The following is a 41,847-nucleotide window of genomic DNA, read 5'->3' as shown; positions in this document are numbered from 1 at the left end:
CGACTCAAGGTGGATATCCCTTGAAGGGCAGATCCCTGAACCGTGCGGGGCGGGGGAGCTTGTGAGGTCTGCTACCCCGTTACCGCCGGATTTCACCCAAGGCGCACGCCCCCGGGAAGGGCGTGCGCTTTCTTGTGGGCCGGAATGGCCCGCAACTCAGATGAAAAGAAAAAGGGATGGACCACCGCTTGGCTCCTGCCAAGGATCGCTGCGGGCGGACTCCGGTTCGCCAAGGGCAAGGAAGAATGCCACCGTGGCGGAATCGGTAGACGCCGCGGACTTAAAATCCGTTGCAGGGTAACCTGCGTGCCGGTTCGAGTCCGGCCGGTGGCACTTTCACTGTTAGGCGCTCGGGGTCAGCGGACGAATGCCTTCAGGGTCGCGCAACGCTGCCCCAGCGATGCCCCATGCGGGCGGATGGTGTAAGCTCCCACTGCTGCGGGCACGATGAAGGTCTCGGCATAGTGGACCACGAAGGGTTCAAAGGCATCGCTCGGGCTTTCGACGATGGCCTCGCGTCCCTCGATCAGATTGAGCACGTTGAGATTGCCTTTCGTGTCGTGGTCGACCCTGCCGCTGAACCAATGGCGCCGGGTCTCGATGAACTCGGACTCGTGCAGGCCGGTCCGCTCCTCGCTCCAGCCATCGCCGCTGGCGATGGCTTCGATGCGGTTGACCAGATGACGCTTGGTCCACTCGGTGTCGCGGTCGTATTGCAGCACTTCCTTGCCGTGGCCGAGGTGGATCGGGCGCGGCTTGCCATCGAGCCCCAGACGCGCCCAGTCCCAGAGCTTGAAGGTGAAGATGTAAGGGGTCGCGCTGATCTCCAGCACCATGCTGCCCGAGCCAGAGCAGTGGATGGTGCCAGCGGGGATCAGGAAGTGGTCGTGCTTCTTTGCTGGGAAGCAGTTCGTGTAGGCCTCGGCCGGGAAGGGCTGCGAGGGATCCACTTGGGCGGCTTCGAGATCGCGTATCACCGCGGCGGGGTCCACTCCGGTCTTGAAGCCCAAGTAAACGCACGCATCCGGAGCGGCATCGAGCATGTAGTAGCTCTCGCCCTGGGTGTAGGCCATGCCGAACTTGTCACGGATGTATTCGTTCAGGGGATGAACCTGCAGCGAGAGATTGCCGCCGCCGATGGTATCGAGGAAATCGAAACGGATCGGGAACTCAGGCCCGAAACGCGCGTGGACCTTCTCGCCTAATAGATCGATCGGGTGCTGGAAGACGAGGTTGATCGAGGGGATCTCAAAGTCGCGCACTTCACCGAAGCCGAGCAGCAGGCTGTTCTCCTCCGGCACGCAGTCGAAGCACCAGCCGTAGTTCTTCGCCGAGCGATCCAGATCGCAGACTTCCTTCATCCACTGGCCGCCCCATGGCGCTGGATCGAAGAAGGGGACCACCCGGAAGGGCCGGCTGGCCGCCCGGTGCAGGCCCTCCCGCACCGCCTCACCACTCGCGAGCTTCGGTGCGGCTGCCTTGTTCGTATCGAGGACATAGTCACAGGATGCCAGCAGCGGAGTCTTGAAGCGATCCGCCACGCGCCAATCGACGAAGAAAGCGCGCTTGTATTGGAGCTGGGTCGCGAGGTCGGGGTTATCGGCTCCGAGATTGGAGCTCTGATTGCGGCGAAAGCGGAGCTGGGCCTCCCAACGCGCGAGGTCGGCGTAGACGACAAGATCGGCATCCAGCTCGATCAGCGCGGCACCGCAACCGACGATCAAGACAAGACCTTGGGACATACCAGCCTGCGAGCGGAGTTCAGTGAGGCGGTCTTCATCGAAGAAGTCCCTGAGCTCAAGAGGACAAATGAAACCGAAAACGGGATCGTCCCCGCCGAGGTAGGGCTCCGCCAGTCGGTCGATCTCCGCTGGCGTTTTCAAGGCTTCAGCGGCGAGGAAAATTTGGGCTGCCTCAAGCCGGGCCGCGAGCGCAGCTGCGATCTCGCCTTCATCGACGCCGGGATAGCATTCGACCACCACTTTCGGGGCGGGGGAACCGCAGCGGCTAAGGGCATCCGCGAGTTCCCGGGCGATGGCGTCCCAGCCGACTCGGCATTCATGGCCAGGGACCTCGACGCAGGGGAACTTTTCATAGTTCGAGCGCGGGAGCGGCAGGGCGCTCAATCTTTGATCTCCCGCAGCGACGGCTTGATTCAAGGGCACGGGGTTTGAAATGTGCAGACAAATAACCGCCGGTCAATCCCAGTGAGATTCCCCGCGAGGCCAATCGGGGTTGGAAATCCCTTTGGCGACTGCCAGCTTGAAGCGCCGGGCGGGCGCGCGATGAAGCCGAAGAATCCCATTTCCAAGATCCAGCGCAGCGGAAACACCCCACTTCATCGCGAGGCGGAGCGCCGGATCCGCAGCCTGATTGCAGAGCCGCAGTATCGCGCCGGTGCCCTGCTGCCCAATGAGGTTAGTCTTGCGGAAAACCTGGGCATCAGCCGTCACACCCTGCGCCTGGCGATCGGGCGGCTGGTCAACGAAGGGCTCCTGGTGCGCACTGCCGGGCTTGGCACCCGGGTGTGCCAGCGACCGGTGCGCACCGAGGGGAATGCCTGGAGCAGCTTCACCCGTGAGATGGCGCGGCTTGGCATCGAGGTCGTGAACTTTACCGCCCGGGCGGACTGGGAGTTGCCGCCTGCCGAAGTGGCGGACAAACTGGGTGTCGACCCGGATACTCCAGTGCTGCGCCTGCTACGGGTCCGCGGCTGGGAGGGTCAGCCCACGGTGGTCGCCGAGTCCTGGCTCGCGCCCTCGCTTGGATTGACGGGAGACGAGGACTTCTCAGCGCCGCTGTATGAGACCATCCAGCGCCGGAGCGGAGTGCAACCCGTGCGCTCGGAGGAAGAGATCGCGGTGACCCTCGCCGCGGCTCAAATCGCAGCCATGCTTGCCCTCAAGCCCGGTGCCCCCCTGCTTTCGCGTAAGCGCCTGGTCCGCGATTCGGCGGATCAAGTGATCGAGTACAACCTCAATTCCTACCGGGCGGACGCTTATGTCCTGCACCTACACTTGGAGGCCGCCCCGGAGTAATTCTTCTCCCCAGCCTCAGGGCGTTGCCACCGGGCGGATCTTCTCCGTGGTGAAGCGGACGACGATCATGCAGGTGTCGCCTTCCGAGGAGGTGCCAAGCATGGCGGAACCACCGCCTTCGAGCTTCCAAAGGTGGGAGGGGACGAGGGTATCCGCCTTCAGGGTAGCTGCGGGCGGGAAAGGACCGGCTTGTACCGGCTTGCCGTGCAGGGCGGTGAGAAGTTCGGCCAACTCCTGCCAAGTCGCCTTCAGGCGGTTCACGTAAACTTCCTTGGGCACCGACTGGGTCTGGAGATTGACTTCCTTCAGGGTGCCGGCGCCGGTCCAGTCGAAGTAGAGGTCGCAGTGGAGACCGCCGATCTGCTTGCGGGTGTGGTAGCTGCCATTCAGCCCCACGCGGCCCATGAGCTCGGGATCCACGCTGCTCTCGACCAACTTGCTGGCCTTGAGCTTCTTCTCCACTTCCTCGCGCTTGTCGCCGAAGTTGAGCGTATCGAAAACGGGGGCCTTGCCTTCGGCTTCGGCCGGCCGCTCGGCGGCGGGCTTGCCCTCGTCCGTCATGGGCATGCCGGTGAGCCAAATCTTGTCGGCGTCGTTGAGGCGGGCCAGATCCAGAGTGACGACCTTGCCGTCCTGCTGGCGGCGGATGGTCACTTTCGTGGAGCTGTGGGAGACGTATTCGCCGTTGAAGGACTGGGTGCCTTCCGCATTTTTCCATTCCCGGACCTCGGCTAAAAGCGGGGCGGGGGAGACGCTCAACAGCGCAAGGAGTAGGGAAAGTCGACGCATCGGTGGGAACAAACGCCTGAAACCTGAAAAAGTTAACAAAAAATCCCGGCAGCGAAAATGATCGCTGCCGGGATGAAGAATCGATGAACGGGCGGTGAGATGCCCGCGAAGATTACCAGCGCTGGGTGCGCGTGTGGTAGAAGTAGGTCTCGAAGCCGAGTTCCGGCGGGAATTCGGACAGACCGTCGCTCGGGTTCATCTCGATCCGGTTGTCTTCGCCGCAGCGCTCGTAAGGCTGCTTGAAGGTGCCGCGATAGGTCGGGCAGGTGAAGGTGAAGACTTCGTAGAAGCCATAGCCGAGGCGCTTCAGGGCGCGGCTAGTGCCGTCGACCACACCGTAGGACCAGCCAGCCTTGCGGCCGTGGTCATCGGACTTGCGGACGATCTGCTCCGGGATTTCCATGAACCCGTAGAGGATGTTGCTCAGGCCGCGGCCGAGCTTGCGCTCAGCGGTGTAGGAGTGCCCCGGAGGAGCCTGAATGTCGGCGGATGCAACGCCGCCAAGGGCGAGCATAGCAGTGGCAAGAACGACGAGTTTTTTCATGTGCTGAGGGAAAGTTAGGGACTCGGATGCTGGCTTGGCAACGGGAAAGTGAGGCAGACGGGAAGTTCCACGGGAAAATTTCCGGCCGCTGGAAAGCCGGTAAAGACAATGGATGGACGGCGTGGGGCGGATGCGCACAACTCTCTCACGGTTCGTAGCTGCTGCGGATGCGGAAGAAGCGGTGGCGCCCGCTGCTGGCCGCTTCGTCGTCGCGGAAGATGACTTCCTCGGTCTGGCCGGCTTGGGGGACGGCGGAAACGGCGCTGGTGGCGACGGTGGGCCACTCGCCCGCGAGGTCGTCCGAGGCGATCAGCTCGTAGAAGAGGTCGAGGGCACCGGCCGGGCGGCGGAAGCGGATGGCCGGACGCTGCACGCTGCCATCCAAGGACCATGTGAATTCCAGTTGCGGGAGATCGGGCCGGCGCGGGTCGGTGGCCAGGGCGTATTCATCGGCATTGTTGCGGCCATCGCCATCGGGATCGGCCTCAGGGCCGGAGATCAGCGGATCGTCCCGCTCGGCCGAGCTGAAGTGGAAGTTGTCCCAGCCGAGGTAGGCCTGTGCCATGCTGGCATCCGGGGTGCCCGGCGAGCCCGTGCTGGAGCCGCTGATCCCCCAGACCAGCGGGCTGCCGAAATCGGAGTAAGAGGTGCCTGCCGCATCGCGGATCACCAGTGAGTGGCCGCTGCCATCGGTGGCGGGATACCAGCCGTCCTTGTATCCGAAATCGAGGATGCTTTCGCCCACCGCATCAGCCAGTGCGAGCTGCTCGCCACCATTGTCGAGCACGCCCTCGTAGGGACCCAGGACGATGGCTCCCGCTGCGGGATAGCGCAGGGCGAAGGCGGCGGGATTCTTGGCGAGGATGAGCCGCTGCCCTGCGGCGAGCGGGGTGGCCGGGAAACTGTAGCCGATGCCCGCGGTGAAGTTCGCGCCGCCCAGCTCCAGGGGGCTGCTGCCGGTGTTGATGAACTCGATGTATTCGAAGTCGTCTTCCGAGAGTCCGGCGATCTGGGCCTCTTCGCCCGGCAGGGGATCGGCGGGATGATATTGCAGCTCGGAGATACGCAGGAATTGCTGCAGGAGCGAAGGCGTGCCCGGATAAGTGAAGCTGGCGATCAGCAGCCCCGCGGTATTCCGCAGCTCGATGGTCTCACCTCGGGCGGAAAGCTGGCCGCTGTAGTTGCCTTGGATCAGCCGCTTCTGGCCGCCGGTCGGGCCACTGCTCCTCGCCCGGAAGGCGGCGGCATCCTTCACCACGTGCAGCAGACCGCGATATTCGAGCGCCACGGAGCCAGTGCCAGAAGGGATGACGGTGCCGCCCTTGAAGACGTGATGGATACCGCCGTCCAGCGTCCAGCCGGAGACATCCACCGACTGCGTGGTGGTGTTGTGGAGGATCACATATTCGCCAGCCTGGCTGCCGCCTGCCGGCAGGTAGTCGACTGAATCGATGCTCACCATGCCTGCCACATCCGTCTGCCCGGTGGCGGGAATCTCGGTGGAGGCTGCATTGCCCGGCGCATAGAGCAGCGGCCGGCCGGAGCCGGTATTGAAGAGGAAAGTGCGCCGCGGGCTGAAGTAGCCGCTGACTACCCGCTCCACTTCCTCCCGCGGGCGGTTCTGGACGTAGCTGCCGGGATAGCCCCACTTCGCCACATCCAGATCACCGTCGGTCGCGGGCGAAGGATTGGCCGGATCCGGATCAATCGTCGCCGCGATCTGGCGCATGCGGGTTTCCAGGAAGCCATTCACCGTGCCCGGCGGCTGGAGCATCTGGTCCATCAGCGTGCGCATGCGGCGCACCCACATCAGCCGCGTCTCGGGGGCCTCCAGGATCAGGTTGTAGAAGCGGTCGTTCGCGCTGTGGGCGTTGAGCGGGTTGGTCGCGATGAGGGTATCGTCGAAGTAGTTGCTGGTATAGTTGTGGCCTTGGGAGAGATCGACGTCCCAGATGATCGGCTGCCACTCCTTGGTGTGATTGCTATCGCGGTAGAGGTAGAAATTCTTGTGACCGTGGTCGCGGTCGCTGTTGAACTGGCGGACGACGAGGTAGTTTACCGCGGCCGGGATATCCATGTTGTCGTAGGCCCAGGCCCGGCGCGTGCCCAGGGCGAGGGCGGGATCGAGCGCGGTGGCCATCGCCTGGAGATCGGCGTTGTTCTCCTCCCTGCGCGTCTTCTTCTCCGCGCCGGAGACCAGCCCTTCGCTGTAGATCTTGTAGAGCGCGCCTTCGCCATCCAGCCCGTTGCGTTCGAGCATCCGGTCGTCGCCGTCCTCCACGAGATCCATCACGCCGTGGAAGTTGCCGTTCAATTGGACCCGCACCGGGACGTCGAAGTGGTAGACGGTGCCGGCGAGCTTGGCGGTCTCTTGGGAGAGGGCGTTGCGGGTCTTGGTCTTGTCGGCGTAGTTGGTGAGCAGGTTGAGGTCCTTCACCGCTCGCTCGCCTTCCTTCCAGATGAAGCGGTGATCGCTGTTCGAGTCGAAGTCGTAGCTCTTTTTCGGAAAGCCGGAGCTGGTCTGGCCGTGGATCTCGTGGCCGATGTTGTCGTAGAAACGATTGAGATAGAAACAGGAGCCGCGGAAGGCACTGGCAGTCGGGCCGTTCGCGGGAGCACCTTCGACGAACCACTCGAATACAGGCAACTGGCTGCTGCCGGTTGCGGTATTCAGCGCCACCGTGCCGAAGTATTGGGGGGAGTCGAGCGGATCGGCGTAGCCGGGATACTTGGTGATATTCCCTTGGTTGTCCTGCGCCTCGAAGCGCCAGCGGAACATCTGGCCGGCCGCGACCTGGCTGGTCGGCAGATTGGCGGAATAGATGCCATCCCCGGCCACGGAGTCCGCGCCGCTGCCACTGTCACTCATGAAGACCAGGGAGTCGGCACCCCACATGGTGCGGTGGTAGGCGCGTACCGCGGTGATGTTGTTCTTCGTCTTGATCACCCGGGCGGTGACCTTGAGCACCGGGCTGGCTGCATTTCCCAGCGGCCGCGGCACCAGTGGATCCACAGGCGTGGTATCGAAGATGACCGGGCCGGCGCTGCCGAGGCCATTCAAGGCGCCCGGGCTGGGTTTGCTGAAATAGACGGCATCGCCGGGGACCGCAGCCGTGCTGCCGGTGAGTTCGGGCAGCAGCAGGAAGTCCGAACTGCCGACGCTCGAGTTGAGCCCTTGGATCGCGAGGACGTTGGTGCCCGCCACCAGCGCGGAGGCCGGCACGGTGAACTCGGTCCAGGAGTTGACGATGGTCCCGTCGAGCGCGGCGGTGGCGACCGAATTGTAGGCCGGTGTCCCGGCGAAATTGGCACGCCCGACCTCGACACCGTTGACCCATGCGACGAAACCGTCCTCGTACTTCATCCGCAGCGTGTAGCCAGCGTACGCGGAAGCGCTAGGCAGCGTGAAGCTGCTGCGGAAGAGCAGCGAGGGATTCACATTTTGGAAGCCCGACTGGACGTTGGTGGTGATCCACGGCGTCAAGGTGCCGCCCGTATCATAGCCCAATCCCGGCACGGCGCTGGTCCAGGCACTGTCCGCGTAGGTGGGGCTCACGTTCCAGCCGCCGGGGAGGCCGCTGCCGACATTGCCGGCGGCGTAATTACTACCGGCATAGTGGCTCGCACCGGTGGCGTCGTTGCTCAACACCCGGTAGCGGCATTGCTGTCCCGGCCCATAGCCGACCAGGGTGCTGGTGGTCTGTGCGATGGAGACCCCGTAGGAAACATCCGGTGCCTGGGCGGGATAGATGGCGCCGTATGAGTGTGCCAGCACCGGCTGGCCGGTGGAGCTGTCCGGCTTGTAGAGGCCCAGGAACTCGCCGCCCTTCGCCAGGCTGAAGTTGGTGTGGAGCGGGGCGGCGGGGTTGCTGCGGTTCCGGTTCGAGGCCCAGATCAGGAGCGTGCCTTTCGCTGGCAGGCTCACGGCGGGGATGCGCCACTTGGTTTTGGCCGCCGCATCATCGGTGAGCCACCAGCCGTCCAGATTCACGGCCGCGTTATCGGGATTGAAAAGTTCGATCCAGTCCTCGCGGTTGCCGAAGTCGTCCTCAAGGCCGTTGGCATTGTCGGCCAGAAATTCCGAGATCATCACCTCCGCCTGCGCGCTCGGAATGGCGAGGGTGAGAAATGCGAGTGAAACAGCAAAAAAGCGGCGCATGATGACGAATTCCGGGGGCTGGTGACAAATTGGTCACTCGGAGGGGGCCCGGCAATCCCGGATTTACCAGCCGCAATTTCACGCTGGGAGTGTCCGGAACTGGTCCGGTCTCCGAATACAAGAGGAACACCGGGCCTCCTCCCGCTCAGGATTCCAGTAACGCCATTGGCCTTTTGCGGATGGGTTGCGGTAGAAGGCATGAATACCACACTCCTTGGAATGGCCAACTGTCTGGAATGCGATAGCCCGATTGATCCTGCGATTGCGGGCGGGCTGTGCCCGAAATGCCTGCTGAAGCTGGGGGTGGACAATTCCACCGTCTTCGGCATGACCAAGGGACCGAAGGCCATGGAGGCCCAGCCGGTGACCTTCGGGCCCTACCGGGTGATTCATTTGCTCGGGAAGGGCGGCATGGGCTCGGTGTATGAGGTGGAGCAGGAGGGCACCGGCCGCCGCCTCGCGCTGAAGGTGCTCGGCCAGACCATCGACTCGCCACAGCTGCGCGCCCGCTTCCTGCGCGAAGGCCAACTCGCGGCTGCGGTGCGCCATCCCCATGTGGTCGGCATCATCGCCGCGGAGGAGATCGAGGGCGTGCCGGTGATCGCGATGGAGCTGCTTCATCAGGGCAACCTGGCCGAGAAGGTGAGGCGCGAGGGTCCGCTGCCCCCGGCCGAGGCGGTGGAGGCTGTGCTCCAGATCATCGATGGCTTGCAGGCCGCTCAGTCCGCCGGTGTCCTGCACCGCGATGTGAAGCCTGCGAATTGCTTCATCTCCGCCGATGGCCTCGTGAAAGTCGGGGATTTTGGACTCTCGATCTCCACGCTGGCCCAGGGCGACCTCACTCTGACGCAGAGCGGTATAACCTTGGGCACGCCCACCTTCGCCGCGCCGGAGCAGTTGCGTGGGGAGGATCTCGACCTGCGCGCGGACATCTACTCGGTAGGGGCCACGCTTTACTTCCTGCTCACCGGTCAGCTGACCCACAAGGCAGAGAATGTGGGAGCGCTGATCGCCGCAGTGCTGACCAAGACACCCGCCGATCCCTCCACGCTGCGGCAGGGCATCCCGGCGGCACTGACCCGGGTGGTGATGCGCTGCTTGGAACGGGATGCCTCGCGTAGGCCGAAAAGCTACGAAGCATTGCGGGCCGCGCTGCTGCCCTTCAGCTCGGAGGCACCCGCGCCGGCTATGCTCGGGCTGCGCTTCATCGCCGGGGTGGTGGATCTCTTCCTCGCCAGTCTGATTTCGGAGATTCCCGCGATGTTTTTCCTCAAGGGGCAATGGATCGATTCCACCACGCGGGTCGGCAGCGCCGGATGGCTGGTGGGCACTCTGATCACGCTCTTGTATTTCGCATTGATGGAAGCGCGCTGGGGTGCGACTCCCGGAAAGTTTCTCTGCGGCCTGAGAGTCCGCTGTGCGAGTGGGGACATGCCAGGTTTGGGCCGGGCTTTCCTGAGAGCCTCTGTCTTCCTGCTGTTGCCGATCATCCCGGACCTGTTTTCGGGGGATGGTAGCCCGGACTTCCGTTGGGTCGATTCCCTCGGCTTTGTGTTCTTCATCGCGATGTTCCTGACCATGCGGCGGCGGAACGGCTACGCTGCCTTGCAGGATTTGATCTCCCGCACCCGGGTGACGACGCAGTCGGAGTTGATGGAGGAAGAGACGGGCATCCCTGTGGACTCCACTCCGGGTCCTGGCACCGGGGAGCGCATCGGGCCCTTCTCCGTGCTGGCCTGCCACGGCCCGCTGACCGAAGCATGGGATCCCTCGCTGAAGCGCATGGTCTGGCTCCTGCAAAGCGAAGCTGGTACCCCGCCTTTGCGGGCTCGCCGCCGTGATCTCGACCGGCCTGCCCGCCTGCGCTGGCTGCAATCGATCGAACGCGATGGCGAGCGTTGGGAAGCCTTTGAGTGTCCTGCCGGGCAACCGCTGGCGGTGCTGGCCTGTGGCAACCAGCCGTGGAGCCGGGTGCGCCGCTGGTTGCTCGATCTGGCCACCGAGTTCTCCACCTCCGCCCGCCGTGGCGAGCGCTTGGAGCTGGCCGCCTTCAACCGCGTCTGGATCACCGCGCAGGGCCGCGCGATCTGGCTGGATTTCCCGCTGCCCTCCGGCGGCGCCAGCCGGGAATACCGCGTAGCCGACCACGGCAGCCTGCAGGAATTCCTCGCCGCCATCGCCGGATTCTGTCTGGCCCCCGCGCCGCCGCTGCATGCCACCCGGCTGATGGAGACCTTCGCACAGCGGCGCCTCGAAACGCCTGACATGATCGTGGGCAACCTCCGTGCGACCATGGAGTGGCCCGGCAAGCTCACCTGGCGGCGGCGCCTGGTATCGCTCGCCTTGTGGCCGCTGCTGGCACTGGCGTTCTCCCTCCTGCTCGTCGTGCCTGAAGCGGGCTTGATCGCGGGTGAAGTGAAGCAAGAGCTCATGAGCGGATTCACCAGTTCATCGCCAACCCACACGGACATGTATCACCACTGGGTAAACGAGCTGTCTTCCGGTCATGGCCCGGCCATCTCGGCTTGGTCCGGATTTTTGGCCTTTCTGCTAGTTCTGGGGGCGTTGACGAACTTCATCTGGACTCTCATCACCGGCCTCCCGCCCGGCCTCCAGCTCTTCGGTCTGGTGCTCGTCAATCGCCAAGGCGGGCCCGCGAGCCGGGCAATGGTGCTGACCCGCGCCTTTCTCACCTGCCTGACGATGCTCACCCTCGCCGCAAACCTCGGGTTCATGGCTTCGCTCGCCTTCAAGGTGCCGCTCTTCTTCGCCTCGATCGCTGGAGCCGCCACCGTAGACACCGGTGTGTTGGCCATGCTTTGGGGCACGTGTGCCTTGGTCTTCCTCGTCCTCTTGGGCGTTGCCGTGCACGCCTGCACGCGACCCCAGCGCGCCCTGGCAGATCTCATTCTCGGGACAACCATTGTGCCGAGGTGAGGACCGAGGCTTGGCCTCTAACAGACTGCGGGGCGGGAAAGATTCCGCGCAAAAAAAAAAGCCCTCCACCTCTCGGTGAAGGGCCTTTCAAAATCACATTTCCACGGCCATTAAAGCCGCACTCATGATCCTCACAGCTCCAGAGTGATCACTTTCAGGATCCCCGGGGTGCTCTTGAGTTGATCAAGCAGCGCGACCGGTGGCTCGGAATCGACTTCGATCACGGTGAGGGCACGGGTGCGGTCCGCGGTGCGGGCCAGTCCCATGTTCGCGATGTTCACGGAAGCGTTGCCGAGGGCAGTGCCGATCACACCGACGATGCCAGGGCGGTCGTCGTTCTCCACAAAGAGGAAGCGGCCGGCGATGTTGCAGTCGACGTAGAGCTTGTCGATTTCCACGATCCGTGGCGATTGGCCGATAATCGTGCCAGCGACGCGGTAGCGGGCCTCACCCTTCTTGAGCTCAGCGACCACCAGTTCGTTGAACTCGGTCTTGGCGTTGATGGTGGACTCGGTCACGTCCAAGCCGAGCTGGGTCGCGATGGCGGGCGCGTTGACGATGTTCACCTGGCCATCCGGGCGTGAGGCCTCGAGCAAGGCGGTGAGAACGGTGCGGGAAACCAGACCGGTGTCCTTCTTGGCCAGCGGGCCGTGGTAGGAGACTCGCAGCGAGTCCGGATTCTCCGGGCCCAGCTTGGCGAGCAACTTGCCCAGCGCACCGGCCAGATCGAGATAAGGCCCGATCGCCGCGCGCGTCGCCGCATCCAGCGAAGGCATGTTGATCGCGTTCTTGATCTCGCCGGTCACGAAGAAGTCGCGGAGCTGCTCAGCCACCTGGATGCCCACGTTCTCCTGCGCCTCATTGGTGGAGGCACCGAGGTGCGGGGTGTAGACGACGTGCTTGTTCAGCGTGAAGAGAGGGTGGTCGTTCGGCGGCGGCTCGACTTCGAACACATCCAGACCGGCACCGGCGATGTGGCCGGATTCGATTGCAGCCTTCAGGGCTTCTTCGTCCACCAGGCCACCACGGGCGCAGTTGATCACCAGAGCGCCCGGGTTCATCAGCGCGAGGCGCTCGGCATTGATCAGGCGGTTGGTCTCCGGGGTCAGCGGCACGTGCAGGGTCACCACGTCGGCACCCTTCAGGGCATCGTCCGGGGTCTTGGCGAGCTCGACCTTCAGCTCATCGGCGCGGGCTTGGGACAGGAAGGGATCGTAGGCGACCACCGTCATGTTGAAGGCCTGCGCGCGTTTGGCGAACTCGGTGCCGATCCGGCCCATGCCGAGGACGGCGAGGCGCTTGGTGTTCAGCTCGATGCCCTGGTAGGCCTTGCGGGCGGCCTTGAAGTTGCCCTTGAGAACTTCCGCGTGGGCGGGAGCGACGTTGCGGGCCGCGCTGAGCATCAGGGTGAAGGCGTGCTCGGCAGTGGAGATCGTGTTGCCGGTCGGCGTGTTCATCACGATCACGCCGTGGTCGGTCGCAGCCTTGCGGTCGATGTTGTCCACACCGACGCCGGCACGGCCGACGGCCTTGAGGTTCTTGGCAGCGGCCAGCACCTCGGCGTTGACCTTCGTTTCGGATCGCACCACCAGACCGTGGTAGTCGCCGATGATCTGAAGCAGTTCCTCGGGTTTGAGACCTGTCTTTACATCGACGGAGATTCCCGGGGCGGCTGCGAGGGCTTCGACGCCTTTATCCGAAATCGGATCCGAAACGAGCACGCGGTAAGTGGCCATGTCGGGAGCCCCATATGGCCGGGGGCGGGGGCTGGCAAGAGCGGGAGGGGCTCTTTCGCGTCAACGCCGGGAATTTAAAGTGTTCCACGGCCTGTGGAGCAATTGCCCGCCCTTGCCGGACGCCTTACCTACCAGAGCATTTTGGGTTTGCACCGGCTTCCCTGGGTTCAGGAGCGACCGGCAATTCTGGGAGGAAGGCATCGCGGCAAGAGCAGCAACCTGCAATTAACGCGGTATTTACATCCGATACGAAATGCGGGTACGGCAAGAGGTTTTTCTGACTTCCTCAAAAAATTTTAAGCAAAAAGGGGGAGCGGACTAAACCCGGTAGTGTCCGGCCCCTACAGGAGCGCCGAAAAAGGCCAATGACTAATGACTAAGCACTAATTTTCAAACCAGTCAGTGGAAGAGGAGTAGAGGAAATCGTTGCTCGGGGCCACGGCGAATTGAGCGCCAGCCTCCTTTCTTCGGCACTCACCGGTTTGAAAATTAGTGCTTAGTCATTAGTAATTTGAAGCTCCATTCCGCTCTTGGCTCCCTCGAATTCGCCCCCTAGCTTCCTCCCCCCATGTCCGACCCAAGCCGACCCTATTCCTCCTTGATGCTCGACGGCCCCGACCGCGCGCCTTCCCGGGCGATGCTCTATGCCGTCGGATTCGAGAAGGAGGATTTCGCCAAGCCCCAGATCGGCATCGCGTCCACCTGGTCGCAGGTCACGCCTTGCAACATCCACATCGACCGCCTCGCCCGCGAATCGGCGAAAGGTGCCGACGCTGCCGGTGGCAAGGCCGTCATTTTCAACACCATCACCATCTCCGACGGGATCTCGATGGGCACCGAGGGGATGAAGTACTCCCTCGTCTCCCGCGAGGTGATCGCGGACTCGATCGAAACCGTGGTCGGCTGCGAGGGGATGGACGGCTTCGTCGCGATCGGTGGTTGCGACAAGAACATGCCGGCCTGCATCATGGCCATGGCCCGCATGAACCGCCCCTCGGTCTTCGTTTACGGCGGCACCATTCTCCCCGGCTGCGCGACCATCAAGGGCGAGCTCAAGGATCTCGATATCGTTTCGGTCTTCGAAGCCGTGGGCAAGCATGCCGCCGGCGAATACTCCGATGAGGAATTGGAAACCGTCGAGGCCTGCGCGATCCCCGGTGAAGGCTCCTGCGGGGGCATGTACACCGCGAACACCATGGCCTCCGCGATCGAGGCGCTGGGCATGTCCTTGCCGAACTCTTCCTCGCAGACCGCGGTCTCGGAGGAGAAGATGCAGGATTGCTTCGATGCCGGCGTCGCGGTGCTGAACATGATCCAACTCGGTCTCAAGCCGCGCGACATCATGACCCGCAAGGCTTTCGAGAACGCCATCACCGTGGTGATTGCCCTCGGCGGTTCGACCAATGCCGTGCTGCACCTCTTGGCCGCCGCCCACGCCGCGGATGTACCGCTTTCGATCGATGACTTCACGGAGATCGGTAAGCGCGTACCGCTGCTCGCGGACCTGAAGCCTTCCGGCAAATACTCGATGGCCGCGCTGGTGAAGATCGGCGGCACCATGCCGCTCCTGCGCATCTTGTTGGAAGGCGGCCTGCTTCACGGCGATTGCATGACCGTGACCGGCAAGACCCTCGCCGAGAATATCGCGAACTCGAAGCTCTACTATCCGGAAGGCCAGGAGATCATCCGCCCGGTGAGTAACCCGATCAAGAAGGACAGCCACCTGCGCATCCTCTACGGCAACCTCGCCCCCGGCGGCGCGGTGGCCAAGATCACCGGCAAGGAAGGCGAACTCTTCACCGGCCGCGCCCGCGTCTTCGACTCCGAGGACGAGGGCATGAAGGCCATCCTCGGCGGCGAGATCGTCGAGGGCGACGTCATCGTGATCCGCCGCGAAGGCCCGAAGGGTGGTCCGGGCATGCGCGAGATGCTCGGGCCCACCGCCGCCATCATGGGCCGCGGACTCGGCAAGAAGGTGGCCTTCATCACCGATGGCCGTTTCTCCGGCGGCAGCCACGGCTTCGTGGTCGGCCACGTCACCCCGGAAGCCCACGACGGCGGCCCGATCGGTCTGCTGGTGGATGGCGACACCATCACCATTGATGCGAAGAACAACCAGATCACCGTCGATCTCAGCGATGAGGAGCTGGCGGCCCGTCGTGCCAAGTGGACGCAACCGGCCCCGCGCTACACGCGTGGTGTGCTGGCGAAGTATGCGAAGCTCACGACCAGCGCCAGCGAAGGCGCGGTGACGGACAAGTATCTCTAAAACGAAACGCTGCCCGCAAAGGTAGCGCCAGTGAGCCCCGCGCTTGGTCATCGGCCAAGCCGGGGCTTTTTCGCGGAAAGGCAGGGTAACAATTGCAGGCTTTCTCCGAATGGAAGCGGTGGATATGAGTCAGGGAAGCATGGCCGAGGGGATGCCGTTGTTTTTGACCACGCGTTGGTCGCTGGTGAATGGCGCGGCCGCGCAGGCGGACGAGTCGCTCGAGGTGCTGTGCCGGCTTTACTGGCAGCCAGTTTATGCCGTGGCGCGCCGGGCGGGGAACGATGTCGAGAACGCCAAGGATCTGACCCAGGGATTCTTCGCGATGTTGCTCGGCAAGAGATCCTTGGGGCTTGCGGATCGCGGCAAGGGTCGGTTCCGGACGTTTTTGGTCACGGCGCTCAAGCGCTACATGATTGACGAGTGGCGGCGCGAGCACGCGGCGAAGCGAGGTGGCTTTGTGGAAACCGTGCCGCTGGATGCAGACCTGGCGGAGATCGTCGGGGCGGATGATGGCGAGCTTGCGCCGGATGCCTTGTTTGATCGCCGCTGGGCGCTGGCCTTGCTGGATGCGGCGCTGCACCGGCTGGAGCTGGAGACCGGCGACTTTGACGCGCTCAAGGAGTGCCTGACCGCGGATCGCGGCGAGATCGACTATGCGGCGATGTCCCGCCGGCTGAGTGCCACAGAGGGCGCGACGCGGGTGGCGGTGCACCGGCTGCGGAAGCGCTATCGCCAACTCATCCGCGAAGAGGTAGCCCGCACCGTGGCGGACGAAGCGGAGGTGGATCAGGAAATGCGGGTGCTTATGGAGGCACTGATGTAACAAGGCGCACTCCTTTCCGAATCGATGGCATGACGGAAAACTCCAGAAGCTGCACGCGTTGCGGCGCGACGCTCTCGGCCGCGGCTGCCGCCGGCTTGTGCCCGCGCTGCCTGATGGCGATGAACTTCGATTCCAATACCCTGCCGGAGGGTGAGGACCTGCCGGGCCTGCCGCCGATGTCGCCGATGTCGCCGGAGGAACTGGCCGCGAAATTCCCGCAGTACGAGATCCTCGAGTGCCTCGGTCGCGGGGGCATGGGTGTGGTTTACAAGGCGCGCCAGAAATCGCTCAAGCGCACGGTCGCGATCAAGATCCTTGCCCCCGAGCGCGAGCACGACAGCCGCTTCGCCGCACGCTTCGCGCACGAGGCCGAGTTGCTGGCGAAGCTCAGCCACCCGAACATCGTGACCATCCACGATTTCGGCGAGACCGAGGGGCTCTTCTATCTGGTGATGGAGTATGTGGATGGTGTGAACCTCCGCGAGCTGCTGCGCGAGGGGCGGATGCAGCCGGAGCAAGCGCTGGCGATCGTGCCGCCGGTGTGCGAGGCGCTGGAATACGCGCATGGCAAGGGCGTGGTGCACCGCGACATCAAGCCGGAGAACCTGCTGCTGGATCGCGAGGGCCGGATCAAGATCGCGGACTTCGGGATCGCTTCGCTGGTGGCTGCCACTGGCGAGCATTCGGGCACGCCTCCCTACATGGCGCCCGAGCAGGAGGGGGGCAGCGTGGATCGCCGGGCCGATATCTATGCGCTCGGCGTGGTGCTCTACGAAATGCTGACCGGCGAGCGTCCTGCGAAGGAAGTCGTGGCTCCCTCGCGGAAGGTGCAGATTGAAGTGGGGATCGATGAGATTGTGCTGCGGGCCCTGGAGAAGGAGCCGCAGCGGCGCTATCAATCCGCGGCGGAGTTCAAGACGATGGTGGAGACCATGGCGGGCACGGGTGGAGTGGCGCCCCTGCCGGAAGAGGTCGCCATGGAGGCACCTCCGTTCGCATCGCTGGGAAGGAAGTGGAGCCGCTTTTACGCTGCCTTCGCTTCCGCTTTCGCTACGCTGTGGCTTGCTTTGTTTCTGACGGGAGTTGCCACTCAAACTTACATCGATCTCGGCCTGTATGGCTTGATCGGCTTCCCGGGATTGGCGCTGCTATACGCCGCGTGGCGGATCCGTCCCGCAGCGAAGCCGTTTCGAAGGGCGGGCCGGATTTACGAGGGGTTCTCGTCATGCTTCGGCACCTTGATGCTGCTGCTGCTGCTGGCAGCCTTGGCGACCCTGTCGAAATTCAATGTCGGAACGCCCGGCTTGGCGGGTGCTGCGGCCTTTTCCCTCTGCTACGCGCTGTGGCGGGAGCGGCGTGCGGGAGCGGTGGAGCTGATTGAGGCGAAGCCAATCAATTGGAGCAAGTGGGTGCTCGGACTCATCGCCCTGGCCTTGGTGGGTGGGATCTCTGCGGTCCTCTATCAGATGCCGCGGAAAGCCAAGACTGCTAACTTCGCGCCCGAGGTGCAGCGGGTGATGCAGGCTTATCCCTCCGGGGTGAATCGCTTCGTCGATTTCGATACCGGTGCCGTGTTGTCGCTTCCACCGGCGATTGCCGCGCAGCTCGGGGATGATGATGCCTTGTGGATGCTTCATGGCTCGAAAGCTCCGCCCCAGGACTACTTGGACTGGATCGACCGCAGCGGGGCGGATGCGGTCGCCATGAGGCGAGGCTTGGTGATCTTCAGCCGCGCTTGCGTGGCGGGCCATGGGAATTCCGACACCGGCTGGGGCGGCGACTGGCTGCACTGGAATGCCATCAGTGCCAACGATGTCTCGAAGGCTGCAGATATCATCGCGAGCAAATGCGACCAGGTTGCTGCCCAGCCAAAGTCTCCGGATCAGGCTGGGACCACTTCCTATGGCGTTGATGGATTGAGCACCGCGGGTAGTAGCGGTCCCGGAGCTCGCGGTAGCTACGTCACCAGCTACAAGCTTGCGGGAGTCGTCGGAGAGAACAGCCCGATTTGGATCTTCAAGACGCGCCGCGGCAGCAAGGGGGTATTCGTGTTTGATGAGAACGATGCGATGCCCGAGAGGAAGCAATTCCGTCTCAAGCTGGTGGCGGATGTGGCGGTCTTGTCTGCTCCGATCTATGACTATGCGAAGGAAGCGCTGGCGAGCCTCCGCTTTGAACCAACGCTCGAATGCGAGGTTCCGGAGGCTCTCGATCTGGATACCGGCAAGAGCATGCAGAAAGGCTACACGCCAGAATATGTATTCAGCGGCCTGAGCCCCGAGCTAACACGGGAGAATGGCTGGCACTGGATGCAGGCAACCGGCATGGATGTGATTGCCCTGCCCAAGGAGAGGGAGCTCAGGGCGACCGCCATGAAGTGTGTGCTGCTGGCAGGTGAGGCGTGGGAGACCCTGACGTCCGCGCAATTGCAGCGGATCTTGGCGGATGCCCGCCTGGAAGACGTGCAGAGTCTCGCCGATGCCAATAGCGCCCCGCGCGTCTGGGGCTTTCAAACCCGTGAGGGCTCGATGGGCTTGCTGCAGGTCGCGGGTCGTGGAGCGGAGGGCTTCAAGCTCCGCTACAAGCTGCTGGAGCTGCCAGCGAATGCCGCGGTGAACAGCAGCTTTTTCCGGGAGCTTCCCATTCCGGAAAGCCCGGGCGGAACCGACACGCCGGACCAGGTGCTGGCCGCGACCCCGGCGGAGCTGTTAGATGGAGTGCTGGCGAAACGGATGATCCTCTACCGTTGCGACCTAGCCTTGGTCTATGGTGTGGGGGCAGGCCTTGCTCGCGGCATCGTGCTCGGCTGTGTGGATGGACAGTGGCGGCCGCTGCCTGATGCCTCGATGTCCGGACCGGAAGCGGCGCTCACCCGGACATTCAAGGACCGGACTGGGGAGTTCATGGCGAAGCTCCGAGAGATGCCAGCCCTCGATTCGGACCGCACGCTTACAGCGGTAGTGGAGAAATCAGTTGGCCGGCAGCAATTGGGCGAGGATGGGACGGCGTTCTTTTCTTTCGCGAGCGGGAAGATACTTCCGCCTCCCTATCGGCTGAGCTACCCCGCTGATGATTATGAACGCTTCAAGTCTACGCCCGAGCTGAGGCGCTGGATGGAGGAGAATCAGGCCGATCTCTTGATTCATCTCAAGGAAGAGGACTGGAAGGTATTCCGCTTCATGTCGCGCGAACGTGACTACAATGAGCCTCAGCCCTTGATCGAAGCCATGTCGGCGAAAGACGTGGAGAAAAAGCTCGGAGACGACTCCTCGGATCCCTGGGATCCTTGGCCTTCGACGACGGCAGGGAGTTCCTACTATCCGCATGCGTGTTCGCTCATGTCATTCCGGACCCGCGAGAACCTGAAGGGTGTCTACCAGTTAGAGTCATTTGACGGGCCTTCGGGAAAGGGATTGAAGCTGCGCTATCGGATTGCTGGTCCGGCGGCGCAGGGGAGTCATCCGGTGGAGGAAGTGCCCGAGGCGGTGGAGAGGGAATAGGCGCTCACTTCGGCGTGTCGGGCAAACTCTCGATCTCAATCTTCCGGAAAGAAATCACCGCCTTGCAATTGCCATGGATCTGCAAACCGATGAGCCCCTCTAACGGAACCGCGGGATCCTTCTCGGTGTATTCGGAGGTCTTCGTCCCGTTGATCGAAAGCTGCACACGAGGGCCTTCCACGCGGATCTCGTAGCGGTTCCATTCGCCGGGCTTCTCGATCGACTTGACTTGGGCTTTGTCAGCCACGCCGAGGAACTGCGGCTTGCGCAGTTCGTTGTTCAGGCAGCCGCTGTAGCCCGCGCCGATGTCCGCTTGGTAGCCGATCATCTCGTGCTCCTGCTTCTGTTCCTTCGCGCGTTGGCTGTGGAATTGCACCCCGCCATTCACGAAGCCCTCCGTGCCCACCAGCTTGTATTCGAGGCGGAGGATGAAGTTCTTGTAGCTCTGCTTGGTCGTGAGGAACTCGTTGCGAGCGTTGCCCTCCATCGAGCCACCGACGATCGCGCCGTCTTCGACTCGCCAGACCTTGGTGTCACCTTCCCAGCCCTCAAGGGTCTTGCCGTCAAAGAGCGGGACCGGATCGGCGGATGCGATGGCGGATAGAAGCAGCAGCGAGAGGAGTGGGCGGGGCATGGCGATGCGGAGGAATACATCGCTGGCGGGATTTCGTATCACCGACCCGGGGGAAAATGCGGAACTAGCGGGCTTTCACTGGACTCCATCCCGCTCCGGTTTGCGGGTGATCCGTAAAAAATCCGGACTAGCGCACGCGCTCACCGCCTTCGCGGTCTTGGCGTTCGAGAGCTGCCAAGCGGGTGTTGAGGTCCTGCATGCAGGTGAATAGACCACGCAGGATATTGGAGAGGCGTTCCGCGCTTTCTCCGCTCAGGGATTCCAGTTCGGTCGCCAAGGCGTGCATCAAATCATCCTCGTTATGAGCGGTCATTCTTAAGGCTGGGGTGGGGGACTCGGCTTGCAAATTCATTCAAAGTGCAACGGGGGCACATGAACTTAGCAAGTGTTTACCTAACATTCCCAAAATCGGCCATTCTGACAAGCCGGAGATTTACGCAGTTTCTACCCGCGCCTGGCGGTGGGTTGTGATCCTCTGCCTGCCCGCTAATTGTATCGCGCCAAATGCAATGCACTAAAGCCTGCGGGCTTCCGCTAGGGTCATGCGTACATCGCCAATGAAGACCTCCGAGCGCAGTTCAACCGGGATGCGGTTGGCATCGTCCGATAGCCACATCGTCGCACTTTTGAACTTCTTGTAGGGCACCAGGGTCTTGGTCGCGGGGTCGATCTTTTCGAGTCCCACAGTCAACTTGATGGTATCCCGGCCTGCGAACTTCTCGCGGCCTGCGACGTGGATCCGCATCAGGTAGGGCTTGTTGAAGGGCATCAGCGGCATGACCAGATCATCACCGTCATCCAGCTTCTGGCTGCGGACATGCAGCATGGCGGAAACAACATCGTGGAGTGAGGCGAGGCGGAAGTCGCTGGTCTGGGTGGCGGACTTGCCGTTCTTGGAGATTGTGATGGTCTGTTCGCTGGTGACCAAGGTGCCGTCCCACGAATTGCGGGTGGAATTCACCTCGTCCCCCTCATCCTGCACGCCCACGGAGACGCGTGGCTTCAGGGTGGCGGGATCGAGGCGGGAAACCAGCGAGACCTTGCTGTGATACAACTTCGAAGCGATCCCCGAACTGCCGCCGCTCACGCGTGCCACATAGTCGGAGGGGAACTTCGGGTCCGGCTTCCCGAACGTAAAGGTTAGCTTGCCCGCATCCACCATGCCATTCCAAGACAGGCGATAAACGAACTCCTGCGGAACCAGCTTCGGCTGCGGGCCCAGCTTCGGAGGCGTCACGTCGGCGGTCCAATCCGCGGCAGCGGAAAGGGTCAAGGCAAGCAGAACGGCGAACGCTTTCATTGGCTCCTTAGACTCCGCGCAATGCGGAAGCATTCAAGAGGTTTCTGGAAAACGAAGCCGCAGAGGCTCCGTTGGAGGCCTTGGGGAGCGCGTATCTTCTTGTTCGCCCAAGCCTGTGTGAATGCGAACCGCGAAAATACGCAGAGGTCGCGGACGGAAACAGGAGATGTTAGGGGGATCGGGGATGGACACGAATGAGGGCGGACAGAGTGTCCGCCCTCCATAGGGCTCTCCCTTTGTTCTCCGCTCAATCGCAGCCGCAGCCGGTGCCGGCGCAAGCGGGGGCCGGGCTGAGCGGGCGCTCATCCTCCGTTTCCGGCGCCGCGAGGCCCGGATTCGGAGCCAGCGTGCCGAGGCCGAGCTTGGCCAGCAGCGCGCGGTCTTTCTCCACGGCGGGATTCTTCGCGGTGAGGAGCTTGTCCCCGTAGAAGATCGAATTCGCACCGGCGAAGTAGCAGAGGGCCTGAGTCTCATCCGACATGCGGGTGCGGCCGGCGGAAAGGCGGACTTTCGCCTTCGGCACGGCGATGCGGGTGACGGCGATCATGCGGACCACGTCGAAGGCATCGATCGACTGGCTATCGGCCAGCGGCGTGCCGGGCATCGGCATCAGCGAGTTGATCGGCACGCTCTCCGGCTGCGGGTTGAACTCGGAAATCACCTCCAGCATCTTAAGCCGGTCATCGGTGGATTCACCGAGGCCGAGGATGCCTCCGCAGCAGACCGACATTCCTGCGTCTTGCGCGTTGCGGATGGTCCGCAGGCGGTCGTCGTAGGTGTGGGTCGTGACGATGTTCGGGTAGTGCTCGCGCGAGGTATCGAGGTTGTGATTGTAGGCAGTGACACCGGCTTCCTTGAGGGCCTTTGCTTCCTCCGGGCCGAGCTCGCCGAGAGTCACGCAGACTTCCATGCCGAGGGTGGAGACATCGCGGACAATATCGAGCACCTGCTCGAAGCGTTGGGTCCCACCGCGCACACCGCGCCAAGCGGCACCCATGCAGAAGCGGGTGGAGCCGGTCTCGCGGGCGGCCTTCGCACGCTCCATGATTGTCTCCTTACTCAACAGTCGCTCGATCTCCACGCCCGAGTTGTAGCGGGCGGATTGTGCGCAGTAGGAGCAGTCCTCCGAGCAGCCGCCGGTCTTGATCGAGAGCAGGGTGCAGAGCTGGACATCGTTGTCCGCCCAATTCGCCTCATGCACGGCACGGGCTTGCTGGAGCAGTTCGAAGAAAGGCAGAGCGTGGAGACGCTGGAGTTCGGAAAGAAGCATCAGGACGAAAATTTCTAATTACTAAGCACTAATTCTTAAAGCCAAGTCAGTGCGGGGTCAGCGCATCCAGTTTTCTCCGAGCGGGAGCTGGCCTTGGCCAACGACGGTGTAGTCGGTCTTGCCACGGGCGCCTTCGAGCTTCACGCCGAAGCGGCTCTTCCAGACGCCGCTCATGCTTTCCGCGGTGTGGCAGCCCCAGCTCTTGCAGTAGGAATCCTTGGCGAAGATCGAGCCATTGATGCGGGAGAGATCCCGCTCGTGGAGCCAGACCGTGCAGGCACCCATGATCGTGCTGCCGTAGTCGAGCATGAAGCAGAACTTATTCGAGTGGCCGAAGTAGTCGAAGGTCTCCACCGAGCCGCGCGGGCGGGCATTGAATGCGCTGACCAGGCTCGAGGTGTTGTCCACCCAGACGAGGGTCACGTGGCGGTCGCGGGCGAGATCGGTGATGTAGGAGGTGTAGGGCTTCTTGTCCTCCTTGCCGCGCTCTTGGTAGCCCGGGCGATAGACGATCCAGACGATCGGGGCGCTTTCGCCATAGGCCTTGCGGATTTCCACCATGCGCAGCGTGGAGGCGCGCACGAAGTTCGCCCACCAGCGGTCATGTTGGTCCTGGGGCACACGCAGGTCCTCCCAATTTCGCAGGGCGGGGCCTCCGGTGAGGATCACGTGATCGGCGGATGCCTGCGAAATGAGGGCGACGAGCGAGAACAGTGCGAGGCGCAGCGAGCGGGCCATGCGGGGGATTGTAAGGAATCGCGAAGCGCTGGCAAGGGGCGGGTTTGCCCCTCGCTAACAGCAATTCGGGGGGCTTTTTGCGCCGTTTCCGGCCTTCTAGCAGCCCCACGGAGGGGGGCGAGGGGGGCATGGGGGCTGCGCGGTCAGGGGGAAACCGCGTCGCGCCTGCTTTCCGTGTCTGCGTGAGTGCATAAATTTTCATTCCGCTAAACCTTATCCCGCGATCTGACGTGGTCCCATAGCACGCCTTCCGTGCACCTGTTCACCGGTCGACCTCCTCCCGACAAAACCCTGCCTCCCCGATCGCGAATACATGAAAAAAAACCACCGTTATCTCAAAGGGACCCTCGTGCTCTTTGCCGCCGCCCTCCCTGCTCACGCCGACCTTTTCTGGGATGGCAACGACACAGGTCCCGATGCCGATGGCGGCGTGGGAGTATGGGATACCAGCACCCTGAACTGGGACGACCAGGCCGTGGCCGGGACCAGCGTCGTTTGGAATAGCGCCCAAGCCGCGAGCTTCGGCGGTACGGCAGGGACGGTTTCGATCGCCTCAGGGGGAATCACCGCGGCCGGCCTGAGCTTCGGCACGGATGGTTATGTGCTTCAGGGCAACAGTTTGACTCCCACCGCACCGATCCTCGTTTCCCCGAGTGTCGGCGCGACCATTGGCTCCGCCATCGCCGGGACCGGCGGCCTGAGCAAGGGCGGCGCGGGCACCCTGACGCTGGCTGGTGCCAGCACCTTCACGGGTTCCACCAAGATCACAGCGGGCACGCTCAAGCTCTCCCCACTGAATTCCTACCGCTATTACCGCTTCACCGCCTACACCAACTACGGCAACGGCAGTACCAGTGCGGACGGCTACAACCAGATCGGCGAGCTGCACTACTACAAGGCGGGTGTGTGGACTGCGGCAACCACGGGCACGGCCTCCGGTCCCGGCACCGGCGAGCAGCTCTGGAGCAACGCCAACGACAACAAGGGTGCCAACGTGGCTGGCTTCACCAAGTATGGCTTTGGCACGCGCCCGATCGTAATCACCTACGACTTCGGGGCGTCGACCAGCTTCGATGCCTACAACTGGTCCTCCGCCAACGACTCCACGCCGGCCCGCAATCCGCGTCGCTGGATTATTTCCGGCAGCAACGACAACACCAACTTCACGACCTTGGACGACCGCTCGGCCATCGAGCAAGTCGGCCCTACCGCCACTTACAACTGGTCTTCGCCCACGGGCGCCTTCGCGACGGTGGACAACTCGGTGACCGGCGGCGCGGCGGGTGCCTACCCGATCCCGGGTGGTAGCGGCTTGCCAGTCGGGTCCGGCTTGGAAATCGCCAGCGGGGCCACCCTCGACTTGAACGGTGTCAGCCAGATCTCCGCTTCGCTCGCCGACCTTTCCGGTGGCGGCGGTGCCATCATCAATAGCAATGCCGCCAAGAGGGTGGTGCTGAACGTCGGGTCCTCCAATGCGAACACTGTCTACAGTGGAACGATCAGCGACAGTGGCACGGCCGGCTCGATCAGCTTTGTGAAGGTGGGCACCGGCTCGCTCACTCTTGGCGGCTCGACCAGCAATACCTACACGGGCGTCACTATCCTGGGTAGCACTGGTAAGCTTCTGCTGGCAAAGACCGGCGGTGCCACCGCCATTCCCGCGAACCTGGAGCTCTCCTCCACGGCCTTCGGCGGCAATAATGCCGGGGTAGTGCTGGGAGGCGATGAGCAGATCGCGGATGGCGCGCTGCTGACCTGGACCATGCAGGGCTATCAGACCACCACCCAGGCGGAGAGCTTCTTCCGTCTCAACGGTCACACTGAAACCGTTGGCGGCCTGGTCTCGCAAAATACGGCGGCGACAGGCTTCCCCCTGATCGAAAACCGTGGTCAGAACGACGCCTCTGCCTACGCCAATGGCAACCTGACCATCAACGTCGTCAACAGCGGTAGCACCTTCAGTTACTGGGGCATCATCCGGGACACGGATGGTAACCTCAACAGCCAGAGCGGCAAGATTGCGATCACCAAGACCGGTCCCGGCACGCAGCTCCTCGGCGGAAACATGAGCGGCTGCACCGGTCCTGCCATCGTCAACAACGGCGTGCTACGCATCAACAACACCCTGGCGGCTGCCACGGTGTCCGTCACCGGCACCGGTATCTTGCAAGGCACCGGCGGCACGCTGACGGGTCTCGTGACCGTGGGCTCGGGTGGGATTATTTCTCCCGGTGTCAGCGGTGCGGGTACCCTCACCACTACGAATCCGGTGAACGTCGCGACTGGCGGTACGGTCCTGCCCTTGGCTGGCACCACGCTCGGTGGCGCGGTCGTTGTCGGCAGCGGCGGCACCCTCGCCGGTCTTGGCACAGTCTCCGGTGCGGTCACGATCCAGTCCGGCGGTCAGCTTTCCCCGGGCAACAACACGATCGGCACGCTCAACACGAACGGTGCCGTGACCCTCGCGGGCAACGCCACCTTCGAGATCAACAAGACCGGCGCGACGCTGACCAACGACAAGATCAACAACTTCTCGCAAATCACCTACGGCGGAACCCTGACCATCGTACCTACCGGTGATACGCCGGTCTTGGGCGATAGCTTCCAGCTCTTCGCGCCGAGCGGCACGGGCACCTTTGCCGGCGGCTTCGCCAGCATCTCCGGCCTGCCGACGCTGCCTGGCGGACTGCAGTGGGAGACCAGCACGCTGACCAGCAATGGCCGCATCACGGTGGTGAACAAGGCCAATACCCCGGCCTTCAGCCCGACCGGCGGCTCGCAGATCGGGGCCCAGTCGGTGACCATCACCTCGGACAGCGGCTCGACCATCTACTACACGCTGGATGGCAGCGATCCGACGCTCGCCTCGGCAAGCGGCACCAGCCCGATCACCGGTATCACCATTCCGGTGGATTCCGTGGTGGTCTTGAAGGCCTTCGCCACCAGCACCGGCTTCGCGGATAGCGCGATCGCCACTGCCACCTACCGCACGGTCACCGTGCCGAAGTGGGACGTGGACGCCGCCGGCAACTGGTCGCTCGCCACGAACTGGGCCAACCAGGTCATTCCAAACGGCGTTGACTCGCCGGTGGACTTCACCAAGCCGCAGACCGCAGCCCGCATCGTCACTCTCGATGGCGCGCGCACCGTCGGTAGCCTGAGCTTTGGCAATACCAATCCATTCACTTGGACGCTCAGTGGTGCGAACACGCTGACCCTGGCGACCACCAGCGGTACGCCGGGCATCGCGGTGCAGAATGTGGACACCACGATCTCCTCCGTGCTGGCAGGCGTCCAAGGCCTGATCAAGAGCGGTCCCGGCACTCTCTTCGTCACCGGCACCAACACCTACTCCGGCAATACCGCGATCAACGGCGGCGTGCTGGCTGCATCGAGCTTGGCCACCAACGGCACGAATTCGTCCCTCGGTTCTGGCAATAGCTTGAGCATCGACGGCGGCACCCTCCGCTATACCACGACGGGCACCAACATCGGTGCCAATACCTTCAACCGTGCGGTCACGCTCGGCGCGGGTGGTGGCACGCTTGACGGGTTGACCGGCGGCTTCTGGTTCACCACCGGTACCTTCTCGGGTTCCGGTTCGCTGACGAAAATCGGTGCACGGCAGTTGATCATCCAGTCCAACAACACCTACGATGGCGATACCTTCGTCAATCAGGAGGAAGTCCAGTTCCGCACGCTGGATGCCTTCGGCAGCCTTGTGGGCAAGACGATCGTCTCCGCCAGCAACAATGCCCGCGTGGCGGCGGGTGGCGCGGTGACTGGCACGATCCTTGAGAACTTCGAGCTCAACGGACTGGGCGGTGGCAACGGAGCCCTGCAGGCGAATGACGGTGGCACCACCATTAACTACGGTGGCAATATCGTGCTCGCCAGCACCAGCGGCATCGGTGGCGGCGTCGGCTTCGTCATCAGCGGCCCGATCAGTGGTGCCGGTGGTTTGACCAAGGTGTCTGCCAACTCGGTGACGCTGTCGGGCTCGACCAGCAACACCTATGCGGGCGACACCACCCTCGGTAGTACCGGCAGGCTCTTGCTCGCCAAGACCGGCGGTGCGATCGCAATCCCGGGCAACGTCAACCTCTCCGCCACCAACTGGAACGGCAACTCCGCCGGCGTGGTATTGGGCGGCAATGAGCAGATTGCGGACGGCGCCGTGATCACTTGGACTGCCGCTGCCTTCCCGAGCGGAGCGATGGCGGAGTCCTTTCTGCGCCTGAACGGCTTCACGGAAACGGTGGGCGGCCTGGTGCTGGCCGCTGGTCCCGGCACGATCGAAAACCGCGGTCTGAATGACACCACTGCTTACGGCACTGGCACGCTGGTCATCAACACCACTGGCGCGAGCAGCTACACCTTCAACGGTGGCATCCGCAACGTCGATGGCGGCACAGGAGGTGGCACGGTGGCAATCACCAAGACCGGCACCGGCACCCAGATCTTCGGTGGCACCTTGATGAGCTACACCGGCCCGACGACGGTCAACCAAGGCACGCTGCAGCTCAACAACACCGGCGGCGCCAGCCCGATCACGGTGAATGCCGGCGGCACGCTCAAGGGTACGGGCTCCACCAGCGCGAGCCTGACGGTGAATGCCGGTGGCACCATCGCTCCAGGTGCCAGCGCAGGTGCCTACACGGCAGGCAACACCATCATCGATGGCACTTACGTTTGTGAGATCGACGGTGCGAGCACCGACCGCCTGACGGTGAATGGCGACCTCGACATCGCTGGTGCGATTGTCAGCTTTAGCACGCTGAATGCACCGACGGCCACCAGCTACGTCATTGCCAGCTACACCGGTACCTTGACCGGGGTCTTCGAGGCCTTGAATCTGCCGGAAGGCTGGGAAGTCCACCACTTCCCCGCGACCAAGCAGATCGTGCTGCGGGTGATCCCCACCGGTTTCGCCGCCTATGTTGAGTCCAATGGCCTGAGTGGCGATCCGAGCGCCGACTTCGATGGAGATGGCTTGGCGGATGCGGTGGAATACGTTCTTGGTACCTCGCCGACCCAAGCAGGTAGCACGGGTCCCACGCTGGAACTGGTGGGCGGGAACTTCGTCTTCAGCTTCACCCGTGACCATGCGTCCTTGACTCCGGACATCACGGTGACCGTGGAGACGAGCCCCGATCTTGCTACTTGGCCGGGTGCCTATCACGTGGGCGCGGACACCGCTTCCTCGGATGCCGGGATCACCGTGACGAACAATGGCACGAACGACACCGTCACACTGAGCATCCCGCAAGGGACGGATCCGATGAAGGTGGCTCGCCTGAAGGTGGCCGTGAAACCGTAATCGCTTCCTGAAGTTCGTCTCAATCATCCCGGGTCGTCGCCTTCAGCGGCGGCCCGGGATTTTCTTTGGGGGCGGATACCGCCGGACCTCTCGAAAGGCATGGAGAACCACGGATGAACACGGATTAACACGGATAGAAGGCAGGAAAAACCTCCGGAACTGGATCTTCCATCCGTGTTAATCCGTGTTCATTCGTGGTTGGTCCTGCCTTTTCCTGCCGCCCGGGATGGTCACCTCATCAGCGGGATTTAGTATTACGCTCCGGGTCGTCGCGATCGCCGCTTACGGCCGCGGCTCACGCGGCTTCTGCCTTCCTCGTTTGCGGATGGCGGACACGATGAAGATCAAAACCCCGACGACGAGGACGACATAGAAGCTCAGCCTGCCGAAGGCCTCGGCGTCGAGGGGATCGGTGGCGGCGATGGTGGTCGTGCTGGAAGCTGGGGAGCCGCCGGATGCGGGAGTAGGTGGAGCTGCAGCTAGCTTGGCATCCGGCACCGAGCGGAACACGCTGTAGCCTGCAGCGACGATCGCATCGTGATCGGGGCTGTCTTCCGGGAAGATCAGCATCACCTGGTCGATCTTCGCCGGCTCGAGCTGGCTCAGGACGATGCTGTATTGGTGCGCTTGGATGACTTCCTGATGAAGGATCTCGACGCCGTCTTTCTTCACCAGCTCGCTTTTGATGATCGGTATCTTGGCTGCTGCGGCGCTTTCATCAAAGCCGTCTTGGATGCCCTTGATGGCGGCGTCGTATCCTTTGCCAAAATAAGGGGAAACGATCTTGTTCTCGTTGTGGATCAGGGTCGCCTTCGACGACAGCAAGATGAGGTAGTCCTTGCACTCGACCTCGCGAGCTAGCTGGGAGGTGAGGGCCTCGGGTGGTTCGCTGGGAGTCCATCCAGCCGGTAGCTTGGTCACATCCACTTCCGCGTGGAGTACGGCAGTGAGCAGGGTCATCGCGATGACAGCGCATCGCGATGTTGTCTCTAACAAGCTGGGTGCTTTCATGGCTGCGATTTATGCAGCGCCTGCAGCCGGGCTGCAAGGATCGCATTTCCGGGCCACGTGGGAAAACTCGCTGTTCCGGAGGTTCAAAAACGCGAGGGCGGGACGAACCTGCTTTCGATATACATGCTTGTTGGGTGGCGAACGAGTTATGCGGTCTGTTCGCCGAATTGAGCGGCTGGCTAGAACTACCGACACGGGGAGTAGTCAATCCGGATGGGATGATGCAACGTGATGATGAACCAAGTTGCACCCAAGGCTCCCTGGTTCCTCCTCATCTGGCGGCTTCCGTGCCACCGACGAAATGGTTGCGGAATCGTCGATCCCAACAAACCCAAGAAATGAAAGAGACACTGGAAAAAGAGTATGGCGGAGCTATGTCCGGATCCGCGAACGAGGTCATAAGTTCCATCCGGATGGCTGCCGGGAAGAGCAGCGCCGCACGGTCGCTCCTGCTGGTCCTGGCCGTCGCTGCTTCGGGCGGCTTCGTTCAATCGGCTTCCGCGATCGGAGCTGGCGACGCCGATACGATGTTCAACGGCTTCAACAGTGCCTTTCTTGTGAACGGCAACTACTACAAGAATAAGATCAACGGCGGCGTCTTCGACGAAGGCTGGACCGGAGCCATCGATATCATGATCGCGCAGGACGCTTTCGAGCGCACCGGCAGCACCGCTCACAAGAACCTGGTCAACGCGCTCTGTACCACTTTCCTGCAGAAATTCCCGCCGGGATATGAGTGGGATGGCTGGAATGACGACATCGGATGGATTTCCATCATGCTGGCCCGCGGCTACCTCATCACCGGTAATGCCGACCTGCTCTACAATGCCCGTGTTCCTTGCTTCGACATGGCCTGGGCACGCGGCTGGGATACCCAGTACAATGGCGGTGGGATCTGGGAGCAGCAGCCTGACATGACGCCGCCGGGTCAGGCCATCGACAAGCAGGCCCTCTCCAACAATACCATGGGCAAGGCCGCTTGCCTGATCTACATGGGCAATCACGACCAGTGGTATCTGGACCGGGCGACCCAGATCTACACTTGGGTGCGGAGCCATCTCTACAACACCTCGACCGGTCAGGTTTACAACGGCGTTGACCGCAACGGCACGGTCAACACCAGCAGGAATGTCTACAACCAGGGGACCTTTGCCGACTACGCGAACTACCTCTACCAGATCACTGGGAACGTGATGTACTACGACGACGCCAAGCGGGCGCTCGACTACGTCAAGGGGCCGAGTTGGTACAACAACGGCATCATGACCGGCGGGGGGACCAATACTTGGTCGGACGAGTATGCGCGGGCTCTGGGACATTTCTGCCGGGATAACCGGCAATGGGCCACCTATCACAGCTGGGCGGTGGCGAATGCCAACGCTGCCTGGAGCAAACGCCGCACCGACTTCAACATCACCTGGAGCGACTTCACCCAGCAGACGCCCAACGACAACAACATCATCACGAACCGGTTCTGTGATGCGGCGGCGTGGCTGCAATTCACCCCCGTCAGCGTTCCCAGCAACATCTGGGGTCGGCACACGATCGTGGGTATGAACAACATGGCGATCGATACGCTGGGCCTGACTGCCAACAACAGCATCGTCGGGCTTTGGGGCCTCGGCCCGAGCCAGAACCAGATCTGGAACTTCAGCCAGAATTCGGATGGCTCTTGGAACATCGTCAGCCAATCCAGTTGGAAAGCCCTCGACGTTCCGGGCGGCAACCCCGCGAACAACACCAAGATCATCCAGTGGACGCCGACCCGCGGCAGCAACCAGCGCTGGTGGGTGGACCAACAATCGGATGGCACCTACAAGATCTGGAACCAACAGAGCGGTGGCTCGCTGGATAGCTCCAGCACGACCACCAATGGCACCCAGCTGATCCAGTGGGGCTGGAGCGGTGGCCCGCAGCAGCGCTGGCGCCTCCAGTAAGCGATTCCATGCGAGGCATCGTCCGGGAGCGGACGGTGCCTCGTTCTTTCTGTCTTTGCGCCCGCAGGTCATGACGAGGACTTCGATCATCTTAGGAGCGACAGGCTTGGTCTTGATCGCCGGAGCTGCCGTGTTGAGTCGGCAACTGGACGCGACACCGGCGGCTTCGCTTAGAATCTCCGCCGCGAGTGAGAAGGCATCCGGGAAAGGAAGTCGCTCTAGCTCACATTCCTCTGTTAGGGAAAACTCAGGCTCCGTCGCGAATTTGTTAGAGCGGCTCGCGGCATGCCGCGACGCTGGCGAGAATTTCGATCGGGAAGCTCTTTCCGGATTGCTGGCGAGCTTGCTGCCACTCGATGCCGATGCCGCGACGCGTTTCGTGGAATCCTTTCCAGCCGGGGTTGCTCGCGATGAGGCTCTCCGGCGCTTCGCCCAACTGCTTGCTGCCCGCGACCCGGTGCGAGCGGAACGCTGGGCTTCCAGCTTCTCTGATGAAGCCGAGCGCGCGTCCGCGCTGGGCAATGTTTGCTCCCAGATCGCGCTGACGGATGCGGGCGAAGGCGTGCGCAAGTTCGAGCGCCACCAGCTCGGCGAAACTTCCGGCGTGCTCTTGGAGAACCTGGTCCAGCAATGGGCCGGGCAGGATTATGCCGCCGCGGCAGCTTGGACTTTGGCCCGACCCGCTGGACAGCAACGCGAGCAGATGTGCGGCCGACTCGCCATTGTCCTCGCGGCTACCGAGCCGGAGAACGCGGCGCGCCTGGTGCTGGAAGAAATTCCCGCAGGAATGATCCAGACCGAAGCGGTGATGTCCGTGCTCTATCAGTGGGGCTCCCGCGATAGGGAAGGGGCTTCGGCATGGGTCGCCCTGTTCCCGTCGGGTTCGCTGAAAGAACGTGCCGAAAATGAACTTCTGCAGCTTGCCCGGCAGCGCTGATTCAAGCGGATGGCCGAGACTGGAGATGTCTATTTAGCACTGCCATGCAGGGCTTTGACCTCTCGCTCGATAGCGGCGCCCAGAGCTCTTTGAGCCTCTTCAAGATCGTGTTCGGCTTGGAGTCCTACCCAGAAAGCCGCAGATGTTCCGAAGAATTTGGCCAAGCGTAGGGCGGACTCTGCCGTGATACTGCGCCGGCATTTGGTGATTTCGGTAAGCCGCGAAGGAGGAATGCCGGTGGCGCGGGAGACGGCGGCAAGACTCAACTCCATCGGCTTGATGAACTCCTCAAGAAGGATTTCACCGGGGTGGATCATTGGAAGTAGCTTCGGAGAGGCCATCGGAATCAGTGGTAATCGACAATCGTAACGCCGTCTTTTCGGCCATCTTGCCATCGGAAGATGATCCGCCATTGTTGATTGATGCGGATGCTCCAGTAGCCTTCCAAGTCACCTCTTAGTTGCTCCAGTCGGTTCCCGGGAGGAATCTGCAAATCTTGGATGATTCGAGCTTGGTTGATCATTCGGAGTTTGCGCCGGGCCCGTTCTTGGATGTCACCCGGGAGTGAGCGTACCCGGAAGCCCTTGTAGATGCTCTCGGTGTCGGCATCGCCAAAGCTTTCGATCACCGAACCAAGCTAGTCCGGGAAAAGATTACGGCAAGCGAAATTACGTTGCGCGTAATTCCATCTTCTCAAGGCCCGCTCCCTACGACAGCGCCCGCGCCATCTTATCCAGCCCCTCCAGCATCCGCGCCCGGGTGCAGCCGAAGTTGAAGCGGATCCAGCCGGGCCAGCCGAAGAAGGCACCGTCAGAGAGGAAGAGCCCGGCCTTCTTCTCGAAGTGCTGGGCGGGGTTGTCCACGCCCATGCCACGGGCATCAATCCACGCCAGATAGGTGGCCTCGCCCGGAACGACCTGCAGGCTGGGCATGCGTTCGGCGATGAAGGAATCGAGCAGCGCCCGGTTGCCACGCAGGTAGGCGAGCAGTTGATGGCGCCACTCCTCACCATCGCGGTAGGCGGCCTCGGCCGCGTAGTAGGAGAGCGCATTGATCTCCGAAAGCGTGTGCCCGCGCTGGGCTGTGAACTTGCGGCGGATGCTGTCGTCCGGGATTACGGCGAAGGCGTATCCGAGGCCGGCAATGTTCCAGGTCTTGCTGGGTGAGAGCAGGGTGATCGTCTTCTCGCGCAGCTCGGGCGCAAGCTCCAGCGCGGAGAAGTGCGGTGTCTTCTGGGGATCGAGGACCAGATCGCAATGAATCTCGTCGGACACCAGAATCAGGTCGTGCTTCACGCAGAAGCGGGCGAGTTCCTCCACTTCCTCGCGTGTGAAGACGCGGCCGAGCGGGTTCTGAGGGTTGCAGAGGAGGAAGACCTTGGTCTGCGGCGTGACCGCCCGCTCCATCGCTTCCCAGTCGAAGGTATAGCGGCCATCGACCTCGACGTGATCGACGGTGATCAGCTTGGCCGCGCCGTCATGGTGCACGCCGATGAAGGGCGGATAGACCGGGGTGCAGGTCATCAGCGCCTCGCCATCCTTGCAGAAGGCACGGCCCGCGAGCGAAAGGGCAGGGACCAAGCCGCCGAGGTGGACCACCTGTTCACCGGGCACCGTCACGCCGCGCTGCTTGGCAAGGTAAAGGTCGATCGCCTCGTTCAATCCGGCATGTGCCTGGGCATAGCCGAAGACCCCGTGGTTCACCCGCGAGTGCAGTGCCTCGATGATTTCGGGTGCGGAGGCGAAATCCATGTCCGCCACCCAGAAAGGATCGAGCTCCGGCCGCCGGTCGAACTTGATGCAGCCGGTTCCCTTGCGGACGATGGGGACGTCGAAGTCGTAGGTCACGCCGGGGAATTAGGGGCAAGTCGGCCGGGGTGCAAGTGCGGGAATCTCAGATGAGCTTCCACAGTGAGATTCTCCCGGGCTACTCCTGATCGCCGCTGTTTGGGTCCCAGTCCCTGAAACCGGCTTCCTTCAAATGCTCGATCAGTTGGCTCCTCGTCCGCGAGTCGGGATGGCGGAAGTGCCAGTGATAGATGCCAAATTCAAAGGAAACGAGCTCGTCCATTTCCGGATAGCCCAGGCCGTTCAAGGCTTCAGCGTAGCGCTTCGCAAGGTCCTCGGAGTAGGTGTAGATGGTGATCTGCTTGTGTTCCGTGAGGTTGAGGTTGGTTCTTCCCTCCTCCAGATAGGCGGTGAGAGTCACGTAGCCATTTTGCAGCGAGTCGTGTTCGTGATCCGCGAGATGGGCAAGGATGGCCTCGGGCGTGTCCAGCAAATCACTCACCAAGAGCTGTGTGGTGGCGTCTTCCCAAAAGTCGTGGAGCCGATACCAGAAGACCTCGTAGCGGGAATGGACCTTGAGAAGTTCACCATAGATGGCAGCGAGATGGGGTCCTTCGACGTTCACTTCCAAGACGATCATTCCGTCTTCATCCGCGGATCGCGTGAAGCCCGGTGCGATTTCGTCGATGTCATGTTCGCCTTCGTCGTGAGTGGCGATCACCCCGTAGGGAATCGCAAAGACTGGTTCCGGATCAAAGTAGTGCTTTTCTTCGCTCCAGAAGGTATTCGCTTGCGGCGAGGGAATCACATCCGTGGGTAGATCGTCGATATCGAAGAGATCGAGAGACAGCAGCCGGGGATTCTTCACGCCATTGGCGCGGGCCGCGTCGAGAATCTGCTCCACAGCTGCGCCGACGTCAGACGGCCGCGCCCAGTAAGTATGCACGAAGGCCTCCGCTTCCGTCAGATGCAAGACGACGCCGGTGTAGAGATGCATGAGCGATACTCCCCGATGATCTGGAGCTAGGATAAAGGCAAGGGCTTCTTAATACGATAGGCTGGACAGCAAGGTGGCTATGCTGCGGATCCTCGCAGCTTGCCGGTGATGGGCGGCTACTTCGCCCGACGTCCAAGCCAAGCGGTGCCAGTGAAGGTAAGCAGGGAGGCCATGTAAAAAAGAAAGGGCGGTCTCGCGACCGCCCTTCTTGAAACTGACTTACTGGCCTTCTTGCTTCGGCTGCTCTGCCGGGGGGGCTTCCTCTGGCTTCGGCGCCTCAGCGGGCTTTGCCTCTTCCGGCTTGGGAGCCTCGGCAGGCTTTGCTTCCTCCGGCTTGGGAGCCTCGGCAGGCTTTGCTTCCTCCGGCTTGGGAGTCTCGGCAGGCTTTGCCTCTTCCGGCTTCGGAGCTTCGGCAGGCTTTGCCTCCTCCGGCTTCGGAGCCTCGGCAGGCTTGCGTTCCTCCATCGGCGGGATCGCGATCGGCGGGGTCACCGCTTCGACCGGACGGCGGGCAGGACGCGGTGCCGGTGCGGCACCACGGCCAGGCATGGCACCACCCTGTAGGCCCTGCATGGCAGCCGGATTGAAGCCTGGCGGCAGGCCGCCCGCTTGCGGAGCACCGGCGGCCGGAGCCTCCGGTTTCTTGACCAGATCCGCGCGGGTCTTCAGCAGGGGATCGATCGCGGAGCGGTTGATCTTGTAGACCCGGCCGGCCAGCGCCTTCTCCGCGGCCAGCTTCTTCTCCAGAGCGCCTTTGCGCTCGGTGAAGGCTGCGTCCTTGGCCTTGACGTCTTCCGGGGACTCCTTCTCCTCCTTCTTCCGCTCGGCGGCGATGTCAGCGGTGACATCCACGGTCACGAACATGGTATCGTCGCTGGCCGGCGGCGTTGCAGTTTCGCCTTCCTTACCCTCGGCCTTCGGCGCGTTCGGCGCCATGGCGGTGATGGTGTAGTGGAAGCCTTCGACGGTATCGATCTTCACGGTGCGCTTGTCGGCGGCATTGCCATCCTTGGCGGCGGTGTCGGCGCTCACCACGTCCTCGAAGTGGGCGTAGTTGAAGAGCGTCTTGAGCGTACCAGCGATCGTGGTGTCGATCGCCTCGCCTTCCTTCGCGCCTTCCAGCGTGAACTCGGCGCTCTCATCCGCACGGGTCACCTTCCATGCGACTTCCTCCGGCTTGCCGGGCGCGCTGACGGTGATGTCCTTGATCTTCTCAAGCTGGACGAACTTAGGGTCCAGCCAGCTCTTCGGGTCGCCGGTGAGCGTCGGGAAGAGCTCCTTGGTGGCATAGACACCGGAGGAGTCCGAGTGATTGCGCACGTAGCGGCCGGTGGAACCACCTCCGCCCATCATGGCGCTCATTGGATCGCTGCCTTCTTGGGACTCAAGGCTCTTGCCGAAGGTGAAGCGGCCGAGTTCGGTGCCAGCCTCGTTCGACATCACGACCTCGATGCCGTGGTCCTTGTCTTCCTTGCCGTTCGGGTCCATGCCGAAACGGGGGAAGAAAGAGGACTCGGCATCGATGCCTTGAGTTACCTTCACGTCGGCGAGGGTATCGATGAATTCGTTCACCTCGTTCGGCTTGGCCGGATAAGCGTCGCGGTTGCCCACGGTCCACTTGCCGTCCTTGCGTTGCAGGGTGGTGCTATCTTTGACCCCGGAGATTTCGATCTTGGCGACCTGATCCGCGGGGAAACCGTCGACCAGGGTTTGCCCGCGGCCGCGTTTGGTGTGGCTGTCGAAGGTTTTCGACTTGCCGGTCCATGATAGATAAGCGGCACCCCCGAGCAGCAGGGCGATGATCCAGAGGACAACGACTTGGCGTTTGTTCATGGCTGGAGATGAGTGAAGTGAATTGCGGTGAGGGGTTTAGCGGGCGCGGGTGGAGCTGCGGCGTTTTACCAGCATGCCGATGCCTGCCAGGATTACCAACAGCGGCATGGCAGCGACATTCAGAAGGGTGACGTTGCCGGCGACGCGGTCCTTGGCGCGGCGCAGATCCTTCTGCAGATCGCGCTTCTTGCGTTCGGATTCGACCTTCTTCTTGGTGAATTCGGCGATGGCTGACTTCTGCTCGGGAGTGTAGCGGCCGTCATTGCTGGTGCGCTGGGACTGGATCTCCATGATCTTCTTCTCAGCTTCAGAAGCTTCCTCATCGAGTTTCTTCTCCTCGATGCCGGACTTCTCCTCGGCGGCTTGCTCCATCTCGTCGAACTTCACGAAAGGCCTAGCCACGGCCGCGCGGCTGCGCGAACCGATGAGGTGTGGCGAGGACGCCGCTTGGTCGACGATGTTGAAGAGCAGCACCGAGTTGCCGTTTTGCGGCTGGGCGATCTGCATGTTGCCGAGGCGCTGCACTTGGAAGGCGATCGCATCGAAGAAGGCGTCCACGTCGGAGATCAGGAACACGTTGCCGGCCTTGGTGGCTTCCACCAGATGCGGCTCCTCGGGCTTCTTCTCGTCCTTCTTGGCTTCGCCGTCCTTTTTGTCCTCGTCCTTGGCTTCTTCCGTGCCCGGTTTGCCCTTGGGGAAGGCGGACTTGAAGTTGCCCGCGAGGTGCAGGACCGCGTCGTAGGTCTGGCCGGTTGGCTTCAGCTTGGAGGCCACCGCCTTGCTCGGCCGCTGTGCTTCCGCGGGAGTCGGTGTGATGAAGGCTGCCTTGTTAGAGGACTTGATCAGGGTGGTCACCGCCACACCGGCGCTGCCGGTCTTGGTGAAACCGCCCGGCAAGTAGAAGACCACTTCCTTGAGGTTCTTCGTGATGATGTCGTCCTTCTGCGGCATCGCATCAGCCGGGAATTGTGGCAGCAGCGGGCCGTAGTTCGGCAGGCCGTAGACCCCGTCACCCATCACCTGGGTATTGAGGGAGATGCCCCAAGCTGGTAGCAAGGTCGGCAGGGTGGATGAGTTCGGGACTCCGCCGCCACCCATCATCGGGTTGCCACCGCCCTGGCTTTCGGCCACGACCGAGTAGGGGTCGAGGCAGGCGACCACCGTGCCGCCCTGCAGCACATACTGGTCGAGCGCGAACTCCGCCTCCGGTGTGATGCCAGCCGGGTGGATCACCAGCACGAGGTCGACATCGGAATCGATCTTCTCCGGCGTCATGGTGAGATCCTTGACCTCGTAGGACTGCTTGAGCTGCTGGACAATCACCCAAGGTGGCGTGCCGCGTTGCCCCATCATCGGGTTGCCGGCTCCACCGGTCACCGGCAGGGCGGACATCAGGCCGATCACCGGCTTTTTCGGGCGGGACACTTCCGAGATCGCGCGCGAAAGATCATATTCGAGCATCGTCTCCTGCTGTGGATTCAGGAAGGGAATCGCCGAGGTCTTGTCGAGGCAGGAGATCGCCAGGCCGAAGTAGAGGTTCTGGTCGTTGATCTGCTGGCCGCTGATGCCGTCGAGGTTTGCGGAATCTTCCGCATCCGAGTCTGGTGTCGGGTCGAGCTTCTCGATCCGCAGCTTGCCGCCGGAGAGGTTCTGGTACTCCGCCAGCAGGTCACTGACGCGCCGCATGTGCAGCTTGATCTGCTCCGGCAGGTAGTCGGAACTTTCCGTCGCGTAGTAGCGGATGGTCACCGGGGCGCCGAGTTCCTTCAGGATTGCCTTGGTGCCATCCGACAGGCTGTGGACCTTGTCCTTGGTGAAATCGGCGTTCTTGTGGCCGATACCAAGTGAGTTCACGAGGATATTGGCAGCGACGACGATGATGATGAGTGCCGCGATGCCGAAGATCGCTCGGGCCATCGGGTGTACGGTCTTTGCTTCCGTGCTCATAGGATCAAATCGATGGTTGAGGGGTTAGGCGCGCTTGGCGGACAGGATGGCACTGGTGCCGAACAAGGAGGCAGCGATAATGGAGAAGAACCACACCGCATCCTGCAGGCGGAAGGCACCGCGAGCGAGGGACATGAAGTGTTCCCATGGGCCAAGTGCCGAGATCGCGCTGGCAACCTCCGGGTTGAAGGCCCGGGCGTAGACCCGCGTGAAGACATCGAAGGTGCCGAGTGTCAGCACAATGCAGATGAAGGCGGAGATGATCAGGCAGACCACCTGGTCCCGCGTGAAGGCGGAGACGAACAGCGTGATCGACAGGAAGGTGCAGGCTACCAGGAAGGCGGAGATGTAACCGCAGATGATCGTCAGGTTGTCCGGATCGCCGAACCAGTTGACCGAGATCCAAATCGGGAAGGTCAACAGGATCGCGACCACCCACACTGCAGCCGCGGCCAGGAACTTGCCGAAAATCACGCTCCACATCGAAAGCGGCATGGTGCCGAGCAGTTCGATGGTGCCGCTGCGGAGTTCTTCCGAGATCAGGCGCATGCCGAGCGCCGGTACCAGCACCATAAGCACCAGTGGCAGGAAGTAGAAGAAGGAGTAGGTCAGCGAAGCATCCCGGCTATCGATGAAGCCCCCGAAGGTGAAGGCGAAGATCATCGAGAGCAGCAGGAAGATGACGATGACGGCGTAGGCGATCGGGTGGCTGAAGTAGCTGCTCAGCTCCCGCTTGAAGATTGTCCAAGTACTCATGGCTAGGGAAAGGGAGATGGTGCTTTAGGCAGCAGTATCCAGGGTGGTCACCTGACGGAATAGATCGGTCAGCGAACCGGTCCCCGACTTCGCGATCAGCTCGGCGGGCGTGCCATCGACCACGATCTTGCCGCGGTCCACGATCACTGCACGGGTGCAGGCTGCTTCCACTTCTTCCAGGATGTGGGTGGAGAACAGGATCGCCTTGGTCTCGCCGAGGCGCTTGATCAGCTGCCGGACCTCGTGCTTCTGGTTCGGGTCGAGGCCGTCGGTCGGCTCGTCCAGGATCAGGACCTCAGGGTCGTGCAGGAGCGCTTGGGCCAAGCAGGTGCGGTGGCGGTAACCTTTGGAAAGCGTGTCGATCGATTGGTAGGCCACGCTTTTGAGGAAACAGGTGTTGATCACCCGCTCGATTGCGTCCTTGAGGGTGTTACCCTTCAGGCCACGGACCTCGGCGCAGAACTTCAGGAAGCCTGTCACCGTCATGTCATTATACAGCGGAGCGGATTCCGGCAGATAGCCGACCTTGCCCTTGGCCTCGGCTGGATTGTCGATCACTGAGATGCCACAGAGCTTGGCATCGCCCGAGGTGGGCGGCAGGAAGCCGGTGACCATCCGCATGGTGGTGGATTTGCCGGCCCCGTTGGGCCCGAGGAAACCGAGCACTTCGCCTTTCCGGACGGAGAAGGAGAGGTGATCAACGGCGGTTTTCCTTCCGAAGTGTTTAGTCAAGTTCTCGACTTCGATCATGGGATCACTGGATTTCGTTGGATCGCTGAAGACGCGCCTTGGCGGAGCGACGCAGGCGGTGGCGTGCGTCTGAAAAAATGAGTCCTGCCGGATTAGCAAGGGAAAAGGGCTGTCATGACTACCGGTCTGCAAGGGCTGATAAGTCCATTTTGATTTGATTATTAATGGGTTGGGTGATTTATGGTCCCAGGGGCTGGAGGATCGCTTGGCTTCGCTCGATCCTCACATCCCTCTTTGACCCACCGCCATGAAACGGTTAGATCGTAGGTGATGAGTGTCCCCGAGGCGGAGATCAAACTGGAGTATGAGACAGCACCTTTCTTGCATTCGCTGTTTGCGAATGATGCCCGGGAACTGAAGTACTTGGAGCAGAAGCTCAATGTCCGTGCGGTCACCCGCGAGGGCTGGATCATTTTCGTCGGCCCGGAGGAGGGCGTGAAGCGCAGCGCCGCGATCTTCGCGGATCTGGAACAGGCTCGCCGTCAAGGGGGAGAGATTGCCTCTCGGGACTTCCGGATGGCCGTGGACATGGCCGCGGAGGGGGAGGGAGCCGGCTCGGTCTCCGAACTCGGGGAGGTGCGTCTGCTTGGCTTCCGGGGCCGCAAACCCGTGGTGCCCAAGACGCCCCGCCAGCTCGAATATGTCCGCTCGATCGAGAAAAACGACGTGGTCTTCGGCTTGGGCCCTGCCGGCACCGGCAAGACCTACCTGGCGATGGCCATGGCGCTGGCAATGCTCAAGGCCAAGCGCGTCGGCCGTGTGGTCCTGACCCGCCCGGCGGTGGAAGCGGGGGAGGCCCTCGGCTTCCTGCCCGGCGACCTCCGCGAGAAGGTCG

At 62.5% G+C, this 41,847-nt stretch carries 28 protein-coding genes and 1 tRNA gene (1 of these 29 running past the window's edge); 10 read left to right on the top strand and 19 right to left on the bottom strand.

The genetic code is table 11. The features are described from left to right. Positions 1–247: 247 nt before the first annotated feature. Positions 248–333: transfer RNA gene (locus tag BV071_RS09180), tRNA-Leu, on the top strand. Between the two features lie 23 nt (positions 334–356). Here BV071_RS09180 and BV071_RS09175 read toward each other — a convergent pair. Continuing rightward, complete coding sequence (locus tag BV071_RS09175) at positions 357–2,159, bottom strand: class I mannose-6-phosphate isomerase (protein ID WP_265594252.1); 1,803 nt, start codon at positions 2,157–2,159, stop codon at positions 357–359. Between the two features lie 126 nt (positions 2,160–2,285). Between BV071_RS09175 and BV071_RS09170 the strand changes: the two genes are divergently transcribed. Continuing rightward, positions 2,286–3,038 carry a GntR family transcriptional regulator gene (locus BV071_RS09170; RefSeq protein ID WP_052573089.1) on the top strand — a complete coding sequence of 251 codons (753 nt, stop codon included), beginning with the start codon at positions 2,286–2,288 and terminating at the stop codon, positions 3,036–3,038. Positions 3,039–3,053: 15 nt separating this feature from the next. Here the strand turns inward: BV071_RS09170 and BV071_RS09165 are convergent, their stop codons facing one another. The 3 genes from BV071_RS09165 to BV071_RS09155 all read right to left on the bottom strand — a co-directional run bounded on the left by BV071_RS09165 (position 3,054) and on the right by BV071_RS09155 (position 8,530). Further along, a complete protein-coding gene (locus BV071_RS09165) occupies positions 3,054–3,827 on the bottom strand; it encodes a hypothetical protein (RefSeq protein WP_035605396.1) in 774 nt (257 codons plus the stop codon). A gap of 112 nt (positions 3,828–3,939) precedes the next feature. Further along, positions 3,940–4,371 carry an exosortase system-associated protein, TIGR04073 family gene (locus BV071_RS09160; protein WP_075090868.1) on the bottom strand — a complete coding sequence of 144 codons (432 nt, stop codon included), beginning with the start codon at positions 4,369–4,371 and terminating at the stop codon, positions 3,940–3,942. A 145-nt stretch (positions 4,372–4,516) separates the two neighbouring features. Continuing rightward, the gene (locus BV071_RS09155) at positions 4,517–8,530 is read right to left on the bottom strand and encodes a lamin tail domain-containing protein (protein ID WP_035605258.1); all 4,014 of its coding nucleotides are present in this window, start codon (positions 8,528–8,530) and stop codon (positions 4,517–4,519) included. Between the two features lie 198 nt (positions 8,531–8,728). Here BV071_RS09155 and BV071_RS32740 point away from each other — a divergent pair, with 198 nt between their 5' ends. Beyond that, entirely contained in the window at positions 8,729–11,467 is a 2,739-nt protein-coding gene (locus tag BV071_RS32740) for a protein kinase (RefSeq protein WP_265594251.1), read from the top strand. Positions 11,468–11,598: 131 nt separating this feature from the next. On the opposite strand, the gene serA is transcribed toward BV071_RS32740, so the two are convergent. Continuing rightward, a complete protein-coding gene (serA, locus tag BV071_RS09145; RefSeq protein WP_035605255.1) occupies positions 11,599–13,203 on the bottom strand; it encodes a phosphoglycerate dehydrogenase in 1,605 nt (534 codons plus the stop codon). Positions 13,204–13,771: 568 nt separating this feature from the next. Between serA and ilvD the strand changes: the two genes are divergently transcribed. From ilvD to BV071_RS32735, 3 genes are all read left to right on the top strand, one after another. Further along, complete coding sequence (ilvD, locus tag BV071_RS09140; RefSeq protein ID WP_035605253.1) at positions 13,772–15,472, top strand: dihydroxy-acid dehydratase; 1,701 nt, start codon at positions 13,772–13,774, stop codon at positions 15,470–15,472. A gap of 151 nt (positions 15,473–15,623) precedes the next feature. Further along, positions 15,624–16,295 (top strand): sigma factor, encoded by a 672-nt coding sequence (locus BV071_RS09135; protein WP_075090871.1) that lies wholly within the window; start codon positions 15,624–15,626, stop codon positions 16,293–16,295. Positions 16,296–16,324: 29 nt separating this feature from the next. Continuing rightward, complete coding sequence (locus BV071_RS32735) at positions 16,325–19,795, top strand: serine/threonine-protein kinase (RefSeq protein WP_052573086.1); 3,471 nt, start codon at positions 16,325–16,327, stop codon at positions 19,793–19,795. A 4-nt stretch (positions 19,796–19,799) separates the two neighbouring features. Here BV071_RS32735 and BV071_RS09125 read toward each other — a convergent pair whose 3' ends face one another. The 5 genes from BV071_RS09125 to BV071_RS09105 all read right to left on the bottom strand — a co-directional run bounded on the left by BV071_RS09125 (position 19,800) and on the right by BV071_RS09105 (position 23,737). After that, positions 19,800–20,429: a DUF1080 domain-containing protein gene (locus BV071_RS09125; RefSeq protein WP_035605250.1), complete on the bottom strand. Its 630-nt coding sequence runs from the start codon at positions 20,427–20,429 to the stop codon at positions 19,800–19,802. A gap of 127 nt (positions 20,430–20,556) precedes the next feature. Next, complete coding sequence (locus BV071_RS09120; protein WP_035605247.1) at positions 20,557–20,742, bottom strand: hypothetical protein; 186 nt, start codon at positions 20,740–20,742, stop codon at positions 20,557–20,559. Between the two features lie 201 nt (positions 20,743–20,943). Beyond that, entirely contained in the window at positions 20,944–21,729 is a 786-nt protein-coding gene (locus tag BV071_RS09115) for a DUF3108 domain-containing protein (RefSeq protein WP_035605245.1), read from the bottom strand. Between the two features lie 247 nt (positions 21,730–21,976). Further along, positions 21,977–22,999, bottom strand: coding sequence for a biotin synthase BioB (bioB, locus tag BV071_RS09110; RefSeq protein ID WP_035605242.1), 1,023 nt, complete (start codon positions 22,997–22,999; stop codon positions 21,977–21,979). Positions 23,000–23,056: 57 nt separating this feature from the next. Then, entirely contained in the window at positions 23,057–23,737 is a 681-nt protein-coding gene (locus BV071_RS09105; RefSeq protein WP_035605240.1) for a hypothetical protein, read from the bottom strand. A gap of 313 nt (positions 23,738–24,050) precedes the next feature. Here BV071_RS09105 and BV071_RS09100 point away from each other — a divergent pair, with 313 nt between their 5' ends. Continuing rightward, positions 24,051–29,057, top strand: coding sequence for an autotransporter-associated beta strand repeat-containing protein (locus BV071_RS09100; protein WP_035605237.1), 5,007 nt, complete (start codon positions 24,051–24,053; stop codon positions 29,055–29,057). A 282-nt stretch (positions 29,058–29,339) separates the two neighbouring features. Here BV071_RS09100 and BV071_RS09095 read toward each other — a convergent pair whose 3' ends face one another. Next, positions 29,340–30,068, bottom strand: coding sequence for a hypothetical protein (locus BV071_RS09095; RefSeq protein ID WP_265594250.1), 729 nt, complete (start codon positions 30,066–30,068; stop codon positions 29,340–29,342). Positions 30,069–30,481: 413 nt separating this feature from the next. Between BV071_RS09095 and BV071_RS09090 the strand changes: the two genes are divergently transcribed. Continuing rightward, positions 30,482–32,005 (top strand): RICIN domain-containing protein, encoded by a 1,524-nt coding sequence (locus BV071_RS09090; protein ID WP_265594249.1) that lies wholly within the window; start codon positions 30,482–30,484, stop codon positions 32,003–32,005. A 331-nt stretch (positions 32,006–32,336) separates the two neighbouring features. Continuing rightward, the gene (locus tag BV071_RS34720; RefSeq protein WP_035605228.1) at positions 32,337–32,942 is read left to right on the top strand and encodes a hypothetical protein; all 606 of its coding nucleotides are present in this window, start codon (positions 32,337–32,339) and stop codon (positions 32,940–32,942) included. A 29-nt stretch (positions 32,943–32,971) separates the two neighbouring features. On the opposite strand, the gene BV071_RS09080 is transcribed toward BV071_RS34720, so the two are convergent. From BV071_RS09080 to BV071_RS09045, 8 genes are all read right to left on the bottom strand, one after another. After that, positions 32,972–33,259, bottom strand: a complete 288-nt coding sequence (locus BV071_RS09080; protein WP_265594248.1) for a HigA family addiction module antitoxin — start codon at positions 33,257–33,259, stop codon at positions 32,972–32,974. 29 nt (positions 33,260–33,288) lie between these two features. Continuing rightward, the gene (locus tag BV071_RS09075) at positions 33,289–33,570 is read right to left on the bottom strand and encodes a type II toxin-antitoxin system RelE/ParE family toxin (RefSeq protein WP_035605222.1); all 282 of its coding nucleotides are present in this window, start codon (positions 33,568–33,570) and stop codon (positions 33,289–33,291) included. 79 nt (positions 33,571–33,649) lie between these two features. Beyond that, on the bottom strand, positions 33,650–34,789 hold the full coding sequence (locus BV071_RS09070; protein WP_035605220.1) for a PatB family C-S lyase: 1,140 nt from the start codon (positions 34,787–34,789) through the stop codon (positions 33,650–33,652). Positions 34,790–34,868: 79 nt separating this feature from the next. Then, positions 34,869–35,726 carry a hypothetical protein gene (locus BV071_RS09065; RefSeq protein ID WP_035605218.1) on the bottom strand — a complete coding sequence of 286 codons (858 nt, stop codon included), beginning with the start codon at positions 35,724–35,726 and terminating at the stop codon, positions 34,869–34,871. A 219-nt stretch (positions 35,727–35,945) separates the two neighbouring features. Next, complete coding sequence (locus BV071_RS32730; protein WP_052573085.1) at positions 35,946–37,559, bottom strand: DUF4340 domain-containing protein; 1,614 nt, start codon at positions 37,557–37,559, stop codon at positions 35,946–35,948. Between the two features lie 36 nt (positions 37,560–37,595). Next, on the bottom strand, positions 37,596–39,506 hold the full coding sequence (locus BV071_RS09055) for a Gldg family protein (protein ID WP_035605217.1): 1,911 nt from the start codon (positions 39,504–39,506) through the stop codon (positions 37,596–37,598). Between the two features lie 24 nt (positions 39,507–39,530). Further along, the gene (locus tag BV071_RS09050) at positions 39,531–40,262 is read right to left on the bottom strand and encodes an ABC transporter permease (RefSeq protein WP_035605214.1); all 732 of its coding nucleotides are present in this window, start codon (positions 40,260–40,262) and stop codon (positions 39,531–39,533) included. 24 nt (positions 40,263–40,286) lie between these two features. Continuing rightward, positions 40,287–41,012 (bottom strand): ATP-binding cassette domain-containing protein, encoded by a 726-nt coding sequence (locus BV071_RS09045; RefSeq protein ID WP_035605211.1) that lies wholly within the window; start codon positions 41,010–41,012, stop codon positions 40,287–40,289. 270 nt (positions 41,013–41,282) lie between these two features. Between BV071_RS09045 and BV071_RS09040 the strand changes: the two genes are divergently transcribed. Continuing rightward, positions 41,283–41,847, top strand: the 5' portion of a protein-coding gene (locus BV071_RS09040; RefSeq protein ID WP_035605209.1) for a PhoH family protein. 413 nt of this gene lie beyond the right edge of the window; only the first 565 of its 978 coding nucleotides appear in the window; it begins with the start codon at positions 41,283–41,285; the stop codon falls past the right edge of the window.

Origin of the sequence: Haloferula sp. BvORR071, from assembly GCF_000739615.1 — a bacterium.
Lineage (GTDB): Bacteria > Verrucomicrobiota > Verrucomicrobiia > Verrucomicrobiales > Akkermansiaceae > Haloferula.
Note: the sequence above shows the minus strand (reverse complement) of the source record. Positions and strands in the feature narration are given on the sequence as shown.

Excerpts from the sequence above, each read along its gene's own strand:
- BV071_RS09165 (WP_035605396.1), bottom strand. The coding sequence starts at position 3,827 with ATGCGTCGACTTTCCCTACTCCTTGCGCTGTTGAGCGTCTCCCCCGCC.
- BV071_RS09080 (WP_265594248.1), bottom strand. The coding sequence starts at position 33,259 with ATGATCCACCCCGGTGAAATCCTTCTTGAGGAGTTCATCAAGCCGATG.
- BV071_RS09135 (WP_075090871.1), top strand. The coding sequence starts at position 15,624 with ATGCCGTTGTTTTTGACCACGCGTTGGTCGCTGGTGAATGGCGCGGCC.
- BV071_RS32735 (WP_052573086.1), top strand. The coding sequence starts at position 16,325 with ATGACGGAAAACTCCAGAAGCTGCACGCGTTGCGGCGCGACGCTCTCG.
- BV071_RS09095 (WP_265594250.1), bottom strand. The coding sequence starts at position 30,068 with ATGAAAGCACCCAGCTTGTTAGAGACAACATCGCGATGCGCTGTCATC.
- BV071_RS32740 (WP_265594251.1), top strand. The coding sequence starts at position 8,729 with ATGAATACCACACTCCTTGGAATGGCCAACTGTCTGGAATGCGATAGC.
- BV071_RS09100 (WP_035605237.1), top strand. The coding sequence starts at position 24,051 with ATGAAAAAAAACCACCGTTATCTCAAAGGGACCCTCGTGCTCTTTGCC.
- BV071_RS09090 (WP_265594249.1), top strand. The coding sequence starts at position 30,482 with ATGGCTGCCGGGAAGAGCAGCGCCGCACGGTCGCTCCTGCTGGTCCTG.
- BV071_RS09065 (WP_035605218.1), bottom strand. The coding sequence starts at position 35,726 with ATGCATCTCTACACCGGCGTCGTCTTGCATCTGACGGAAGCGGAGGCC.
- BV071_RS09050 (WP_035605214.1), bottom strand. The coding sequence starts at position 40,262 with ATGAGTACTTGGACAATCTTCAAGCGGGAGCTGAGCAGCTACTTCAGC.
- BV071_RS09170 (WP_052573089.1), top strand. The coding sequence starts at position 2,286 with ATGAAGCCGAAGAATCCCATTTCCAAGATCCAGCGCAGCGGAAACACC.
- BV071_RS09105 (WP_035605240.1), bottom strand. The coding sequence starts at position 23,737 with ATGGCCCGCTCGCTGCGCCTCGCACTGTTCTCGCTCGTCGCCCTCATT.
- BV071_RS09155 (WP_035605258.1), bottom strand. The coding sequence starts at position 8,530 with ATGCGCCGCTTTTTTGCTGTTTCACTCGCATTTCTCACCCTCGCCATT.
- BV071_RS09045 (WP_035605211.1), bottom strand. The coding sequence starts at position 41,012 with ATGATCGAAGTCGAGAACTTGACTAAACACTTCGGAAGGAAAACCGCC.
- BV071_RS32730 (WP_052573085.1), bottom strand. The coding sequence starts at position 37,559 with ATGAACAAACGCCAAGTCGTTGTCCTCTGGATCATCGCCCTGCTGCTC.
- BV071_RS09055 (WP_035605217.1), bottom strand. The coding sequence starts at position 39,506 with ATGAGCACGGAAGCAAAGACCGTACACCCGATGGCCCGAGCGATCTTC.
- ilvD (WP_035605253.1), top strand. The coding sequence starts at position 13,772 with ATGTCCGACCCAAGCCGACCCTATTCCTCCTTGATGCTCGACGGCCCC.
- BV071_RS09160 (WP_075090868.1), bottom strand. The coding sequence starts at position 4,371 with ATGAAAAAACTCGTCGTTCTTGCCACTGCTATGCTCGCCCTTGGCGGC.
- bioB (WP_035605242.1), bottom strand. The coding sequence starts at position 22,999 with ATGCTTCTTTCCGAACTCCAGCGTCTCCACGCTCTGCCTTTCTTCGAA.
- BV071_RS09125 (WP_035605250.1), bottom strand. The coding sequence starts at position 20,429 with ATGCCCCGCCCACTCCTCTCGCTGCTGCTTCTATCCGCCATCGCATCC.
- BV071_RS09120 (WP_035605247.1), bottom strand. The coding sequence starts at position 20,742 with ATGACCGCTCATAACGAGGATGATTTGATGCACGCCTTGGCGACCGAA.
- serA (WP_035605255.1), bottom strand. The coding sequence starts at position 13,203 with ATGGCCACTTACCGCGTGCTCGTTTCGGATCCGATTTCGGATAAAGGC.
- BV071_RS09115 (WP_035605245.1), bottom strand. The coding sequence starts at position 21,729 with ATGAAAGCGTTCGCCGTTCTGCTTGCCTTGACCCTTTCCGCTGCCGCG.